Genomic DNA, 56,602 nt, shown 5'->3' with positions numbered 1-56,602 from the left:
GCGTGCCCACGTGCAGCGGCCGCAGCGGGTCGGCCTCGCTGATCAGGGCGGCGGCCTGCGCCTGTGCTCCGGCGACGTACTCTCGCCAGGTCCAGGTCGCCTCGCCGTACTTGACGGCGACGGTGTCCTGGTCGGCGCGTTCGCGAAGCAACTGCTGAAGGGTGTCCGCCATGTGGGCTCCCGGTGCGTGGGCGATCACGAGTACCGCCCGGAGTAAACAGATTCTTGAAAGTGTCTACCATGGCTGACGGGTAGCGCAACAGGGTCAGCACCCTGGCAGAATCGTCGTTCGCCCGGTTGACATGTGAGGAGACATCCCGGTGGCAAGTCCAGAATCCCCGAGAAGCGTGCGTGATCGGTTGATCGATGCCGCTGAAGAGTGCATGCGCGCCAAGGGAATTCGCGCCACGACGGTATCCGAGGTCGCCGAGGCTGCCGGCGTCTCCCGCGGCTGGCTGTACCGGCATTTCCCCGACAAGGTGACGCTGCTGGGTGCCGCGATCGTCCGGCTCAACAACGCCTACTGGACCGACGCGCACGCCATGCTGGCGTCGATCGAAGGCCTGGACAACCAGATCATCACCGGAATCCAGCACGGCCGCACCGCGTATGACGATCCCGGCGCCCTGCTCATGAAACTGCGCGTCGAGGAGCCCGACGAGTTCGCCGCCTGCGCCGGCGCGGGCGTGCAGGGCCTGGTGCCCGACCTCGCCGATTTCTGGTCCCGCTACCTCGTCGCGGCCCGCGACAACGGCGAAATCCATCCCGACACCGATATCGAGGACGCCGCCGAGTGGATCGCCCGCGTCATCCTGTCACTGGCGACGATGCCCGGACAGCGGCTGGACGCCAACAACGCCGACGAACTGCTCGCGCACGTGCGCCGCTACGTGATGCCGGGCCTCAAGGCTCAGCCGTAGCCTGACGGACAACGCAAAAGCCCCCAGAATCTGGTGATTCCGGGGGCTTTTGCGTGGGCTGAGGGCTAGTCGTTGTCCATGTTGCCCGGTGCGGTCTTCGAGACCTGGACCAGGAACTCGTAGTTGGTCTTGGTCTTGCGCAGCTGGCTCATCAGCAGGTCGATGGCCTGGTGCGGGTCCAGACCCGACAGCACCCGGCGCAGCTTGTGCACGACCGCGAACTCGTCCGGGCCGAGCAGCAGCTCGTCCTTACGGGTACCGGACGGGTTGACGTCGACGGCCGGGAACACGCGGCGCTCGGCGATCTTGCGGTCGAGCTTGAGCTCGGCGTTACCCGTGCCCTTGAACTCCTCGAAGATGACGGTGTCACCGGTGGAGCCGGTCTCGACCATCGCGGTCGCGATGATGGTCAGCGAGCCGCCGTTCTCGATGTTGCGCGCAGCACCGAGGAAGCGCTTCGGCGGGTACAGCGCGGTGGAGTCGACACCACCGGACAGGATGCGGCCCGACGCCGGCGACGCGTTGTTGTACGCGCGGCCCAGGCGGGTGATCGAGTCCAGCAGCACGACGACGTCCTTGCCCTGCTCGACCAGGCGCTTGGCCCGCTCGATGGCCAGCTCGGCGGCCTGGGTGTGGTCTGACGGCGGCCGGTCGAAGGTCGAGGCGATGACCTCACCCTTCACCGAGCGCTGCATGTCGGTGACCTCTTCCGGACGCTCGTCGACGAGCACCACCATGAGGTGGCATTCCGGGTTGTTCTTGGTGATCGCGTTGGCGATGTCCTGCATGATCGTCGTCTTACCGGCCTTCGGCGGGGACACGATCAGCGCACGCTGGCCCTTACCGATCGGCATGATCAGGTCGATCACACGCGTGGTCAGCCGCTCCGGAGTGGTCTCCAGGCGCAGTCGCTGGTTCGGGTACAGCGGGGTCAGCTTGGTGAAGTCGGGCCGGTTGCGCGCGGCCTCGACCGGACCACCGTTGACGCTGTCCAGACGCACCAGCGGGTTGAACTTCTGGCGCGGGTTGTTCCCGCCACCGGTGTTCTCGCCCTCGCGCGGGACCCGCACGGCGCCGGTCACGGCGTCGCCGCGGCGCAGGCCGTTCTTGCGGACCATGTTCATCGAGACGTACACGTCGTTCGGTCCGGCCAGGTAGCCCGAGGTGCGGACGAACGCGTAGTTGTCCAGCACGTCGAGGATGCCGGCGACCGGCTGCAGGACGTCGTCCTCGCGCAGTTCGGTCTCGGCGTTGCCGCCCTGGTTGTCGCCGCGCTCGCCACGACGACGACGGTCGCGGTCGCGGAACCGACGGCCACGACGGCCCTGGCGGCTGTCGTCGTCGTCATTGTTGTTGGAGTTGTCGCCCTGGTCGCGGTTGCCGCCCTGGTTGCGGTTGCCGCCGCCCTGGTTGTCACCACCGCGGTCGCGGTTGCCACCCTGGTCGCGGTTGCCGCCCTGGTTACCTTCGGCCTTGTTGCCGCCCTGGTTGCTGTTGTCGGCGTTCCGCTCGCGGTTGCGCTCCTCGCGAGGAGCCTCAGCGTTGTCCGCATTCTCGGCCTTGTCGGCAGGCTTGTCACCGGCATCGCCGGCTTCACCGTCGACGGGCGCACCGGCCCGGCGCGACGCGCCACGGCGCTCGCGGCGCGGGGTCTGCTCGCCGGCGGAGGCGGCAGCGTCGGTGTCGTTGTTCGCGGCCGGGGCCTGGGCTTCCTTGGCCTCGGTGGGGGCGTCGGTGCCGTTCACGGCCTCGGCGGCCTTGGTCTCGGTCTTGGCTTCAGCCTTGGCGGCCTTGGCTTCGGCCTTGGCGCCGTTGGCCTCGCCACGGTGTTCCCGGATGGCGGCGATCAGTTCGCTCTTGCGCATGCCGGAGGTGCCCTTGACGCCGGCCTCGGCGGCGAGCGCACGCAGGTCGGGGAGCAGAAGACTGGTCAGCGATCCGGAGCGTCCGGCCGCCGGCGCTTCAGTTGCCGGGGCATCAGTGTTGCCGTCGGCGGTGAAGAGGTCCGTATCAGTCACGGATTTCCTTTCTGTGCCCTCGCGCAGTTGATCAGGCGAGGGTTTGGTTCGCAGTCGGACGGCTTCCCCGAACCGCATTCGTCAAATGCCGGGTCGGCTGAGGCAGTGCAACAGCCAAGCACCAGGATTTGCCGCCGTGCGGCGAACCATCAGTCCACGAGTTGAACATCTAAGAGAAGAGTGGTCGTCCTACCGTAGGCGCAGGTACTAGAGCCTGCGATTGCTGGACGCTGCGAGAATATCTCTCATCCGACAATGAAGCAAGAATTGCCACTCGGCGTGTGCTCTCCGCTAAACGCCGGCACCGACGGTCCAGCGAACCCCTTGGCCCACCGCCATCTTCTCGACGGCGAAACCGTTGGCCGCACCGAATTCGAGGACTTCGGCCGGTAGTTCGGGTTCGGTACTGAATGCGATAACCGCAGGTCCAGCACCGGAAAGCACTGCTGCCACGCCAGAACGCCGGAGCATCGCCAGATATTCCGCCGAGGCCGGCATCGCCGCCGCGCGCTGCGGCTGGTGCATCACGTCCTCGGTGGCTGCCATGAGCAAATCCGGACGCTGCGTGAGCGCCACCACCAGGAGCGCGGCGCGGCTCACGTTGAACGTGGCGTCCTTGTGCGCGATCTGCTCGGGAAGCACCGCGCGGGTCTCCGCGGTCGACGACCGCACCTGCGGAATCGCCGGGAAGAGGTGGATGTCGGGATGCAGCGTCAGCTGCGCGGCCGCGTACACCGGGCCCGGCTCGGTGTAGGACACCACCGCACCGCCCAGCACGGCGGCCGAGGCGTTGTCCGGATGTCCCTCGAACTCCGACGACAGCTGGACCAGCTGCTCGAGCGTCAGCGGCTGCGAACCCGATTGGGCGATAAGACCATTGGCGACGGCCAGCCCGCCGACCACCGCGGCCGCCGACGAGCCGAGGCCACGCGAATGCGGAATAACATTGCGGCACTTGATGTTCAGGCCGGAAGCCGAAACGCCGCCGGCCTCGAGACCACGCCGGATGGCCCGCACCACCAGATGGGACTCATCCTCCGGAACCTGCCCGGCCCCCTCCCCCGTCACCTCGATGACGAGGCCGGAATCGGTTGTCTCAGCCTGAATTTCGTCGTACAGACTCAACGCCAGACCAAGGCTGTCGAAGCCGGGGCCGAGATTGGCGCTCGAGGCGGGGACGACGGCAGTGGCGAGCAGGCCGGCGGGCAGGTTTTCGGTCACTGCGTCAGACCAGTCCGAGCTGTTCGACCACGGCGGTCGGGTCGACCGGGATGGCCTTGACCTCGGGCATGCCCTTGAGGGCATTGTCGGGATCCTTGAGGCCGTTGCCGGTGACGGTGCAGACCACGGTCGAGCCGGGCTTGACCCAGCCGTCCTCGATGGACTTGAGCAGACCCGCGATGCTGGCCGCCGAGGCCGGCTCGACGAACACGCCCTCCGCCTTGGCGACCAGGTGGTACGCAGCCAGGATCTCTTCGTCGGTGGCGGCGAGGAAGCGGCCGTCCGACTGCTCCTTGGCCGCCACGGCGCCGTCCCACGAAGCCGGAGAACCGATTCGGATCGCGGTGGCGATGGTCTCCGGGTTCTTGACGGGCTCGCCGAGCACCAGAGGCGCCGCGCCGGCAGCCTGCGTGCCGAGCATGCGGGGCAGCCGGTCGGACACGCCGTCACGGTGGTATTCGCTGTAACCGCGCCAGTAGGCGGTGATGTTGCCGGCGTTGCCGACGGGCAGCGAGTGCACGTCAGGGGCGGTGCCGAGCGCGTCGACGATCTCGAAAGCCGCGGTCTTCTGACCCTCGATGCGGACCGGGTTGACGGAGTTGACCAGGGCGATGGTCGGGTAGTCGGCGGTCAGCTTGCGGGCCAGCTCCAGACAGTCGTCGAAGTTGCCGTCGACCTGAATGATCTTGGCGCCGTGCATGACTGCCTGCGCCAGCTTGCCCATGGCGATCTTGCCCTGCGGGATCAGCACCGCGCAGGTGATGCCGGCACGCGCGGCGTAGGCCGCCGCCGACGCCGAGGTGTTGCCGGTGGACGCGCACAGCACGGCCTTCTGGCCGCGGGCGACGGCGTCGCTCACGGCCATGGTCATGCCACGGTCCTTGAACGAACCGGTGGGGTTGAGCCCCTCGACCTTCAAATGCACTGTGCAGCCGGTCTGTTCACTGAGCCGCTTGGCGTGGATCAGCGGGGTGCCACCCTCGAGCAGGGTGACCGGCGTCCAGTTCTCGGTGCCGGGCAGACGGTCCCGGTAGGCCTCGATCAGGCCGGGCCACGGCTTGTGCACGCTCATTACTTACTGGTTCCTTCCATGCGCAGCACACTGTTGATGCTCTGCACCGCTTCGTGATCGGCAAGGGCCGCAACGGTTTCCGACAGCGCTTCGTCGGTGGCCCGGTGGGTGACGACGACGATGCGGGCGCCGCTGCGCTCGCCGGACTCGTCCTCCATGCCCTCCTGGCGGACCTCGGCGATGCTGACCTCACGCTTGCCGAATTCGGCTGCGACAGAGGACAACACACCGGGCTTGTCCGCCACGTTCATGCTCACGTAGTAGCGGGTCTCGATGGCGCCGATCGAGGCGATCGGCAGCTTGGCGTACTTGGACTCCCGCGGACCGCGGCCACCCTGCACGCGGTTGCGCGCGGCCATGACGACGTCGCCCATGACGGCCGACGCGGTCGGTGCCCCACCGGCGCCGCGGCCGTAGAACATCAGCTCGCCGGCGGCCTCGGCCTCCACGAAGACCGCGTTGAACGCGCCGTTGACCGAGGCCAGCGGGTGGTCCAGCGGCACCAGCGCCGGGTAGACGCGTGCCGAAACCCGTTGCTTGCCTTTACCGGTGGTCAGCCGCTCGCAGATGGCGAGCAACTTGATGGTGCAGCCCAGCGCCTTGGCGGACTCGAAGTCGGCGGCACTGACCTTCGTCATGCCCTCGCGGTAGACGTCGTCGGCGGTGACCCGGGTGTGGAACGCGATGGACGCCAGGATGGCGGCCTTGGCGGCCGCGTCGTAGCCCTCGACGTCGGCAGTCGGATCGGCCTCGGCGTAGCCCAGCACGCCGGCTTCGGCGAGCGCGTCGGCGTAGTCGGCGCCGGTCTCGCTCATCGCGGACAGGATGTAGTTGGTGGTGCCGTTGACGATGCCCGCCACCCGGCACACGACGTCACCCGCGAGCGACTGGGTCAGCGGGCGGATCACCGGGATCGCGCCGGCCACGGCCGCCTCGAAATACAGGTCCACGCGCGCCTTTTCGGCCGCCTGGGCGAGTTCACCGGTGGACTGCGCCATCAGCGCCTTGTTGGCGGTGACCACCGACTTGCCCTGCTCCAGCGCGGCCATGATGGCCTTGCGGGCCGGCTCGACGGGACCCATGAGCTCGATGACGATGTCGACGTCGTCGCGCGACACCAGGGCCTCGATGTCGTCGGTGAGCATGTCGACGGGCACGCCGCGGCCTTTGGCGACCTTGCGGACACCGACGCCGCGCAGCTCCAGGGGCGCACCGATGCGAGCGGCCAGGTCGTCAGCGCTGTTCTCGATGATCCGGACCACCTCGGTCCCGACGTTCCCGAGTCCGAGAACTGCTACGCCGATTGGCTTTTCACTCATTGACCACTCACTTCCAGGCTCAACAGGTCTTCGACGGTCTCCCGACGCAAGATCAGGCGTGCGTTGCCGTCCTTCACCGCGACGACGGCGGGACGGGTCAGCAGGTTGTACCGGCTGGACATCGAATAGCAGTAGGCGCCGGTGGCGGCGACCGCGATCAGGTCACCAGGACCGACATCACTGGACACCCACGTGTCGCGGACGATGATGTCGCCGGTCTCGCAATGCTTTCCGACGATCCGCGCCAGTGTCGCGGGGGCGTCGCTGGCGCGCGACACCAGCCGGGCGTCGTACTGGGCGTCGTACAGCGACGGCCGGATGTTGTCGCTCATGCCGCCGTCGACGCTGACGTAGCGCCGGTACTTGTCGGCCGAAACGGCAACGTCTTTCACGGTGCCGACCTCGTACAGCGTGATGGTGCCGGGACCCGCGATGGCGCGGCCCGGCTCGACGACCAGCTTGGGCGTCGGCAGGCCCACGGCCTCCGACTCGGCCTTCACGATGGCCTTGAGCTTGTCGGCCAGCTCCTTCATAGGCGGCGGGTCGTCGCTGGGCAGGTACGAGATACCCAGTCCCCCACCGAGATCCATGACGGACATCTGCGCCGTCTTCTCGACACCGAATTCGGCGACGACGTCGCGCAGCAGGCCGATGACGCGGTGGGCCGCGATCTCGAACCCGGCCACATCGAAAATCTGCGAGCCGACGTGGCAGTGCAGGCCGACCAGCCGCAGGTTGTCGGTGGCGAAGACCTTGCGCACCGCATCCATCGCCGCGCCGCTCGCCAGCGACAGACCGAACTTCTGGTCCTCGTGGGCAGTGGAGATGAACTCGTGGGTGTGCGCCTCGACGCCTGGGGTCACGCGGACCAGGACGTCCTGCACCACACCGGCCGCGCCGGCGATGGCCTCCAGGCGTTCGATCTCGATCTCGGAGTCCAGCACGATGTGCCCGACGCCGGCCGCGACCGCGGCCGTCAGCTCAGGGACCGATTTGTTGTTGCCGTGCACCGTGATTCGCTCGGCTGGGAACTCGGCGTGCAGGGCCACGGCCAGCTCGCCGCCGGTGGCGACGTCGAGGCACAGGCCCTCCTGTGCAACCCAACGCGCGATCTCGGCGCACAGGAACGCCTTGCCGGCGTAGTGCACGTGCTCGCCGCCACCGAACGAGTCGGCGATCTCGCGGCAGCGGGACCGGAAGTCGTCCTCGTCGATGACGAACAGCGGTGTGCCGAACTGCTCGGCCAACGCGCCGACCGTCACACCGGCGACGCTGACCTGCCCGTCGGCGCCCCGAACCAGGTTGCGCGGCCAGACGTTCGGCGCCAACAGGTTGACCTCGTCGGGCGTCCGCGGCTTCTCCGGCACCACGTTGCCGGTCGGCTGTCCGCTCACATCCGCTCCGGTGCGCTCACGCCGAGGATCTGCAGACCGTTGGCGATGACCTGGCGGGTCGCCGCGCACAGCGCCAGGCGCGCGCGGTGCAGGTCGCTGTGCTCTTCGTCGCCCATGGGGAGCACGCGGCAGGAGTCGTAGAACCGGTGGTAGTCACCGGCCAGGTCCTCCAGGTACCGGCACACGCGGTGCGGTTCCCGAAGGGCCGCAGCGGTTTTGAGCACCCGCGGGAACTCGCCGATGGTGCGCATCAGCGTGGCTTCGCGATCGTGGCTCAGCAGATCGAGGTGACCGAGGTCCGACTGCAAGCCGAGATCGGCGGCGTTGCGTGCCAGGGCCGACAGCCGCGCGTGCGCGTATTGCACGTAGTAGACCGGGTTTTCGTTGGACGCGCTGGCCCACAGCCCCAGGTCGATGTCGATCGGGCTGTTCACCGACGACCGGATCAGCACGTAGCGGGCCGCGTCCACGCCGATGGCGTCGACCAGGTCCTCCAGGGTGATCACGGTGCCGGCGCGCTTGCTCATGCGCATCGGCTGGCCGTCCTTGACCAGGTTGACCATCTGGCCGATCAGCACCTCGACGGTGTCGGGGTCCTCGCCGAGCGCGGCGGCGACGGCCTTGAGGCGGCCGATGTAGCCGTGATGGTCGGCGCCAAGCATGTAGATGCACAGGTCGAACCCGCGCTGGCGCTTGTCCAGGTAGTACGCGATGTCACCGGCGACGTACGCCGGGTTGCCGTCGCTCTTGATGACGACGCGGTCCTTGTCGTCACCGAAGTCGGTGGTGCGCAACCAGATTGCGCCGTCCTGCTCGTAGATCGAGCCGTTCTCGCGCAGCTTCTCGATGGCCTGCTCCACTCGGCCCGAGGTGTGCATCGAGTCTTCGTGGGTGTAGACGTCGAAGTCGGTGCCGAAGTCGTGCAGCGACTGCTTGATCTGGCCGAACATCAAATCCACGCCGAGCTCGCGGAAGACTTCCTGACACTCGCCGGCCGGCAGGCTCAGGGCGTCGGGCCGCTTGGCCACGACGTCGGCGGCGATGTCCTTGATGTAATCGCCGCCGTAGCCGTCCTCGGGGGCCGGCTCGCCCTTGGCGGCCGCGACCAGCGAGCGGGCGAAGCGGTCGATCTGCCCACCGTGGTCGTTGAAGTAGTACTCGCGGACGACGGTGGCGTCCTGCGTGGCCAGCAGGCGGCCCAGCGCGTCACCAACGGCGGCCCAGCGGGTGCCGCCGATGTGGATGGGGCCGGTCGGGTTCGCCGAGACGAACTCCAGGTTGATGTGGCGGCCCTTGAGCTCCTCGGATGTGCCGTAGCGGTCGCCGGCACCCAAGACGTTGAGAACGACGACGCTCTGCGCGGACGCCTCGATGCGCAGATTCACGAAGCCCGGACCGGCAACCGTGGCGTCGGCGATACCGTCGGCGTCGTTCAGCCGCTCTGCCAGCCATTCGGCCAGGTCACGCGGGTTGACGCCGACCTTCTTGCCCAGCTGCAGCGCCAGGTTGGTCGCGTAATCGCCGTGCTCGGGGTTGCGGGGACGCTCGATGGCCACTGTTTCGGGCAGCGCGGCGATGTCCAGGTCGTGTTCGACCAGGACCACGGCGGCGGTGTTCTTGAGCAGTTCAGCCAGATCGGCGGGGGTCACGGGGGTCCATCCTATGGGCTGAGCTGCTCAGGCTTGTCATCGGTCACCTGCTGGTCGGTAGGCAGTCCGCACCGATTCGGGAGGCGGGCCACCGATGCGCTAGTCTGTGATCGCCCAACGGCGCCGCTGGCTCGCCAGCATCAAGCGCCCCCGTAGCTCAGGGGATAGAGCGTCTGCCTCCGGAGCAGAAGGCCGCAGGTTCGAATCCTGCCGGGGGCACCCAATCAGGCTTTTATGTGTGGTTCCGCACGTCGTGCCAGCCCAAGAATCCCCCAGCCGCAATCAGAGCTTGCTCAGCGACGGCCACCCTCGTTGTATCCCGGCGACGCCACCTCGGCTTCGGTCAGCTCGAAGGGCGGCGGCGCGACGACTTCAGGGGCGAAGAAATTGCCGCCTGTCGGCGTCCCCTCGGCGGGCGGTGTGCTCTCGGCGGCCGGTGCGGTGATGATCTCGCTGGTCCCGACGACGTCGTCGTCGGCGTCGGCAGCAGCTACGACACTCGCGGAAGGGCGAGGCACCCACACCATCAGGTCCTGGAATCCGTCGTTGTAGACGACGCTGTTCGGCGCCTCACCGACGACGTCGAAGTAGAGCTTGCCGGTCGTCGTCCCACCAGGCGGCGCCGACGGCACGCCCCCACCGATGACCCGGTAGTTCGCGCCGCTCTCGGCGCGGGCGTTGAAGAACCCGACGATCGGGTTGGCCCAGCCGCCGACCCCTTCGACCGTGACGGTCGCCGAGTAGAGCCGGCCGTTATGCGGCACGGGGTCCGAACTCGGCTTCAAGCCCTTGACCGTATAGCCGATCTCGTTCAGCGTCTCCTGCTGACCGAAGGGCTTGATGTTGTTGGCGGCCGAGGCGGAGCCCGCCGTCATGCCGGCCATACCCAGCGCGATCGCGGCGATGCCCACGGGCGCCACAAGTTTGATCTTCACCGTTACTCCCGTCCCACACCGAGGCAGTGTCCAACGCGGAGGTTACCCGTCGAAGTGCTGGTCAAACGCGGTTTTGCCGGATCTTTCCGTCAGGCACTGTCCGGCTGCCGGGAAGCCGCGATCCGCGGCGCGCCCAACCGAGATATCAACGACCCGAATCTCGCGATCGAAAGGATGTCATGGGCAAGCAATTTGGGTGGAGACGCTTCTTGGTGATCGCGGTGCCGGTGTCGATCCTGACGTTCATCCTCGACGTCGTCTTCCACAAGACGGCGGGACCGGCGCTGTTCGGCAACAGCTACCCGGCGGCCGACTACCCGCAGCGCCCGCTGGCCGAAATCATGGACCTGTTCCCGTTTCTCGGGTTCACATACGTCCTGCAGCTGACGATGCTGTGCTTCCTGTTCCTGCGGCTGTACCCCGGCCGTGGGCTGGGAAAGGCCGCCTGGTGGGGCATCTGGGGCGGCCTGTTCGTCGTCATCCCCAACATGCAGTTCTTCGTCGCCGTCTCCCACACCACGTGGACGATGCTGATCATCCAGATGATCGAAGCGATCGCACTCTGCGTGCTGGCGGCGTGCGTCTTCGAGATCGCCTACCGCCCAAAGGACTACAACCAGGACAGCGCGGCCACCACGAGTGCCTCGGTGCCGGTGTCGAGCGTCGGCTGAATCACCGGGCCGAACGTCGGCGAGTGGTTCACCGGGATGTCCTGGCTGATCCGGCCGGCTTCGGCGGCGCGGGTGAATTCCGCGGCATCGATGCCACCGAACATCCAGTAGGTGTACGGCACACCGAGCGCCCGGGGGATGTCGCTGAAATCCTCACTCGCGGAGGCCTGCGGGATGGCCAGCACGCGGTCGCCGAACTGTTCGACGAAGGCGTCGTGCACACGGGCGGTGGCGGCTTCGTCGTTGTCGGTGACCGGAAACTGGTCGTAGAACTCGAATTCCGGCTCTTTCGGTGAATCCGACGCCTGGCACTCTGCGATGACGATGCGCTTCACGGCCGCGATGACCGCGGTGCGCACGGCGTCGTCGTAGGTGCGCAGGTTCAGTTCCAGCACGGCGTGGTCACCGATGATGTTGCTCTTGGTGCCCGAATTGATGCTGCCGACGGTGAGCACGACGGTCTCGGTCGGCGCGACTTCACGCGACACGATGGTCTGCAGCCGGATCACGATCATCGCGGCCAGCACGACGGGATCGATGGTGGCGTTGGGCATGGAGCCGTGGCCGCCGCGCCCGTACACCGTCACGCGGATGCTGTCGGCCGCGGCCATGACCGGCCCGCTGCGGGTGCCGACGAATCCGGCCGGCGCCGGCGCGACATGCTGTCCCAGCGCCACGTCGACCTTGCCGACGACGTCCGCCAGCCCGTCGGCGACCATGCCGGCGGCACCGCCACCAACCTCTTCGGCGGGCTGGAACAGCGCAATCGCGGTGCCCTGCCAGTGATCTCGTCCATCGGCCAGCAGCGCGGCCGCGCCGAGCAGACAGGTGACATGGGTGTCGTGGCCGCATGCGTGCATGACGGGCACGTCCTTGCCGGCGCCGTCGGTGCCGCGCACGGTGCTCGCGTAGGGCAGCCCGGTGGCCTCGGCAACGGGCAGCGCGTCCATGTCGGCCCGCATCAGCACCGACGCGCCGTCCCCGTTGCGCAGGATGCCCACGACGCCGGTGCCGCCGATGCCGGCGGTCACCTCATAACCGAGCTCGGTCAGCTTGTCCGACACCAGCTTTGCGGTGCGATGTTCCTGGTGTGACAGCTCCGGGTGCTCGTGCAGATCGCGGTACAGGTCCTCCTGCCACACCCGCACCTCGGGCAAGCCGGCCAGCACGTCCGTCGCACGACTCATAGCGCCGCCTCTCCGGTGAAATCCTTGACCACGTCGGCCACCCGACGCAGCTGGTCGATGTCCGAGCTGGTGGGGATGAGATGCACCTCGTCGGTGCCGATGTCGTCGAACTTCTGCAGCACGTCGAGCAATTCGTCTTCGGTGCCGGCCCAGCCCGTGGTCGGCGCCATCGCGTCGACGTACTCCTCCGGAATCCAGTTCATGTACCGGCGCAGGTGCCGGTGCACCTGGCTGCGCGCCTCGTCTTTCTCACCGAGGGCGAACCAGAACGACGTGGCCAAGTGCGGCTTGGGTTTTCCCGCCTCGGCCCAGGCCTCCCGGGCGACGTCGAACAGTTCGCTCTCGCGCTCCACGTTGAGGTCCAGCGTGGTACCCGCCATGCCGTCCGCCCAATTGGCCGCGCTGCGTACGGTTTTCGGACCGATGGTGCCGACCAGCAATCGCGGGCCGCCCGGCTGAACAGTCTCGGGCCCGACGGGCAGCACGGATTCGGTGAGCTTCTCCCCCGCCCACACGCGCTTCATCAGCGCGACACGTTCGGCCATGCCGCGCATGGTCTGGGTCTTCGGGTCGGCGCCGACGGCGTTGTAGTCTTCGTGCCGGCCCCCGACGCCGAGGCCGACCGTCAGCCGTCCACCGCTGAGCATGTCGCCGGTGGCAAGCGCTTTCGCCAGCATCACCGGATCATGCAATTGCGGGACGATCACCGTGGTGACCAGCCGTACCCGGTCGGTCCAGGCCGCCAGTGCGCCGAGCAGCGTCAGCGAATCGGGGTTGTCGAACGCGATGCGCTCGCCCCAGCACAGGGACGAGAAGGGCCCGCCGTCGATCACTCTTGCCCAGGCCGTCAGCGTTGCCGCATCGAGGTTGGGCTCCATCACTGGCATCGTCATCCCGATCTGCACACAGCCGATTCTGGCATGCGCGTCCAGCGCGAGGGTTCGGGTTGACCGGTAAGGCTCTGGTCACGGGTGGGCCGGCAAGGCCCGGTACAGGGCGAACCGGTGGGGGTTTACCCCCAGAGATGTCGTGGGAAAACGCCGTGTCCCCGGACTCCGCCGGTGCCTAAGTTGGAGGCATGGTCGCAACAGCTACAGACCCCGCGTCGGTCGAGCCGACACATCCGACAACGGCACCGGCCGTGCAGCGCGCATCCGATCTCGGTGTCGTGCCCACGTCGTCGATGATCGTCGGCGCCGTCACCGGCATGATCTGGTTCTGGATACCGCTGTCCCTGCTCATCCTCGCCGTCACCTCGATCCCCTCGGTGATCGGGACGGTGTTCGGCGGGCTGGTGTTCGTCTACGCCGTCCGCGCCACCGACCGGGTGGAACGGGTGCGCAGTGAGGCGGTGTTCGGCTTCGGCATCGCCGTCCCGTACCGAAAGCTCACGCCCTACAGCGGTTTTCAGGGCTGGGCGCATCAGCTGTGGTTGGACGTCAGCAGCGGCCGGTTCTGGAAGGTGTTGGGACACAGCTACCTGCGCATGGTCTTCGACATCTTCGCGGTCGGACTGGCGTTCACCCTCCTCGCTTTCGCGTTGCTCGGTCCTGCCGCGGCGACCGCGATCCACAACAGTGATCCCGCTGCCGGTCTGAGCTTCATCTCCCCGCCGCTGTCCTGGCTGCTGGCCGCCATCGCGCTGGCCGCGGCCGCGGGCATCCTGGTCTTCGGGCCCCGGGTGGACGCCGCCGTCGACCGGTGGCTCCTGCCGGCGTCGCCGACGGCGGCACTGCAGCATGAGGTCAGTGCCCTGCACCAGGCTCGCCGCGGCGCGGTGTCGTCGGCGTCCACCGAACGGCACCGCATCGAACGCGACCTGCACGACAGTGTGCAGCCCCGGCTCGTGTCGTTGGCCATGACGATCGGGCTGGCGCAGACCAAGCTCGACTCAGACCTGCCCGAGGCCCGCAAGCTGATCGCCGAGGCACACGACGACGCCAAGGCCGCTCTGCTCGAACTGCGAAATGTGGTGCGCGGCATCGCACCGACGATCCTGGCCGACCGTGGCCTGGACGCCGCCCTGTCGGCGGTGGTGCAGCGCACCGAAACCGCCGGCGTGCCGGTGACGCTGGAACTGCAACTGCCGAAACGCTTTTCCGATGAGGTCGAGTCGTGCGCGTACTTCGTCGTCGCCGAGTCGTTGACCAACATCGCCAAGCACGCCCAGGCCACCCACGCCGTCGTCACGGTGCGCTACCACGAACCCACCGACCAACTGCACATCTCGGTGTTCGACGACGGCATCGGCGGGGCGCAGACCACCGGCGACGACACGACGGGCCTGCGCGGCCTCGGTGAGCGGGTGCGCGCGGCGCGCGGCACCTTCGCCGTCTCGAGCCCCGAAACCGGAACGACGACCGTGACGGCGGTACTGCCATGCGCATTGTGATCGCCGAGGATTCGGCCCTGCTGCGCGCGGGTATCGAGCGCATCCTGATCGACGCCGGCCACGACGTGCTCGCCGGGGTGCCCGATGCCACCGAACTGCTGCGTGCCGTCAACCAGCACAACCCCGACCTCGTCATCGTCGATGTCCGGATGCCGCCGACCTTCACCGACGAGGGCATCCGCGCCGCCGCGCTGCTGCGCAGCCAGAACCCCGAGTCACCGGTGCTGGTGCTGTCGCACTATGTCGAAGAACGGTACGCGGCCGACCTGATCGCCTCGGATACAAGGGGTTTCGGCTACCTGCTGAAGGACCGGGTCGCCGACGTCCCGGCATTCCTGGACGCCGTCACCACGGTGGGCACCGGTGGCACCGTCCTGGACCCCGAAGTGGTGTCCCAAATCCTGGTACGCACGCACCGGCGCTCCACCCTGGCCGTACTCACCCCGCGTGAGCAGGAGGTGATGCAGCTGATGGCGGAAGGCAAGACAAACTCGGCCATCGCCGCGCTGCTGCACGTGTCGATCGGCTCCGCCGAAAAACACATCGCGTCGATCTTCACGAAGCTGGACCTGACCCCCGACGACAGCGAGAACCGGCGTGTCCTCGCCGTCTTGCGCTATCTCGAATCCTGAAGAGAGAAAAGGACTTTCCCATGACTTCGAATCTGGATACCGCACCACTGTCCGATGCCGCCACACCGCCCGCGCTGACCCCGGGTGGTCGGTCGGCAATGCGCTCGCTGCTGGTGGTGACCGCCGTCGTCGTGACGCTGTCGGCGGCCGCGGGAATCGGCGGATTGGCCTGGGGCATCAGCTCGGTGCGCGTCGCCGCCGAAACCGAGACCCTGCCGGCCGACTTCAGCTCTCTGACGATCGACACCGGCGACCTGCCGACCGCCATCAGGATCACCAGCGACCGCAACGTCAACGAGCCACGCGTCCGGATGCGGTTGCTCAACACCGCAAAAGACGACCACCAGGCCTTGAAGGTCACCCGCAACGGCGGCGCCGTCAGCCTCACGGTGACCGGTGAACCGTCCCCGCTGTTCGACTTCGGCCCGCCCGGGGAGATCATGGTGACGCTGCCGCCCGATGTGGCGCACCGGCTTTCGGTCACCACCAAACAACAGGTCGGTGTGATGCTGAGCCAGACCGACCTGGATCAGCTGACGGTGCACAACACCGACGGCGCCGTCGTGCTCGGCGGCAACGCCCGCCGGATCGAGATCCATACGCAGAGCGGCGATATCCAGACCCGCGACCCGATCGTGGTCACCGATGCGTTCGTCGCCGAGTCCACTGACGGTCACATCGGCGTGGACCTCAAAGAGGTCGCCCCGCGCACCGTCGAGGTCACCAACCGGGACTCGGACATCGACCTCACCGTGCCGACCGGTGGGCCGTACCTGGTGCGGGCACAGGCGGGCGACCACGCGCAGGTGCGGGTGCCGCAGACCGAGGACCCGGCCCGTGCCGTCTCGCAGATCACCGCACGGACCGATGACGGCAGCATCACCATCACTACGCGCCGGTGAACGGCCCCACCCGCAGCGTTGGGTAAGCCGTACTGGCACAAGCGGTATCAGCGTGGCCGATGATGATCGGCGCGGTATCCCCCGGCAGGTTGACCTGCAAGCCGCTGACCGGCACGGCATCACAGTCGGCCGGGAAGTTGCCCGCGTTGACGATGCCGAGGTTCGCCGCGGTGGACTGGCCTGGTTCGATCACCACGACACCGATGACGGTTTCCGCGTCCTGATTGGCGGCCACGCCGACCACATGATTGTCGGAGCCCGCGATGAAGGACACTGCCGGATAACCCGACATGCTGCACGGGGCGTCGCCGGAGTTCTTGAGGATCACCGGATAGAACGTCGTCCCGGCAGCACCGTCGGGCGGGCCCAGGCTCGGTGTCAATTGCACAGTGGCACACCGCGGTACCTGGACGGGGTCGGCATGAGCGACGGTGATCGGCCAGGCGCAGGCCACCGCCAATGGGATCGCGACAACGGTTCGCATGCCTGCTCCTTTCACGACGCTCACACGAGCCCGGCCATGATGTCGGCGACCGAACCTGACCGGATCTTCCGGAATCCGGTGCCCGCCCAGACGTTCGTCCCATCCGGATCCCCGGCCGCCACTGCAGCCTTGCGCAGCGGGCTGGTGAGGTAGTGGACCTCGGGATAGCCCAGCGGCGCCTGCGCGTCGTGTTCGTCGATGAACCGGTTGCGCAGCCCGCGGGCGTAGCGCCCCGAGAAAGCTTTCGTGACAACGGTTTCGGTGAACCGCGGATCGACGAGCGCGGCGCGGTGCACGGGACTGGAGCCCGACTCGTCGGCGAGCAGAAACGCCGTGCCGAGTTGTGCGGCCACCGCACCGGCGGCGATGACGGCGGCGACGTCGTCGGCGGTCATCAGGCCGCCGGCCGCGACGACGGGCAGTTCCGTCGCGGCGAGCACGTCGGCCAGCAGTTCGGTGAGTGGCTGCGTGGCGGGCGCGGCCAGCGGGTCGTAGGTGCCGCGGTGGCCGCCGGCGTCGGGGCCCTGCACGGCGAGGGCGTCGACACCCGTGGCTGCGGCCTGCGCGGCTTCGGCCACGGTGGTGACCGTTGCGACCGTGGTGGTACCGGCCTGCCGCAACCGCGCGCACTCGTCGGCGGTGGGCCCGCCGAAGGTGAAGGACACGACATCGGGCCGCAGGTCGGCGACGACGTCGAGCTTGGCCGCCCAGTCGTCATCGTTGAATGTCGGATCGCCGAGCGCGGCCCCGTAGCGGGTGGCTTCACCGGCGAGTTCAGTCGCGTACCGCTCGATCTCTCGCGCCTCGACGGTACTGGGCTGCGAGGCAAAGAGATTCACGCCCAGCGGGCCGGTGGTCAGCGCGCGTGCGGCGGTGATGCGGTCGGCAAGCGTCTGGGCCGTCAGGTAGCCGGCCGCCACGAATCCCAAGCCACCGGCCGCCGAGCCCGCCGCGGCCAGCTCGGGCGTCGACGGCCCACCGGCCATCGGCGCGACGATCACCGGAACTGCCAGCTCACGCAGGTCGAACGCCATACCTAGATCATGACAGGCAGGGGCCGCCCACACCGGCAGTGACGCGACGCACGTGAACGGGTAGAACGGAGGGATATGGCCATCACCTTCAACCACACCATCGTCCACTCGACCGACCGCTCGGCCGCGGCCACTTTTTTCACCGAGCTCTTCGGTTTGCCTCCCGCCCAAGAAGGCGGGCCATTCCTCGCCGTCGAACTGAATCACGGCGTCAGCCTCGATTTCACCCAGGTCCCGGAGGGCACCAAGGTCGTCCCCCAGCACTATGCCTTCCTGGTGTCGGAGGAGGAATTCACCGCGATCTACGACCGGATTCGTGAACGCGGACTGCAACATTGGGCCGATCCGCGCGGTCAGCATCCCGGCGAGATCAATCGCAACGACGGTGGCCGCGGCGTCTACTTCCAGGATCCCAGCGGGCATTACCTGGAGATCATCACCCGGCCGTACGGCTCAGGCGGCTGAGCACGGGCGAGCATTCAGCGGCCAGTCATGCGCCGCGAGCGCGACGAAATTGCACGCGAATCACGGTGTGTCGGAGTACAAACACGGCCGCTCGCGGGAAAGAAGTTAGTGGCCGCGGCGGGCTTCCTGGGTGCGGTAGTCCCCCGCCAGCGTGCTGACGTGGTCCGGGAGCTTGCCGGTGGCCACGTCGGCGAGGCTGGTCTGTTCGAGCACCGAGCGCATGCTGGCGCGCAGGGCGCGCCACACATCGGTGAGCGACGCCGTCGGCCCGGAGTACGGCAGGTCGCCGAGACCGATGTCGCGCACGCTCGCCAGCGGACCGTCGATGCAGCGCAGGACGTCGGCGATGCTGATGTCCGCGGCCGGCCGGGCCAGCTCGTAGCCGCCGTCGCGGCCACGGTGGCTGCGCACCAGACGGTCGGTGCGGAGGTTGGTCAGGATGTCGACGAGGAACTGCGCGGGGATGCCCTGCGCCTTGGCCAGGTCGTCGGTCTTGACCAGCACACCCGCGTCGGCGGCGGCCAGTTCGACCATGGCGCGGACGGCGTACTCCGCCTTGGCTGACATCCGCATCAGCCAATCATGCCATTCCGGGCCGGATTAGTCCGGAATAGCTGCGACGTTGGGCGCCACCACCGCGACCAGATCAGCCAGGCCGGCGAGGCTCGCCGCCTGCAGCGCCGCGGCCGGTACTGCCTGGCCGTCGGGCCCGGCCAGGGTGCGCGTCGCCGTCGCGGCGGCCACGACCGTCGGCGCGTACCCGAGGCTGAACGCGCCGCGGGCGGTGGAGTTCACGCACATGTGCGTCATGAAGCCGGCGAGCACCAGGTTCGACGCGCCCAGCGCCTTGAGCCGCTCATCGAGATCGGTCTGTACGAACGAGTTCGGGTACTGCTTGACGATCACCGGCTCGTCGCCGCGCGGCGCCACCCGGTCGACGATCGCGCCGGACTCGCCCCCGATGTCGTACAGCGAGCCCGGCCCGTCGTCGTGCTGGATGTGGATGACGGGGATGCCGGCCGTGCGGGCACGGTCGAGCAGTGCGGCGGTCTCATCGAGCGCGTCCTGCACGCCCTCGAGCTCCATCACCCCTTGCGTGTAGGTGTTCTGGCAGTCGATCAGAACCAGAGCCGAGTCCGCGAGGCGGACCGGTTCGACAGGCAGGCTGGACAGTTCACGCAGAGTGGGGCGAGTCATGTTGTGAGCCTAGTGGCGTGCGGCGGCGGTTAGGCTGAATTGGTGGGGCTACCGGACTGGTCGAGGCCGAAGATCCTGCTGGCGCTGCTGGCTGTCGCCGCGCCGATCTTGCTTCTCATCGCCATCAACAAAGCGGACAGTTCGAGTGACCCGCCGCAGCAAGAGGCCAGCGCCGACTGCCGGCAGGTCGACCAAGCAGTGCGGCATTGGGCAGAGGCGTTGCCCGCCATTCAGTTCGGACTGACCCGCTCCGCCGATGCCGCCGCCATTGTCCGTGACTCCACCACCGCGGCGGCCGCGGTGCGCAGTGACGCGGCCTCGATCACCGATATGTCATTGCGCGACAAGGTAACCGCACTGGCAGACAAACTCGACATGGTCAGCCGAGGCAAGCCGAGTGCCCCACCGGACTGGCGTCCCGATCAGACCTTCATGGATGGATACCATCCGATGATGACGCTCGTGCACCAGCTCAAAGTCGCGTGCCCGAACGTCGGCAACGATCCAGCACCGGCCGGCCCGCCCACCCCGCCGACGAATTAACCTCGGCAGGAATCGCTTTCGACAGCCCGCGCCCGACTCTAGTTGTTGCCGTTGAGGCCCGGATGCAGACCCGGTGCCACAGTCGGCGCGCCCGGCGCGGTGACGCCCGGACTGAACAGGTTGCCGCCGGTGGGGCTGATGCTCTTCTCCGTCGGCGTCGCCGATGGAGACGGCGACGAGGTCGTCGTCGTTGTGGTGGTGGTCGACGGCGACTGCCCGCCGTTGCTGCTACAACCCGCGGTGAGCACGCCCATCGCAAGGAGGGCGGCGCCGCCGGCAGCGGCCATCAAACGACGAGTGGACAGATAAGTGCGCATACGAACACAAACTAGCCCTGACCGGCTGTTATCGCCACCGATCGATCAGCGGGCAGGTTGTTGCCCCAGGATCGCCGCGCCCAGCCACCGCCGGATGAAGGACCGCAACTCGTCGGGAGTGCGCCCGTCCCCCGCCGGCGCGAGGAAGTAGGACAGCATGATGCGCAGCGTGAACTCGACCAGTTCGCGCAGCGCCGCATCGTCGTATCCGTAACTGGCCCAGTCGACATCGAACCGGGTGATCATCTGCATGCCGAAGTCCTGCGCCTCGGCAGACGCCATGTCACTGCTGTGCGCGCTGACGTACGGCGCCGACATCAGGATGCCCAGGTGCGGCGTCCGGGCCACCGCGTCGAGTGTGTAGAGGACGCCTTCGGTCATCGCGTCGGCGGGATCGTGAATCCCCCGCACGTGCTCGCTGAGCTGATCCAAAAACCCTGCGACCGAGGCGATGGCTGCGGCGCGCATGAGTTCGTCGGCCGTCGGGAAGTACCGGTACACCGTCTGCCGGATGACGCCGAGCGACTCGGCCACATCGGCGATGGTGATCGCGGTGCCCGTGGTGGACAGCAGTTCGACTGCCGCGGCAACGATGCGGCGGGTCGCCTCGTCGTCATCGGCGGGCGGCTCCCCACCCCAACCGCGACGTTTGCGTGCCATTCGCCGGACGGTACACGGCCGACATCGACCCGGGCATTGACGGATGTTGGCCAACACTGTAACCATACACAAACGACATAGTTTGTATGATTACTGATCGAGGTGCCCAGTGACCGACCTCCAGGTCCGCAAGATGCGGTTCGCTTTCGCGGACCACCCCGTGCCGTTCCTCTGGAACGAGACCAATCCCGCGTTCTCTGCCATGGCAAATGCCGTGTCCTTCTTGGCGATTGCGTTCGAGAAGATGATCGTCAGCACCATGGCCGAGGCCAAGCCACTGCTGACCGACCCGGTGATCGCCGAAGAGGCCGACGCCTTCGTCCGCCAGGAGGGGCAGCATTCGATGGCCCACAGGGCCCATGCGCGCGGCCTCATCAAGGCCCACCCGGAGCTCAAGGAGACGCTCGACGAGGTGATCGCCGCGTTCGACGACCTCGTCGCCAACAAGCCCCTCAAATATCGGCTGGCCTACACCGCCGACCTGGAGGCGACGTTCACGCCCGTCTTCAAATTGATGCTCGACCACGACGACACGTTGTTCGCGCCCGGCGACGATCGCGTCGCGTCACTGTTCTTGTGGCACTTCGTCGAAGAGGTCGAACACCGGAGCTCGGCGCTCATCATCTACAACGGCCTGGTCGACGATCCGTGGTACCGCATGCGCGTGGCGCCGTCGATCTTCAAGCACGTGATGGATTGCGTGCGGATGGCGTGCAACGGATTCAACAAGCACCTGCCGCTGGAGGTCCGCAAGGTCGACGCACTGTCGGCGTTCGCGCTCGAGCGCCGGAAGAACACGATCCTCAAGCGGTTGGGCCGCATCCCTGACTTCGGGCCGTTCACGAGCGCGTTCCACGATCTGCCGGTCCGCGAGCAATTGGTGGCCCTGTCGGGCATCGTCCGCAGCCAGATCCCGGGCCACAACCCGGAGCACGAGAAGCTGCCGGCACTCGCAACCGAATGGTTCGACCGCTACGACGCCGGCTACGACGTCACCCACTGGTACACCGCCGGAAAGCAGAGCGCCAATGTCTGACCTGTGTTCCGCGACGTTCGCCGATCTTGCCGGGCGCCTTGGCTTTTCCTGCGAGACGGCCGGCGGCCTGCTCGAGGTCCGCAATCCCCTGCAGCTGGAGAACTGGACCCTGCCGGTCCTCGAGTTGACGGTCATCACCGGCGCGGTGTTGACGCTCGTCTACGCGATCATCCGGCTTCGTCGCCACGGTGACGCGACCAACATCGCACTATGGTTCGGCGCGGTGGCCTACCTGCTGATCATCGAGCCGCCGCTGTACTTCCCGGCGGCCTTCGGCATCGCCGACCGCGTCGACACCATGTTCGCGCACAACGTGTTCACGGTGGACTTCCTGTGGGGCAGACTGCCGCTGTACATCGTCGCGATCTACCCGATGATGGCGACCGTCGCGTTCGAAATCGTCCGCAGTCTAGGGGTTTTCCGCCGCTACGGCACGCTGGTCGGCGCCGTGTGTGTCGGGTTCGTCCACCACGCGTTCTACGAGATCTTTGACCACCTCGGCCCGCAGCTGCGGTGGTGGGAATGGTCGGTGCACAACCCGATGAACCAGCCGATGTTCGACTCCGTGCCGCTGCCCAGCGTGGTGGTCTTCGCCGCGCTGTGGCCGATGTCGCTGGCGCTGTGCGTGCAGTTCTTCGTGGGCCGGCACGCGGATCGGGGCCGCCGCTTCACCGGTTTCGAAATCCTGTGGCGCACTGTGGTTGCCGGGGTGCTGGCTTCGCTGGGCACCGCGATCCTGCCGCTGCCCGCAACAGTCATCGGCGGTGTCACCGGTAGCAGCACCGCAGGCGGCATCGCCTACGCGGCCGAACTGGTGGCGGTGTGCGCCGTGGCGATCTGGGCGCTGGTCACCCAGTGGCGCCGGCTGCGCGGCACGGTGACCAGCCCGACCGAACCGCGCTACGTCAGCCCGCCGTGGTTGATCGGCTACGCCGTCGCCTACCTCGTCGTCATGGCGGGGCTCTGGATCAGCGCGCTGCCCGCGTACTTCGGCGCGGCCAACGGCGTTACCGCGCACGGGGATCCGATCGGCAGCCTGTGGTACACGGTGCTGTGCTTTGCCATCGCGATCGGGTGCCTCGTCGCGGTTCGTACCGTCGCACCGGCGAAAGTCGATGCGCCGCTGCCGGTTACCGCGTCGGCGTAGCTCGATAGGGCCCCAAGCTAAATCCGTAGCTTCAATCACGACGCATTCTCGACTGTGGTTTTTGAAGCCAGGTACCTTTTCGGGCCGTCAGAAGTCCCTGGCCTGAATAACCATCGGCAGATCGGCACTTCGACTGCACTCAGGGACTTTTGCATGGATGGCAGACGCGGTCGTCCGAGATACGCGAAATGGCTGTGGGAACATGCGTTTCCACAGCCATTTCGTCGATCTCAAGAACTACTGCGTCGCGGTGATCGCCAGTACGCGCTCGGCCAGTTCCGGCCGGCACACCACCAGGTCGGGCAGTTTCGGGTCCTCGCGGTTGTAGACCAGCGGCGAGCCGTCGATGCGCGAGGTGTGCAGCCCGGCGGCACGGGCCACCGCGACCGGCGCGGCGGAATCCCACTCGAACTGACCACCGGCGTGGACGTAGATATCGGCCCGGCCCTGGATCACAGCCGCGACTTTGGCGCCGGCCGAACCCATTTCGACCAGAACGCCGTCAAGGGCGTCACGCACCGCGAGGGCGACGGCCGGCGGCCGGGTGCGGGACACCACGATGCGCGGCGGACCGTCGACGGCGAGCGGCGCGGCCACCTCCGGGGTGTGCAGCGTGGTGTTCTGCGCGGGCAGCGCCACGGCGCCGGCCACCAGCTCACCGGATTCCCACAGCGCCACGTGCACGGCCCAGTCGTCACGGTCCAGCTCGGAGAACTCGCGGGTGCCGTCGAGCGGGTCGACGATCCACACCCGGTCCGAGGTCAGGCGGGCGCTGTTGGCCCGCTCCTCCTCCGTCGCCTCCTCGGAGAGCACCGCGTCGTTGGGACGCAAGCGCGCGAGCTCCGTCGTCAAGAACTCGTGAGCGCGCTTGTCCCCCGCGGCTTTCCGCTCGGAGGCGTCGGCCGTGGCGAACTCGGCCCGTACGTCCAGCAGCAGGTCACCCGCGCGGGTGGCCAGCCGCTCGGCGACTTCGTGATCGTTCATCGCGGCGCCACCAGCATGTCGACGACGCGCTGCGCCTGGGCATCCAGGTCGCCCGGCACGAGGGCCAGGTTCGGGTTCTTCGGCCGCTGGTACGGGCTGTCGATACCGGTGAAGTGCGTGATCTCACCGGCACGCGCCTTGGCGTACAGACCCTTGGGGTCGCGGGCCTCGCAGTCGGCCAGCGGGGTGTCCATGAACACCTCGAAGAACTCGAATCCCTGGTCGGTGTGGACCTTTCGCGCCAACTCGCGGTGCTCTTCCAGCGGGCTGATCGCCGGCACCAGCACGATCTGGCCGGAGTCGGCCAGCAGCGTGGCAATGTGGGCCAAGCGACGCAGGTTCTCCGAGCGGTCGGCCATCGAGAAGCCCAGGTCCGAGTTCAGCCCGTGGCGCAGGTTGTCGCCGTCGAGAACGTATGCGGGACGGCCCAATTCGAGCAGCTTGCGCTCGACCAGCATGGCGACCGACGACTTGCCCGAGCCCGACAGGCCGGTGAACCACACCGTGCTGCCCTTCGACAGCCGGTCCTCGGCGGTGACGAGGTTGGCGTGCCGCACCGCGTTCGGGCTGGCCGAACGGCTGGCAGCCGGGGTGGTGTCACGCACCATGCCCGCGGCGACGGTGCCGTTGGTGTCCGGGTCGATCAGGATGAACGAGCCCGTCACCGAGTTGCGCGAGTACTCGTCGAGCAGCAGCGGCTGCTGCGTGCGCAGCGTGACGCGGCCGAGTTCGTTGAGCTTCAACGCCGTTGCGCTCTTGTCGCGGTGCAGGGTGTTGACGTCCAGCCGGTAGTCGAGGTCCGTAACCCGGACCCGCGTGGTGCGGGTGGTGTGCTTGATGATGTAGTCCCGACCCGGCTCGAGGCTCGCGTCGTCGGACATCCAGCACACGGTGGCGTCGAATTCCTGCGTGGTGTGCGGCTGGTTGTGCACCCGGGCGATCATGTCGCCGCGCGAGATGTCGATGTCGTCGGCAAGGCTGACCGACACCGCCATGGGCGCGAAGGCCTCCTCGAGCGGACCGGTGGGTCCGTCGATCGCGGTGATGGTGCTGGTCTTTCCCGCTGGGAGAACGACGATTTCGTCGCCGGGACGCATGACGCCACTGGCGACGGTGCCCGCGTAGCTGCGGTGGTCGGCGTGCTCGTGGGTCTGCGGCCGGATGACGTACTGCACCGGGAAGCGGACGTCCATGAGGTTGCGGTCACCGGCGATGTACACCTCTTCGAGGTGGCTCAGCAGCGACGGACCCTCGTACCACGGCGTCTTGTCCGACTTGGTCACTACGTTGTCGCCGGCCAGCGCCGACAGCGGGATGGTGGTGACGTCCTGGATATCCAGGCGGGCCACGAACTCATGAAAATCATCCCGTATCGTCTCGAACTTCGTTCGGTCCCAATCGATCAGGTCCATCTTGTTGACCGCCAGCACGATGTGCTGGATGCCGAGCAGCGACGCCAGGAAGGCGTGCCGGCGCGACTGCTCGAGCAGTCCGTGGCGGGCGTCGACGAGCACGATGGCCAGCTGCGCCGTCGAGGTGCCGGTGACCATGTTGCGGGTGTACTGGATGTGCCCCGGGGTGTCGGCGATGATGAATTTCCGCTTGGCCGTGGCGAAGTAGCGGTACGCGACATCGATGGTGATGCCCTGTTCCCGCTCGGCGCGCAGGCCGTCGGTGACCAGTGCGAGGTCGGTGTAGCCGTGGCCACGTTCCTTGGAGGTGCGCTCGACGGCGGCCAGCTGGTCCTCCATGACGGCCTTGCTGTCATAGAGCAGCCGGCCGATCAGCGTGGACTTGCCGTCATCGACGGAGCCAGCAGTGGCGATACGAAGCAACGTTGCCATATCAGAAGTAGCCTTCCCGCTTACGGTCTTCCATGCCGGCCTCAGAAATCCGGTCGTCTGCGCGGGTCGCGCCGCGCTCGGTCAGTCGGGACACCGCGGTCTCGGCGATGACTTCTTCGACGGTCGACGCCTCCGACTCGACGCAGCCGGTGCAGGTGACGTCGCCGACGGTGCGGAATCGGACGGACTTGGTGATCACCGGTTCGTCCGCGTTCGGCTGCAGGTACTCGTGCACCGCGAGCAGCATGCCGTCGCGCTCGAAGACCTGGCGCTCGTGCGCGTAGTAGATGGCCGGCAGCGCGATCTCCTCGGCGCCGATGTAGGCCCAGATGTCGTACTCGGTCCAGTTCGACAGCGGGAAGACGCGGATGTGCTCGCCCTTGCGGTGGCGGCCGTTGTAGAGGTTCCACAGCTCGGGGCGCTGGTTCTTGGGGTCCCACTGGCCGAACTCGTCTCGGAAGCTGTAGACGCGCTCCTTGGCGCGGGCCTTCTCCTCGTCGCGCCGGGCGCCACCGAAGGCGGCGTCGAACTTGTTCTCGCGGATGCCGCGCAGCAGCGACACCGTCTGCAGCGGGTTGCGCGATGGACCGTTGTCGACGACGCGGCCCGCGTCGATGTCCTCCTGCACGCTGGCCACGACCAGGCGCAGGTTGTACTTCTCGACCAGGGCGTCGCGGGTCGCGATCACCTCTTCGAAGTTGTGGCCGGTGTCGACGTGCATGACGGGGAACGGCAGGCGGCCCGGCGCGAACGCCTTGATGGCCAGGTGCAGCATCACGATCGAGTCCTTGCCACCGGAGAACAGCAGCACCGGCCGCTCGAACTCCGCGGCGACCTCGCGGATGATGTGGATGGCCTCGGCCTCCAGCGATCGCAGATGGCTCAATTCGTATTTGGCGGCCCGCTGGTCCACCTTGGACGCCTCGGCGGCGTCGGGAGTCACGGTCATCATTTCCCCGTAAAGTTGGTAGAACTGGTCAAGTTAAGAACCATGGTCGGAATTTACGTGTCCGGTGGCGCAGTGTCAACGGTTGTAACCACCAAGATCAGCTAGCACAACGCGCTGCTGTGCCCGCCTGCTTCCCGGCGCCGCTGACGTGGGCTCCAGCCGAGCGCGGCAGCCGCCATGACTCCACGATCGTCAGCGCCATCACCGCCCCGAGCGCCACATAGGTCCACGGGTACGAGCCGATCCGACTGAGCAACAGTGCCCCGACCGCGACGCCGAGGCCGGCGGCCAACTCCTGAATGGCGGCGTTGAGGGTGTTGGCGTGGGTGAGGTCGTCGCCATCGACGTCGGAGAACGCCAGGTTGTTGTAAGCGGTGAAGCCGATGGACCGCAGCGCACCGCTCACGTACAGGATCACGGCGGTCACCGCCAGCGGCAGCGCAGGCCGCAGGGTCGCCAGCAAGCCGAAGCACGCCACCGAGGCGACGCCGTTGACCAGCAGCACGTTGCGAATCCCGAACCGACGCATCAGCGGCGTGGTCGCCGGCTTGATGGTCAGATTGCCGGCAAACAGCGCCGCCACCATGACACCCGCCGCGAGCGGGTTCCAGCCGAAATCCAACTGGAACTGCAGCGTCAGCAGGAACGGCACCGCGACGATGACCAACCGGTACAGCGAGCCGGCGCTGACGGTGATCCGCAGGGTCTGCACCCGCAGCACCGGCAGGTCGACCAGGGGCGAATCGGTCCGCAGCAGATGCCACACCGCGGCCACCAGCAGCACAGTGGCCGCCGCGCCGCAGCTGCCGACAAAGGACCAATCCGTGCCCGCCACGCGGATGTGCTCGAGTGCAATCAGCGCGGCGCCGATCCCACCGCCCAGCGCCAACACACCCCGCCAGTCCAGCGGTCGCGTCGACGGTTCCGGTCCGCCACGAACGAGCCTCAGCGCCAAGACAATTCCCAGCACGCCGAGTGGGATGTTGACCACGAAGATCCAGCGCCACGACCCCAGCATCACGATGGCCCCGCCGAGCATCGGGGCCAGCACCGGAGCGGCCATGGCAGGCCAGGTCAGCACCGCGATCGCGCGCACCAGATGCGCCTTGTCGCTGTCGCGCAACACCGCGAGCCGGCCGACCGGCACCATCATGGCGCCGCCCACGCCCTGCGCGATCCGCATCGCGACCAACATCGGCAACGAGGTGCTCAGTGCGCAGCCGATGGAGGCCAGGGTGAACACCACGATCGCCGAGATGAACACCCGCCGGATGCCGTAGCGGTCAGCCAGCCAGCCCGTGACGGGTATCAGTACCGCCACGGTGACGAGATAGGCCGATATCGCCACGTTGACGTCGATCGGCGTCACGCGCAACGACGAAGCGATCAGCGGAATGGCCGGTGTGATGATGGTCCCGTCGAGGACCTCCATGAAGTACGCACCGGCCACCAGCAGTGCCAGGCCTCTCGGGAACGGCGGACTCTGATCGGGCGCCACGGCGGCAATGTAACCCGCCTACCTGAAAGGTAATTGAATTGGCGCCGCGCCGCCCGCAGACTCCATGGACATGAGCCCGAGTACCGGCGCCGAGGTCATGGCGCAGTTCATCCCGCAGTCACCGCTCGTCGCCAAGCTGGGCATCGTCGCCGAAGCGCTCGACGCCCCGGAGGTCCGGTTGCGGATGCCGTGGGACCCGACCAACACCACGCTCGCCGACATGGTGCACGGCGGCGCCATCGCCGCACTGGCCGATGTGACCGTCATGGCGGCGGCGTGGTCGACCGAACGCGAGCCGGAATCGCTTCGCGGGGTGACGATCTCGATGTCGGTCCAGTACCTGGCTCCCGCCCGGTCGACCGACCTGATCGGTGTCGGGCGCGTGCTGCACCGCGGAAAGTCCTTGGTGCACTGCGAGGTAGAGATCGAGACCCCGGGCGGCGACCCGGTGGCCAAGGCCGTCGGCACGTACAAGATCGGCTGAGCGAGGCCAAGAAGACGCAAGTCACCTGCTGACTGCAATCCGAGGCATAGACGCATGCTCCGATCAGTGGGGCGCCTCGAGGTCGTAGACGGTCGCGCCGCCGACGTCGAGCTTGGCGAAATGCCCCGTCACCCATGCGGTGATCTCCGCGGCACTCCCGCGGTCACGCCGAGGCCCGCCGGGTCCCTTGTGGTCGCCGGCGATGAAGTAGTGGATCTGGCCGTCTTCCACGTACTGCTGGAACTGCGTCAGGGTCGGCGCGTTGTCGCCGCCGGAGAATCCGCCGATCGCCATCAACGACTTGCCGGTGCTCAACTCCAGATCGCCGGCCTGGAAGGACCCGACCGTCGCTGCGGCCCAACGGTTGTTGGTGCCACGGATCAGGTTCTCGAGTTCGGCGTTGGGGCCGTCACGGTGGGGGCCACCCGGGCCACCACCCGGCCAGGCGTCGCCGCCCGGCCGCGGCGGACCGGACATCGAGCCGGGGCCACTGCTGTGGACCGCCGCCACGTTGTAGATCGTGAACGACGCCGACCCGGCCAGTGCCGCGACGATCGCGACGCCGGCGACCACGGCCGTGAGCCGTCCGGAGCGCGCACCGACCACCACGACGGCCACCGCCGCCAGGACTGCCACCACCGCGATGGCCCACCGCAGGGCGGGCATCCAGTCCGGAGTGCGCGACAGCAGCGCGAATGCCCAGCCGGCCGAGATGACCAGGACCAGCGCGAGCAGCAGGCGTGCCGACAATGTCTCCCGGCGCTGCCACAGCTGCGCGACCACCATGCCGGTCAACGCGGCGACCGCAGGGGCGAGCGCGACGTTGTAATAGGGGTGCACGGTGCCGTCCATGAAGCTGAACACCGCGCCGGTCACCAGAAGCCAACCGCCCCAGAGCAATACACCGGCGCGTGCCAGGTCGGTCCGCGCGGCGCGGCGACTCGTCCACAGCAGCAGCACCAGGCCGATCAACGCCGCGGGCAGCAACCACGACACCTCGACGCCCATCGACGGGCCGAACAGCCGGGTGATGCCGGCGTGCCCGCCGAAGAACAGGTTGTCGCGCATGCCGCCGCCGGGTCCGGGGCCGGGACGGTCGCCGCCGGTGATCCGCTCGATACCGTTGTAGCCCAACGCCAACTGCAGCAGGCTGTTGTCGGTCGACCCGGCGATGTACGGGCGGGCGTCGGCGGGCCACAGGCTGACCAGCGCGATGTACCACCCGGCCGAGATCACCACGGCCACACCGGCCATCACCAGCGCGCCGATCCGTCGTCCCACGCTGAACGGTGCGGCGACCAGGAATGCCAGCGCCAGCCCCGGCACCGGCAGGAAGGCCTGCAGCATCTTGGTCAGGAAGGCGAAGCCGACGATGACGCCGGTCAGCGTCATCCACCGGGCGGACACGGAGAAGTCGGTGGACTGGATGGCCCGCACCGTGCAGTAAGCCGCGCTGATCAGCAGCAGCACGAGCAGCGCGTCGGGGTTGTTGAACCGGAACATCAGGGCCGCAACGGGAGTCACCGCCAGCACCAGGCCGGCCAGTAGCCCGGCGACCGCACCGCTGCTGCGACGCACCGTCGCGTACAGCATCCCGACCGACGCCACACCCATGAGGGCCTGCGGCAGCAGCATGCTGAACGCGCTGAATCCGAACAGCCGGCCGGACAGGCCCATCAACCACAGGGCGGCCGGCGGCTTGTCGACCGTGATCGCGTTGCCGGCGTCGAACGAGCCGAACAACAGCGCTTCCCAGTTCTGGGTGCCGGCCTGGGCCGCGGCGGCGTAGTACGAGTTGGCCCAGCCCGACGAGCCGAGCGCCCACAGGTACAGCACCGCCGTCCCGGCCAGCAGTGCCAGCAGTGCGGACCGTTCCCATGCGGGGCGGGCCCAGCCTGCCGGGCCGCGGCGGGCCTTCGGCAGATGAGCGACGGTGGGCGCAGTGGCGATCACGGGCAAGTCCCCTCTGAAGCGGTTGGTAGGCAGGTCAATTCGTGCACTGGGCGGGCACCCTAGTTCTGGCGCCGGGGGTGGAAGACCCAACCGCGCAGCAGCACGAACCGCACCGCGGTCGCGACCAGGTTGGCCGCCACCAGCACGCTCAACTCGAGCAGATGGTGGGCGTGCGGCGCGAACACGTGCAGCCCGGCCAGCGCGCCGCTGGTGATGGTCAGCGCGATACCGAAGACGATCAAACCCTCGAACTGGTGCCGGGTCGCGCTCGCCGCTCCCCCGCCACGGACACCGAACGTGAAGCGCCGGTTGGCGGCGGTGTTGACGATCGCGGTGAGCAGCAGGGCCACCAGGTTGGCGGTCTGCGCGCCGAGCGCGGTGTGCATCATCATGAACAGCAACAGGTAGGCCAGTGTCGAGGCGACGCCGATGGTCCCGAACCGGACGACCTGACGCAGCAGCGAGCCGGGCGCAGCCGCCTTGGTCGACGAACCCAGCTGGGCGGCAATGGTGTTCACCGGGATACTGCCGTTGGCGAAGCCGCGCAGCAGGCGCCCGACGCCCTTGAGGTCGGCGGCCGCGGTGGCGATGATGTCCACGCGGCTGTCGGGGTCGTCGACCCAGTCGACCGGGACCTCATGGATGCGCAGGCCCGTGCGCTCGGCCAGCACCAGCAGCTCGGTGTCGAAGAACCAGCCGGTGTCCTCGACGAGCGGCAGCAGCGCCTGGGCCACGTCGCCCCGGATGGCCTTGAATCCGCACTGCGCGTCGGAGAACTTGGCCGACAGCGCCCCGCGCAGGATCAGGTTGTAGCAGCGAGAGATGAACTCCCGCTTCGGTCCCCGCACGACGCGGGAGGACCGGGCGAGCCGGGTGCCGATGGCCAGGTCCGAGTGGCCCGAGATCAGCGGGGCCACCAACGGGCCGAGGGCGGCCAGGTCGGTGGAGAGGTCGACGTCCATGTAGACCAGCACCGGCGACGGCGAGTGCGACCACACCTCGTGCAGCGCCCGCCCGCGGCCCTTGAGCTCCAACCGCACGACGCGGACGTTGTCGAACTCGAGGGCCAGCTCGGCGGCGACCTGTGGGGTGGCGTCGATGCTGGCGTTGTCGGCGATGGTGATCTGCACCGGGTACGGGAAGTGCTCTTCGAGGTGGCGGTGCAGGCGGCGGATGCAGCCGGGCAGCGCGACCTGCTCGTTGTAGACGGGGACCACCACGTCCAGCACCGGCACGCCCGCCGCCTGCGCGGCAACCGCGGCATTCTGGCGGGTGGTGAAGCGTTGCTCAGAACCGAACTCCGCGGCGCTCTCGATGAGGTTCGTCATGACATCGATCTTCAGCCGGTACCTTTAGGCCGCCATGGGCTGAAGCTATGGGCCAGCTATGTGTTTGGAGCTGCTGTTGACTCCGCGGCCTGGGCGCAAGAGTACGAGGACCCCGCACCCCCATCGCAAGGTCAACGCGGCCGGGTCAGGTCGTAGACGACGGTGTTGTCCACCGTCGTGGCGGTGTAGTGCTCGCCGACCCAGGCGGCGATCTGCTGAGATTCCTGCTTGGCGTCGTCCTGACTGTGGCGTCCCCAGCCCATCTTGACGTCGCCTTCGATGAAGTAGTGGATCTGGCCGGCGGCGACGTACTGCTGGAACTGCGCGAGCGTGGGCGCGGGATCGGTGCCGTTGAAGCCGCCGATCGCCATGACCGGGACACGGGCCGCCAGCTGGTAGCCGGCGGCGTTGTTGGAGCCGATGACGGCGGCCGCCCAGCGGTACTTCGCGGCGTCGGTGCTCAACAGTATGTTCACCGCAGCGCTGGGCTCGGGAGAGTCGAAGAGGCCGCCGCCCGGCCGGAATCCTTGTGGCGGAGCGCCCATCGCACCGCCCGGCCCACCGGCGGGGCCCCGGGCCTTCATGTGCCCGGGAGGAGGCGGACCCCACCCCGAACTGTGTCCGCCGGGCCCGCTCACGGACGGCATCGCGCCGGTGTGCGAAACACCTGCGGTGGCAATCGAATACGCGGTCGGGGCCGCCAGGGACACCAGGACCGCCGCGGCCACCGCCAGGCGCGCAGGGCTGAATCGGGGCGGCACCAGTAGCAGCAGTGCGGCGACGGCGCCGACGATCAGTACCGAGGTCCGCAACCAGCTGATGTCAGCGCGGCCCAGCAGGATCGCCGCCATCGCCGCCGTGGCCACCACCGTGCCCGCCATGGTCAGCCGGGCCGGCCACGCAGCGCGGTTGCGCCACAACAGAACCGATCCGATACCCACGCACGCTCCGATGGCCGGCGCCAGCGCGACCGTGTAGTACTGATGCACGATGCCGTTCGCGAAGCTGAACACCGCGGCGGTGAGCACCAGCCACCCGCCCCACAGGATCAGGGCGGCCCGCGTCGCATCGGTCCGCGGGGCGCGCCGCGCGAGCACCAGTCCCGCGGTCAGACAGATCAGTGCCGCGGGCAGCAGCCAACCGGCGTAGCTGCCCATGCTCGTGCCGACCAGCCGGTCCCAGCCGACATCGAAGTTCGGGTTGCCCAGACCACCGGGCTCGTTCCCGCTGAGCCGGCCCACGCCGTTGTATCCCAGCGCCAGTTCGATGATCGAATCGTGTTGCGATCCGCCCACATACGGGCGCGACGCGGCCGGCCACAGTTCGACCAGCGCCAGGTACCAACCGCCGGAGACGACCATCGCCACGACGCCGCCGAGCAGCCGCCACAGCCGGGTGCGCACCGGCGACGGCCCGGCGACCAGATACGCGGCCGCGAAGGCCGGCAGCACCAGGAACGCCTGCAGCATCTTGGCCAGGAAGGCGAATCCGGCGGCCACCCCGGCGCCGACCAACCACCAACGGCCCGCGTCTTTTTCGCAGGCTCGCTGCATGCAGTAGGCACCGACCACGAGAAGCAGGACGAGCAGCGCGTCGGGGTTGTTGAACCGGAACATCAACGTGGCCACCGGTGTCAGCGCGAACACCGCCCCGGCCAGCAGAGCGGCAGCCGGCCCGGCGGCGCGGCGCACCGCGGCGTAGAGCACCGCCACCGCTGCCACACCCATCAGGGCCTGCGGCACCAGGATGCTCCAGGAGCTCAGCCCGAACAGCCGCACCGACAGATCCATCACCCACAGCGCGCCGGGAGTCTTGTCGACGGTGATCGCATTGCCGGAATCGCTGGCGCCGAACAACATTGCGGTCCAGTCACTGGCACCGGCCTGCGCGGCCGCTGAATAGAAGCTGTTGGCCCAACCACTCACCGACAGGTTCCACAGGTACAACACAGCAGTACCCGCCAGCAGGAGCCCGAGCTGGAGTTGTTCGCCGAGCGGGCGGCGGCGTAGTTCGCGAGTCACCAGTCTCATTGTGGGAGCGTTGATTAGGCGGACGTCGAGGCGATGCTGTGCGGCGGCTGTGAGGCCGGAGCCGCGGGGCCCGCGGGCAGGCGCACGGTGAACACCGTGGCTCCGGTCCGGCTGTCGACGCTGATGGTGCCGCCGTGCGCTTTCACCACCGCGGCGACGATGGCCAGCCCCAGGCCGGTGCTGCCGGCTTGCCGGGACCGCGACGAGTCGCCGCGGGCGAACCGCTCGAACACCTCGGGCTGCAACGTCTTTGGAATTCCCGGACCGTCGTCGGCGACGCTGATCACCGTGGCGTCCGCATCGGCGGACAGCGCGATCGTCACCGACGTGCCCGCCGGCGTGTGCGTGCGCGCGTTCGCCAGCAGGTTCACCAGCACCTGGTGCAGCCGCGCCGGATCGCCCTCGATGGTGACGGGTTCCTCGGGCAGGTCCAGCGACCAGTTGTGATCGGGGCCGGCGACGTGGGCATCGCTGACGGCGTCGACGACCAGTTGGGACAGGTCGACGTTCTCCATCTCCAGCGGTCGGCCGGCATCGAGCCGGGCCAGCAGCAGCATGTCCTCGACGAGCCGGGTCATCCGGACCGTCTCGGATTCGACGCGGTTCATCGCGTGCGCGACGTCGGCGGGCAGCTCGTCGCTCTTGCGTTGTGCCAGTTCGGTATAGCCGCGGATCGCGGCGAGCGGCGTGCGGAGTTCATGACTGGCGTCGGCCACGAATTGGCGCACCCGGGTCTCACTGGCATGACGGGCCGCGAGCGCGCCGGCGATCCGGTCCAGCATGCGGTTCAGCGCCGAACCCAACTGGCCGACCTCGGTGTGCGCGGCGACGGGATCGACGTGCACGATCTCCGTCGGCAGCTGCACCTCGCCGCGGTCCAGCTCCCGGTCCGCGACATCACGCGCGGCGGCGGAAACCCGTGACAGCGGGGCGAGTTGACGGCGGATGATCCACACCCCGACCACCGTCGCCCCGATCAGTGCCAGAGCACCCACCGCGCAGAACATGCCGAGTACCCACAGCAGGGTGTTGTCGACGTGCCGCGTGGGCAGGCCGGTGACGATCGTCTGTGGACCGCCGTGGCGGGGATGCAGGCCGATGACCCGGTAGGTCCCCACACCGTCGATGTCCATGGTGCGAATCTTGCGATCGGGTCGCACCTGCGCCAATTGTGCTGTGGCCGTGGTGGTTACCGAGTCACGACTGCCCTCGGAGGTGATGACACCGGCGTCGACCTGGCCACGGAACACCACCGCTCCGATGGTGCCCACGGCCTGCCCGGGCGCGTTGAGGAAGCCGGGGCCGGGGCCGGCCTCGGGGTCGAAGCGCATCCGGAAATGTGGGTCCATGGACGGCCTGGGCACCCCGCCGGTCAGAGGCGGTGCCATGGGCGGCGGTGGCAGTTCGAAAATGGCGGCAGAGCGCCGGCCCGCCTCCAGCACCTGGTCGTCCAGCTGGTGCAGCAGAAAGCGCTGCAGCGCAAACTCGGTCGCGGCGCCGACGCCGACGATGACCAGCGCCAGCAGCAGGACCTGGGTGACCAGCAGTCGCACCCGCAGCGACCACGTGCGCGGCTGCCAGATGCGCGTGCCGGCCTCAGCGAGCGGGTCGGAGGACATATCCGGCGCCGCGCAGGGTGTGGATCATGGGCTCGCGGCCACTGTCGATCTTCTTGCGCAGGTACGACACGTAGAGCTCGACGATGTTGGAGCGGCCGCCGAAGTCGTAGCTCCACACGCGGTCCAGAATCTGGGCCTTGCTCAGCACCCGCTTGGAGTTGCGCATCATGTACCGCAGCAGTTCGAACTCGGTAGCGGTCAGGGTGATCTGTTCGCCGGCGCGCGTCACCTCGTGGCTGTCCTCGTCGAGCACCAGGTCGCCGACGACGATCTGCGCGTCACCGGCTTCGTTCGCGACACCGGTGCGCCGCAGCAGCGCGCGCAGCCGCAGCACCACTTCCTCGATGCTGAACGGTTTGGTCACGTAGTCGTCGCCGCCCGCGGTGAGGCCGGCGATGCGGTCCTCGACCGAGTCCTTGGCGGTCAGCAGCAGCAGGGGCAGGCCCGGGATCTGTTCGCGCAGCTTGCGCAGCACATCGAGCCCGCTCATGTCGGGCAGCATCACGTCCAGTACCACCACGTCGGGAGGGTTGTCCTTGGCCAGCGCGATCGCCGTCGCGCCGTCGCCGGCTGTGGCGATGTCCCAGCCTTCGTAGCGCAGTGCCATGGAGACGAGCTCGGCGAGAACGGGCTCGTCGTCGACCACGAGAACGTTGATCGGCTTGCCGTCAGCTCGGTGCATGACGACACGCGGGGCTTCACTGTCACGGGCGGTACTGCTGGGACCTGTCACAGCTTCCATTATTCGCACTGGTGTGGGGCGCGACTGTGGCGATTCTATGTGCGAGCTATGAATCGGCCCGGGTATCTAGCCCTGCGGGTTGGTGTCCGGTGACTGCCCGGCCCACAGCGGAGCCTTGCCGGTGATCGACGGCGCCGCGAAGGTGACCGGCGCGGTCGTGCTCGTCGACGTGATCAACGTGCTGTTGGCCGTCGTCGTCTGGGACGGGCCTGCCAACACGCCGGCACATACCGCGGCGGCGCCCATCACCGCGCTTCCGCCGATGAGGCCGATTGCCCATTTCATGGTGATTCCGGAAGTCTCTGGTCGACTCATGGTTTGCCTCCCGTGTGCTTGGGACAACTGCGCCGCGCCGCCGGTGCAGGCGGCCGGTCATATGCCTCAAGTCAAGCGCGGCAATCTGACAGTGCGCTGAATCGCTTCTGGCAGTTCGCCCTTCATAGCGCGCAGATCGAATCTGGGCCGCAGCGAAGGCCTCTCCGCCGCGAAACTGATTAGCCCGGGTCCTGCCCCGGGTACAGCGGAGCGGGCCCGGTGATCGCCGGCGCGGCGCTGATGATCGGCCCCACCGTCGTGGCGCTGACAACGGAACTGACTGAAGTGCCGTTGGCCGATGTCGTTTTCAGGGAATGCGCCTGCGCTCCGACAAGCACCACGGCCGACGCACAGACAGCCATACTCCCGGCGATAACGCCGACTGCCCACTTCTTGTTGATTTCAGAATGCTTGGTTTGAGTCATCGCGGGTCTCCCACCTAGACGCGATCCGCCGCGATTCGCCACACCGTTGGGGCACGCAGCCGGTCAAACAGTTTCAAGTCGCCCCGACCCTCAGGTATTCCACCGAATTCAGAACTGGTGCGTCACCTGCGCAGAAACAGGACGGCCGCGGCCATCGGGCGCCAATCCCGCGCTAGTGCGCCGGGATCTCTTAACCTGTCCAGATGCGGTTTCCAGCGAGCAACCCATGACGCGGTTCCTGATCCGCCGATTGTTCAACTACGCGATCCTGTTGACGCTGGCGACGTTCCTGACGTTCGCGCTGACGTCGGTGACCTTCCATCCGCTGGACAACCTGTTACAGCGCAACCCGCGGCCGCCGCAATCCGTCATCGACGCCAAGGCCCACGACCTGGGTCTCGACAAGCCACTGCTGCCGCGTTACGCCAACTGGGTGTCCGGCGCGGTGCACGGCGACTTCGGGAAAACCGTTACCGGGCAACCGGTTTCAGCAGAACTGGGACGACGGGTGTGGATCAGCCTGCGGCTGGTGGCCATCGGGTCGATCCTGGGTTCCATCATCGGCGTGATCATCGGGGCGTGGGGGGCCATCCGGCAGTATCGATTCTCCGACCGCACCATCACCGTGCTGGCGCTGCTGATTCTCAGCGCCCCGACATTCGTCATCGCGAACCTGCTGATCCTCGGCGCGCTCGGCGTCAACGAGGTGCTGGGCTTCCAGCTGTTCCAGTACACGGGTGAGACCTCGCCCTACGCGGCGGGCGGCTGGCACGGGTTCGTCGACCGGCTGCAGCACCTGGTGTTGCCGACCGCCACGTTGGCCCTCGGCGCCATCGCCGGATACAGCCGTTACCAGCGCAACGCGATGCTCGACGTGCTCGGCCAGGACTTCATCCGGACCGCCCGCGCCAAGGGCCTGACCCGGCGCCGGGCGCTCTTCAAGCACGGGCTGCGCACCGCGCTGATCCCCATGGCGACGCTGTTCGCCTACGGCGTCGCGGGCCTGGTCACCGGTGCGGTGTTCGTCGAGAAGATCTTCGGCTGGCATGGCATGGGCGAATGGATGGTGCAGGGCATTCAAGGCCAGGACGCCAACATCGTCGCCGCGTTCACCTTGTTCTCCGGGACGACGATCCTGATCGGCGGCCTGCTGTCCGACGTCGTCTATGCCGCCCTCGACCCCCGGGTGCGGGTCTCATGAGCGTCCAGTTCGGGCTGCCGCGCGCCCGGTTCGCATCGCGGCGCACGTTGGTGGCGCGGCGCTTCGTCCGCAACCGCCCCGCCGTGGTGTCGCTCGTGCTGCTGGTGGCGCTCTTCGTCGGCTGCTACGCCCTGCCGCCGCTGCTCCCCTACGCGTACACCGACATGGATTTCGACGCCCTGCTGCAGCCTCCCGACGGCCGGCACCTGTTCGGCACCAATGCCCTCGGGCAGGACGTGCTCGCGCAGACGTTGCGCGGCATGCAGAAGTCGATGCTGATCGGCGTGTGCGTCGCCGTGATCTCGACGGTCATCGCCGCGACGGTCGGCTCGGTGGCAGGCTACTTCGGTGGCTGGCGCGACCGGGTGCTGATGTGGATCGTCGACCTGCTGCTCGTGATCCCCGGTTTCATCCTCATCGCGATCGTCACGCCCCGCATCCGGCACCAGAGCACGGTGCTGTGGCTGGTGATTCTGCTGGCGGCGTTCTCGTGGATGATCAGCTCCCGCATGGTGCGCGGCCTCACCATGAGCCTGCGCGAACGTGAGTTCGTCACGGCCGCACGGTATATGGGTGTCAGCCACGCCCGGATCATCGCCCGGCACATCGTGCCGAACGTGGCGTCGATCCTCATCATCGACACCACACTCAACGTCGGCGTCGCGATCCTGGCCGAAACCGGTTTGAGTTACCTGGGTTTCGGCGTGCAGCCGCCCGACGTGTCCCTGGGTACGTTGATCGCCGACGGCACGCCGTCGGTCACCACGTTCCCCTGGGTGTTCCTGTTCCCGGCCGGCGTTCTGGTACTGATCGTGCTGTGCGCCAACCTGATCGGCGACGGCTTGCGCGACGCGCTCGATCCCTCGGCACGGCCGCGTCGTCGGCGGTCGTCGGAGGTGAAGCGATGAGCGCGCCGCTGCTCGAGGTCCGCGACCTCACCGTCACCTTCCAGACGTCCGACGAGGACGTCTCGGCGGTGCGCGGCATGAACTTTCACATTGCCCCGGGCGAGGTACTGGCGTTGGTCGGTGAATCGGGCGCCGGTAAGTCCGCGACCGCGATGGCGGTGGTGGGTCTGCTGCCCGAGCACGCGCAGGTGACCGGTTCGGTGAAACTGCAGGGCACGCAGCTCGTGGGGCTCGATGACGACGCGATGTCCCAGGTGCGCGGCCGGGTGATCGGCACGGTGTTCCAGGACCCGATGTCGGCGCTCACCCCGGTGTACACCGTCGGCGACCAGATCGCCGAAGCCCTTCGCGTGCACGACCGTTCGATGGACCGGCGGGCCGCACGGACCCGGGCGGTCGAACTGCTCGAACTGGTCGGCATCAAGCAGCCGGCGGCCCGCGCTCGTGCGTTCCCGCATGAGTTGTCCGGCGGTGAGCGCCAGCGCGTCGTCATCGCCACCGCGATCTCCAACGACCCCGACCTCATCATCTGTGACGAACCCACCACGGCGCTCGACGTCACCGTGCAGGCGCAGATCCTCGATGTGCTGCGCACCGCACGCGACGTCACCGGCGCCGGGGTGCTGATGATCACGCACGACCTGGGTGTGGTCGCCGAATTCGCCGACCGCGCAATGGTGATGTACGCCGGCCGGGCTGTCGAGACCGCGCCGGTGGCGAACCTGTACCGCGACCGGGTGATGCCGTACACCGTCGGCCTGCTGGGGTCGGTGCCGCGGCTCGACGCGCCGCAGGGCTCGCGGTTGGTGCCGATCCCCGGCGCGCCACCGTCGATGGCGGCACTCCCGCCGGGTTGCCCCTTCGCGCCGCGCTGCCCGCTGGCCGACGACGACTGCCGGTCGGCCGAACCCGCGCTGCTGGACGTCGCGCCCGGGCACGCCGCTGCCTGCATCCACACCGACCAGGTGACTGGGCGCAGCGCAGCCGAAATCTACGGGGTGGCAACCGAACCCGAGGTCGTCGCGGATGACGGTGCCGACCGGCCGGTGGTGCTCGCGGTGAGCGACCTGGTCAAGACGTTCAAGCTCAGCGGCGGGATGCTGCGGCGCAAGGTCGGCGAGCTGCGTGCCGTCGACGGCGTCAGCCTGCAGCTGCGGCAGGGCCGCACCCTGGGCATCGTCGGTGAATCGGGCTCCGGCAAGACCACCACGCTGCACCAGATCCTGAATCTGACCGCGCCACAATCGGGTTCGATCACGGTGCTCGGCCACGACGTGGCCGGCCTGACCCGCGACACGCGCCGCGAGCTGCGCGGCGACCTGCAGGTGGTGTTCCAGGACCCGGTGGCGGCGCTGGATCCGCGACTGCCGGTGTTCGACGTGCTGTCCGAACCCTTGCGAGTCGGCGGTTTCGACAAGAACCGGATCGACGACCGCGTCACCGAACTGCTCGGCATCGTCGGGCTGCGACACGAGGACGCGGCCCGCTACCCCGCCGAGTTCTCCGGTGGTCAGAAGCAGCGCATCGGCATCGCCCGGGCCCTGGCGCGTCAGCCCAAGATTCTGGCGCTCGACGAACCGGTGTCGGCGCTGGACGTCTCGATCCAGGCCGGCATCATCAACCTGCTACTGGATCTGCAGCAGCGCTTCGACCTGTCGTATCTGTTTGTCTCGCATGACCTTTCGGTTGTCCGCCATCTCGCCCACACGGTGGCCGTGATGTACAAGGGCGCCGTCGTCGAACAGGGCGATGCCGCACAGGTTTTCAGCGCCCCGCAGGACCCGTACACCCAGCGGCTGCTCGATGCCGTGCCGCAGCCGGGAGGTGAATGATGGCGTCCCGTCGCAGTCAACTGGTGGTGGCTCTCGTGGCCTTGATCGCCCTGGTGGCCGGCTGCTCGAGCGAGTACCGCGGGTCCAGCGCCGGCGCGCCGAAACTCGGTGCGGCCAACGACCTCAACCCGCGCGACCCGGCGACCCTGAGGGACGGCGGCAATCTGCGCCTGGCGCTCACCGCGTTCCCGGACAACTTCAACACGCTGAACATCGACGGCAACACCGTCGACACCGCCGCGATCCTCCGGCCCACCCTGCCGCGGGCGTTCATCGTCGGACCCGACGGTTCGACCACCGTCAACCACGACTACTTCACGGACATCCGGCTCACCAGCACCAATCCGCAGGTGGTCACCTACACCATCAACCCCAAGGCGGTCTGGAGCGACGGCGCCCCGATCACCTGGGAGGACATCGCCGCCGAGGTCACCGCGACGACCGGCAAGGACCCCCGGTTCCAGATCGCGAGCCCCAACGGCAGCGAGCGGGTGGCCTCGGTGACCCGCGGCGTCGACGACCGGCAGGCCGTCATGACGTTCACCCGGCCCTACGCCGAGTGGCGCGGCATGTTCGCGGGCAACGGCATGTTGCTGCCCAAGGTCTCGACGACCGATCCCGAGGTGTTCAACAAGGGACAGCTGAACAAGCCCGGGCCGTCGGCCGGTCCGTTCGTCGTCTCGAACGTCGACCGCGGCGCGCAGCGAATCACGTTGACCCGCAATCCGAAATGGTGGGGCGCCCGGCCGCTGCTGGACAGCATCACGTTCCTCGTGCTCGACGACGCCGCGCGTATCCCGGCGTTGCAGAACAACGCCATCGATGCCACCGGGCTGGGGTCGATCGACGACATGGTGCGCGCCCGGCGCACAAAGGGGGTCGACATCCGCACCGCGCCGGGACCCACCTGGTCGCACCTGACCTTCAACGGCGCGCCCGGTTCGATCCTCGCCGATCCGGCAGTGCGGCATGCGGTCGCCATGGGCATCGACCGAAAAACCATCGTGACGGTCCTGCAGCACGGCCTGGTGGACAACCCGGTGCCACTCAACAACCACATCTACGTCGCGGGGCAGGCGGGCTACCAGAACAACAGCGGCGGGACACCTTTCGACCCGGAGGCGGCACGTCGCGAACTCGACGCGCTGGGCTGGAAGCTGCCCGCGGGCCGCTCGGTGCGGGAGAAGGACGGCAAGCCGTTGAAGGTGCGGATCGTCTTCTACGACGCCCCGAGCGGCCGGCAGATCGGGCAGCTGACGCAGAAAACCCTCGCCGATATCGGCGTCAAGCTGGAACTCGTGGTGTCCTCGGGCGCAGACTTCTTCAGCCAGTACATCATTCCCAGTAACTTCGACATCGCCGCCTTCGCCTGGCAGGGCGACGCCTTCCCGTTGAGTGGTCTGACCCAGATCTACGCCTCGGGCGGCGAGAGCAACTTCGGCAAGGTCGGCACGCCCGAGATCGACGCCAAGATCGAGCAGACGCTCGACGAACTCGATCCCGTCAAGGCACAGGCCCTGGCCAATCAGCTGGACCGCATGCTGTGGGCCGAAACATTCAGCCTGCCGCTCGCGCAATCACCCGGAAACGCTGCGGTCCGAAGCACTTTGGCGAACTACGGCCCAGCGGGCCTGGGCGACCTCAACTACATGACGATCGGCTTCATCAAGTCCTGAACTACCAGGTCCTGAGCTGCCTGATGGCCCGCGGCAGCCCGGCCGGCACCAGCGACTCGGCGGCCGCGGCCGTCGCGATGCCCTTGACCATCAGGCGCACCGTGAAGTCCGGCGGCGCAGTGTCCAATTCGGTTGCCCGGTCCGGCAATTCCGCGTATTCGCCGGCGCACACCGCGGTGGCGATGGCCAGTGCCGCACCTTCGCGCATGTCGAGCACACTGTGGCCCGCGCTGGGCAGTTCCAGCAGTACGGCGCCGGGAATCAGCCCGGCGACCCGCTGGGCGACGGCCGGCGGGGTGATCAAATCCCGCCCGCCGGAGATCACCACGGTCGGCCAGTCGAATCCCGGCATCGCGGCCACGAGGTCGAACGGTTCCGCGACGAAATCCGGGTCACCGGTGGCGGATTCGCGGTACGCCAGCGCCGGGTCGATCGGCAGGCCGTCGGGTTCGGGAGCGTAGTTGAGCTCCTGGTAGCCGATGTGCTCGACCAGGTCGGGTTCATGGCGGTACGGCGTCTTGCTCTCGAACAACAGCTTGGTGCTGTGCCCGATGGCGTGCCACAGCAGTCCGCGTCCGGTGAGCAGCAACTCGAGCTGCTGCTCCAGCACCTCCGGACCGACCAGGCCGTACAGTCCCGTCGCCAGCTGCACCACCCAGGGCGTCAGCTGCCCGTCCGCGGCCAGACCCCGCACCCGGCTGGCCAGCCCCTCCGTCGACGGCGCGGTGCCGTCCCACAGCACGGCCCGGGTGGCCTCGCGCACCGCGTCGATGTCGTCGGCGCACAGCAGCGGCGAGTCCAGCACCATCGCGTGCACCCGGCCGGGATGGAGCACGCCGACACCTGCCGCCAGGTAGCTGCCGTACGACGTGCCGTAGATCACCGCCGACTCGACGTCGGCGTCGTCCAGAACCGCCGCGATGTCGTCGACCGCGGCCTCGATGGTCAGCGCCTCCGTGGGCAGGTCGGCGCCGGCGTCGTCGTGCCGGGACATGCCGACGCCGCGGTGCTCGACCATGATGACGTCCAGGCCGGCGGCCGTCGCATGACGCCGCAGATTGCGGTAATGCCCGATGGACGCCGCACCCGGCCCGCCCGGAATGATGACCAGCGGATGGTCGCCCGGCGGACCGGTCCGCACATAGAACAGATCGAATTCCTCAGCGCCACTTGACCGAACCGGTCGCCGCACCGACCGCACCCCCGGCAGCGCCGCGAGCTTGTCGTGCGCCTTGCGGCGCTTGGCGTTCATGGTCATCGCCACTCATTGTGCCGCCTTAGGTTCGGCGCGAGCGTAAGCAGTGCCTGTGACTGTGCTGGTACGTAGAACTGGGTCATGACGATCCTCGACCTCCCCGACACAACCACGTGGAACGACCTGCTGGCCGATATCGCCGCAGGCGCCAAAGACCGCGATCTGGAAGACGTGAATCCGTTCGACCAGGTGGCCGCGCTCAAGCGGGCCGGATTCGGCACCCTGCGCCTACCTACCGAGCTGGGCGGCGCCGGACTCACGGTGCCGCAACTGTTTTCCGCCGTCATCGACGTCGCCCGCGCCGATCCGGTGGTGGCGCACATCTTCCGCACGCATTTCTGGTTCGTCGAAGAGCGGCTGCGCACCCTGGACCAGCCCGGATCCCGGGCCTGGCTCGAAAAGGTCGTCGACGGCAAGGTGTTCGGCAATGCGTTCAGCGAGAAGGGCTCCCACGCGGTGGGCAGCCTCGTGTTCAACACCCGCTTGACGCCGGGCCACGACGGCAGTTTCACCTTGACCGGCGAGAAGTTCTACAGCACCGGAACCCTGTTCTCGGACTACCTGACCGTGACGGCGACCACCGATCATGATTCGGTGGCGATCGTCATCATCCCCGCCGATCGCGCGGGCGTGGAGATCATCGACGACTGGGACGGTTTCGGCCAGCGCCGTACCGGCACCGGCACGACGCGCTTCCGCGACGTGACGGTGCTGCCCGACGAGGTGCTCTCGGACACGCCGTACGACGCCGAGCCCGTGCCGTCGGTGCAGTACACCCTGCTGCAGCTGTACATCCACGCCGTGGTGGCCGGCATTCTGGAGAACATCGTGGACGACGGGATTGCGCTCCTGCGGTCCCGCGAGCGCAGCTTCAGCCATGCCTCCGCGGCGTCACCGACCGATGACCCGCTGCTGCAGCGCCAACTCGGCGAATTGGCCAGCTCTGCCTACATCGCCCGGGCCGCGGTACTGGATGCGGCGGCGGCGATCGGGGCGGCCATCGATTCGACCGGTCCGGACGGTGTGCCCGACGCGGCGCTGGTCGCGGAGGCCCAGTTGCAGGCGGCCAAGGTGAAGGTGCACCTGGACGACATCGCGCCGCGCGCCGCCACCAAGCTCCTCGAGCTCGGCGGTGCCAGCGCGGCCAGCCGGCAACGCAACCTCGACCGGCACTGGCGCAATATCCGCACCATCACGCTGCACAATCCCGTCGGCTACAAGGCCCGGGTGGTCGGACAGAACCTGTTGCACGGCACGGCGATTCCCGCCAACGCGTACTTCTGACCTCAGGCGGTGATGAGGTCGGCGGCCTTCTCACCGATCAGCACGCTCGGGGCGTGAGTGTGGCCCCGGATGATGGTCGGCATCACCGAAGCGTCGGCGACCCGCAGCCCCGCGACACCACGGACGCGGAGCTGCGGGTCGACCACGCTGGCCTCATCAGTGCCCATCCGGCACGTGGTGGTCGGGTGATACAGCGTGTGCGACGTGGTGGCCAGTGCCAGCTCCAGCGTGCGGTCGTCGAGATCGTGCGCGCCCACCGGGCGAGCGATGTCGCCGAGCAGTCCCTTCAGCGCCGGGGCCTGGGTCATGTCCGCCAGCATCCGCAAGCCCGCCAGTAGTGCCTTGCGGTCGGCGCCCTCGGGGTCGGACAGATAGCGCGGGTCGATGATCGGCTTGGTCAACGGGTCGGCCGAGGCCAGCCGGATGGTGCCGGTGCTCTTGGGCTTCACCAGGATCGGCCCCATCGCCACCGCGTCGCGCGGGTAGGCCTCGCCGATGCCCTCGTCGAAGAAGGGTGCCGGCGCGAAGATCAGCTCGATGTCGGGCTGCGCGAGATCGGGATCACTGCGGACAAAGCCATATGCTTCACCGACATTCGAGGTGAGCATGCCGCGGCGGCGGGTCAGGTAGTTGATCAGCTGCACCGGCTTCTCCGCGCTGATCAGGGTCTCGCAGTTGGCGTCGAACCCGAGCAGCACCACCAGGTGATCCAGCAGATTCGAGCCGACGCCCGGCGCATCGTGGACGACGTCGATGCCGTGCTCGGCCAGATGCTCGCGCGGACCGATGCCGGACAGCATCAGCAGCTGCGGGCTGTTGATCGCGCCGCCGCACAGGATCACCTCACGGCGCGCGCGGACGACCTGACGACGACCGTCCGCTTCGTACTCGACGCCGACCGCCCGCCCGTCCTCGATCAGCACGCGGGTTGCCGTGGCGCCGGTGCGCAGATGCAGATTGGACCGCTTCAGAGCCGGACGCAGGTAGGCGTCGGCGGTGCTCCAGCGCGCGCCACGGCGCTGACACACCCGGGTCTCGACGAACCCCTCATGACCGGACTGCTCGGCGGCCTCCAGCCACGCGGCGGTGACGCCGCGCGGGCTGCGCTGCGGGCTGAGCACCAGCGGCCCGGCCTCGATCCGGTCGAAGTACTTCTTCACGGCCGCGTACGACCACTCTTCGCCGGCGAGCTCACCCCACTCGTCGTAATCCGCGGGCAGGCCGCGGACCCACATCATGGCGTTCATCGACGACGAACCGCCGAGGGTCTTGCCGCGCGGCCAGTAGATGCGGCGGTCGGCGAGCTCCGGCTGCGGTTCGGTCGAGTAATCCCAATCGAACTCGCCGCGGAACAGCTTCGCGAAAGCCGCCGGGATATGGATGAACTGGTTCTTGTCGACGGCTCCGGCTTCCAGCACCACCACCTGCGCGGTGCCGTCGGCGCTCAGTCGATCAGCCAGCACCGCACCGGCCGAGCCCGTACCCACGACGACGAAGTCAGCGATCACCGCCGCAGTCTGTCACGAAACGCGGTCTACCAGGGGCCTAAGCGGTGAGCTCGATGCGCGTCGCGTCGCCGACGCTGGCATAACGCTCGGGGCTGCAGGTCAGCACGATCACCTGGCCGTCGCCGCCGACCGCGTCGAACACCTCACCCATCCGGGTCAGGCGGCCCGCATCGGTGAACCCCAGTGCGTCGTCGATGATCACCGGGACGGTGTCCTCCTTGGCCACCAACGCCGCTCCGGCCAGTCGGGCGACGATCCCCAGCTGTTCCTTGGCCCCGCCGGACAGGCTCTCGTACGGCACGGTGGTGCCCGCGACGGTGCGACTGCAAATCCGCAGATCGCTGTCGACCTCGACGGCGAAGCTGTCGCCGAACACGATGCGTCCCAGCCGTTCCACCTCGGTGCGGAACGGCGCCACGTACCGCTGCCGGGCCTGCTCGCGGTGCCGGCCCATCACCGTGCGCAGCAGTTCGGCGGCCCGGGCCCGACGGCCCACCGCGGCATGCTCGGACTCCGCGTGCCGCAGCGCGATCTCGGCAGCATCGAGCTGGCTCTGGCGGCCCTGCGTCCCGTACACCTTCAATTGCGCTGCCACATCACGCAATTGGTCGTCGAGTTCGCGGCGCCGGGTAGCGAGCCGGACCGAATCCGCGGTGGCCGCCGCCAGTTCCGCGTCGACGGCCTCGGGCGCGGCGGCAGCCAGTGCGGCGGCGAGTTCCTGTTCGCGCGCGGTGGCTGCGGCCGCCTGCTCTCCCAGCGCCGCGACGCGCTGGCTCAACGCCGCGTCGTCCTCCAGCTCGCGCTGCCGGGCCAACCGCTCGGTGGCCTCGGTGAGCGCGGTCGTCGCCGCCGTCACCTTCTCGCGGGCGACCGTCGCCGCGGTCAGCGCGGCCGCCACCGCGGCGGCCGCGGCAGTGGCCGTGTCGCGGCATTGCTCGTAATCGGCTGCCGCCCGGCGCTGTTCGGCGTCGGCAGCTTCCAGCTCGGCCCGGGCGGCCCCGACGTCGATGGCGTCGGTGTCGCCGAGTTGCTCCCGCAGCCCCGCCAGCCGAGCTGCGAGCTCCTCGACCGTGTCGGCGCCCAGCAGGGTCTGCCGGGTGACGGTCAGCCGGTCACGCTCGGCTTCGAGTTCGCGCCGCCGGGCGTCCAGGGCCCGCGCGGCCTCGACGTCGGCGACGCCGTGCGGCTGCAGCGCCGCCGCCAGCGCATTGCGCGCCGCATCGAGAACCGCGCTGGTGTCCGCGGCCGGGGTGCCGGGCAGCACCCGCACCGTCAGCAGCCCGGGGAGCTCGACGTCGGTGCGACTGCCCGCGCTCGTGGTCCACTCCGCGCCGGCGGACAGCGTCACGTCCTGGTCGCCGACCCGCAGCTCGACGTCGCCGTGCGCCACCAATTCGATTCGTGCCGAGGCGAGTTCAGCGGCCGCGGCTGCCCGGTCCACCGCTGCGGCAGCCGTTTCGATGGCGCGCATGCCCGCCGCGGTCAGGGTGATCTTGCCCAGCTGATCCGCAACCGCAGCCAGTTCGTCGGCGGCGGCCTGCACCCGCTCCAGCAGGCCTGCCAACCGAACGGCCTCAGCGCGCTGCGAGAGTTGGTCCACCACCCGGCGCGCCGCATCCAAGCGGGCGCGGCCGGTTTCCACCACGGACCGTGCCACGGCCACGGCGGTATCGGCGGCCTGCTGCAGCTGCGCCGCGGCCACCTGCTGCTGCGCGGCGTGCTCGGAGGCCGCTGTCAGTTCACCGATGCTGCCCGTCCGCTGCTCGACGTCGGCCTGCAGCCGCTGCCGCTCGTCGAGTGCGCTGCGTGCTGCCGTCGAGGTCGCCACCGCCGCCTGCGCCTGCACGCGCGCCTGGGCAAGGTCGTCGCGGACTCGCGCCACCGCGGTGGCCGCTTCCCGAGCCGCCGCCAGCCGTACCTCCGCGGCCGCCAATTGCTCAGTGGCCGTGGCCAATTCCATCGTCAGCTCGCCGTGCCGGCGCACCGCCTCGTCGACCTCCGCCACCGCGGCGGTGCGCGCCGCGACCTCGGCCTGCGCGGCCTTCAGGCCCTTGATGGCCTCGGCCCACACACCGGTGGGGCGGCCGGTCTGCGTGAAGTACTTCAAGAACTCGGCGTCGATCCGGTCGACCAGCAGCGGCTCATTGCCCGACAGCGCGCCCTCGAGCGCACCGGCCTGGCCGGCCGCGACGTCGAGTGCCCGCGCCAGCGCATCGCATCCGGCGAGATCGACCGGCACCATGGCGGCAGACTGCAGAATGCGTTGGGCCCGCCAGAGTTCGGTGTCGACCGTCTCCTCGAGCATCGCGCGCACCCGGTCGTGCGCTTCGTCGCCGGTGAGCTGCTCGCGGCGCGGCGCGAGGATGGTCAGCCGGGTCTCGGCCTTCTTGTGGAACCGCTTGTAGTACTCGAACCGGTAAGGGCCGGTGGAGATTTCGGCCGTCACCTCAGCACCCACGTCAGCATGAGTCGGCTTGACCTGCTTGACCTCTTTCTTGGTCGAGCGGTCCTTGGACTCCAGCAGCAGATCGAGCGCCTCGATCATGGAGGACTTGCCGATCTCGTTGGCGCCGGCGACCACCACCACACCGCGCTCGGGAAATTCGATCTCGCGGTGGGCGATGCCGCGGTAATTGGTCAGGACCAGCCGGTGCAACTTCATGCCGCGCTCCCCCGATCGACCAGGCGCAGCAGCAGCGCGAGCGCCGCACGGGCGTCGTCGCCGTCGTCGCCCGAAGCGCTTGCGGTGCCGACCAATTCCTCGACCGCCGCCGCGGCGAACCCGCCGATGCCGAGGTCCGAGAACTCACCGTCGGCCGGGACCACGACTAGGTCGGTGTGGCGTTCCCAGGTCGTCAGCGCGGCGAACAGGCGCGCGTAGCGATCCAGGCAGGCGTCGAGGGTGGCCTTGTCGGAGATGGTCAGCGAGCCGGTCAGCGCCAGCCGGACGACGGTGCGTTCCTTGTCCGGCAGGCCGTCGAGGTTCAGGTCCAGGTCGGCGATATCGCGGTCCGTGTCGACGATCCGGCGCAGCGTGACGAACCGCCACTGCCCCACCCGGCGGGACTCGACCGTGACCGACTGATCCGCATCGTCGACGTCGACCACCAGGACGTGGCCCGAATCCGCCTCGATGTCATCGTAATTCGTGACTTCGGGCGCGCCGGAATACCACACCCGGCCGGTGCTGCCGACCTCGGTGCGAGAGTGCTTGTCCCCCAACGCCACATAGTGGACCGCGCCCCGCCGTACCGCGTCCTCGACAGCGGCCAGCCGGATCAGCGCCGGCTTCGTGGGATCGGGATCGAGGACGTCTACCCCACCGTGGCCCACCACAATTCGGGTGACGCCATCGGGCGGCAACTCGGCCACCGCCTCGCCCGTCAGATCCGTGGTGGGCGCCTTGGAACGCCACGGCGCTCCGACGATCTGCACCCCGGGGCGCAGTTCGTGCACGCCGTCGAGCACCGTGACGTTCGGCGGGCATTCGGCCAGGAACAGCGAGCTGGTGTAGACCGACGACGGATCCAGCGGATCGTGGTTGCCCGGCAACAGGAACACCGGGATCTTGATGGCCCGCATGGCCTCCAGCGACAGGCTGACCTCGCGCGGGTCGAGCTGGTTGTGTTCGAAGACATCCCCGGCCACGACGACGAATTCGGCACCGACCTCGGTGCACAGTGCACCGAGACGCGCCACGGCGTCACGGCGCGCGGCTGAGTAGCGCGGCTGCGCCTCACCGCCCAGGAAATGCCGGGTCATACCGAGCTGCCAGTCGGCGGTGTGGACGAAACGCATGCGGCGAGTGTAAAACCGGGCACCGACAACTCTGGGGATCTACGGTGGGCGGGTGACGGGAACCCGAACATTGATCCTGCTGCGGCACGCGAAATCCGACTACCCCGACGGGGTCGCCGACCACGACCGGCCGCTCGCCAAGCGGGGCATCCGCGAAGCGGCACTCGCCGGCGACTGGATTCGGGAACATCTCCCTCCCGTCGACGCCGTTCTGTGCTCGACCGCCACCCGCACCCGGCAGACGCTCGAACGCACCGGCATCACCGCACCCGTGACCTACGTCCAGCGCCTCTACGACGCGACGGCAGGCATCGCCATCGAGGTCATCAACGGCGCGCCGGAGGCGGCGAACACGCTGCTGGTGATCGGCCACGAACCGGTCATGTCATCGCTCGCGCTGAGTTTGGCGTCGCTCGACACGAGCGACCCTGACGCCGCCGGCGAGATCGCGATGAAATACCCGACGTCGGCGATCGCGGTTCTGCACACCAAGCGGCACTGGTCGCAGCTGGAGCTGCGCAGCGCCACGTTGGATCAGTTCCACATCCCTCGTTAGGAGTTGGTGGCGAGCGTCAGCTCCATCAGCTTGGTGGCCATGCCGCAGGTGTCCGCGCCCGGGCCCTGCGGGTTGACCCACCAGCCCACGACACCGGCGGCGTCACTGGCCACACCGCACGAACCGTTGGGGTCGTTCGGGTGCATGATGATCGACTTCACGCCGGCGATCGCCTTGGTCTCGTACTTGTAGTTCAGGTGCTGGGCGACCTTGGTCTCCTCATCGAGGCTGCCCTGCTCATACCAAAACCGCGTGATGTCGATGAGGCCCGCCGACTGGTTCAGCGCCTGCCACCGGCACACGGCACCCACGAAGGTGCTCTGGATGTCCAGCGGGTCCGCGCCGACCGTCTTGGCCAGCACGTCGTTGGTCAGCACGTCGCACTCTTTGAGCAGGTTCGGGTAGGAATCCGCCGAGTGCTCGCTGCCGCCGCCGGCGCCTTCCTTCAGTGCGGTGCCCTCGACGGAGCGCGCGCAACCCACCAGCGCCAACGCCGACATCACGGCGACCGCTCCGGCCAGTTTCCGTCGTGTCATTTCGCGTTCGCAATCGATTGCCGGGACAGTTCCTTGGCGATGTCGCACGGATCGGGGAACGGCTTCTGCGAGAAGCTGATGGACCATTCGATGAAGTCGTCATCGAACTGGATGCCGACCTCACACAGGCTCTTGCCGATCATCGGGTCCTCGCCGAGTGCGACGAACCCGGAGTGGCCGTTGATGTTGATGTCGTTGACGTCGGCTCGCGTCCGTTCCTCGGTCTTGCGTTCGCGACCGATCGGGCTGCCCCGGTACCAGGTGAACGAGAAGTGCGGACCGAGGATGCCACCGTTGACCAGCCACTGGCAGCCGACGGAGTTCTTCGCGGTGTTGACGAGGCCGGGGACCTGGGTCAGCTGGCTGACGGTCTGATCGCTGACGCCGCCGCACACCGGGAACATCGGGCCGTGCTTGGCCGGGCCGGACGCCGCCGGGCCCGAGGGGCCGCCCGCCGGAGCGCTGCCACCGTTGCCGCCGTCCGAGCAGGCGGACATCGCCGGAATCATCGCCGCGGCAAGCACGGTCGCGGCGGCAGTCTTCACCTGTCTGCGGGTCACGCCATGCACTGTAGCGGCAGGTTCGGAGGTCAACCACCGACATGCCGACTGACCTGGTCTTTCTACAAGCATTCCCGGGTGTGCCACAGTAACCGCATGCTCTGGGCACTGCTGCGGCAGTACACGAGGCCGTATCGGCGGCAGCTGACGGTGGTGGCGACGCTGCAACTGATCAGCACGCTGGCCTCGCTGTATCTGCCGACGCTCAACGCCCGCATCATCGACCACGGCGTTGCTCGCGGCGACACCGCCGTGATCGGGCGGCTCGGCGCCGCCATGCTCGCCGTCAGCGCGCTGCAGGTGCTGTGCGCCGTCGGCGCGGTCTACTTCGGTTCCCGCGCCGGCATGGGGTTCGGCCGCGACCTGCGTTGGGCAGTGTTCCGCCAGGTGCTCGGCTGGTCCAACGCCGAAGCCGTCCGGTTCGGCGCGCCCACGCTGATGACCCGCACCACCAACGACGTCCAGCAGATCCAGGTGCTGGTGCAGATGACCTGCACCATGCTGATCACCGCACCGATCATGTGCATCGGCGGCATCGCGATGGCCGTGCACCAGAACGCCGGCCTGTCGTGGCTGCTGCTGGTCAGCGTGCCGGTGATGGCGGTGTGCAACTACCTCATCATCTCCCGGTTGCTGCCGCTGTTCCGCCGCATGCAGCGGTTGATCGACAACATCAATCGGGTGCTGCGCGAGCAGCTCACCGGCATTCGCGTGATTCGGGCCTTCTCGCGGGAGGACGCCGAACGTGCGCGGTTCGCCGATGCGAATCACGCCCTGACCGACACCACCCTCACTGTCGGCCGGTGGCAGGCCCTGATGCTGCCCGCGACCACGCTCGTGGTGAATCTGTCCAGCGTGGCGGTGATCTGGTTCGGCGGAATCCGGATCGATCACGGCCAGATGCAGGTCGGCTCGCTGATCGCGTTCCTGTCCTACTTCATGCAGATCCTGATGGCCGTGCTGATGGTGACCATCGTGCTCGTCATCCTGCCGCGGGCGTCGGTGTGCGCCGATCGGATCACCGACGTGCTCGCGACCGAGCCGTCGATCGTGGCGCCCGATTCGCCCGTGGTGCCGGAGGTGCGGCGCGGGGAGATACAGGTGGCGGCCGCCACCTTCGGGTACCCCGGGGCCGACGACCCTGTGCTGCACGGGGTTTCACTGACCGCCTCGCCCGGGACGGTGACGGCCATCGTGGGATCGACCGGCTCCGGCAAGTCGACGCTGATGGCACTGCTGTGCCGGATGTACGACGTCACCTCGGGCTCCGTGATGGTCGACGGCGTCGACGTGCGGGACTACGACCCTGAACAGCTGTGGTCGATGATCGGGGTGGTGCCGCAGCGCGGGCATGTGTTTTCCGGCACGGTTGCCGACAACCTGCGATTCGGCAAGGCTGACGCGACCGAAGACGAGATGTGGGCCGCGCTCGGTGTCGCGTCGGCCGATTTCGTGGCGGACCACCCCGAGGGGCTCGGCATGCCCGTCGCACAGGGCGGCACGAACTTCTCCGGTGGACAGCGCCAGCGCCTCGCCATCGCCCGCGCGGTGGTCCGACGGCCGGCGGTGTACCTGTTCGACGACGCCTTCTCGGCGCTGGACGTCCACACCGACGCCCGGGTGCGGGACGCGTTGTCCGCGGCGGCCGCCGATGCCACGGTGATCATTGTCGCCCAACGCCTTTCGACGGTCGCCGCCGCCGATCAGATCGTCGTGCTCGACAACGGCCGCGTGGTGGGCGTCGGCACGCATTCCGAGCTGATCGAGTCGTGCCCGGTGTACCGCGAATTCGCCGACTCGCAAGCGGTCGTGGCCGGAGGCCTGGCGTGACCCGGCCGCCGTCGGCCGCCATGCTGGCGTCGGGTCAGCGGTCCGAGAACTTCCGGGACACGGCGCTGCGGCTGGTGAAACAGCTGGCGCCGCAACGGCGCCGGGTGATCGTGGTGATGCTGTTGGGCATCGCCGGGATCGCCGTCGGCGTGATAGGGCCGCGCATCCTGGGCCATGCCACCGACCTGTTGTTCAACGGGGTTCTGGGCCGCGGGCTGCCGGCGGGCATCAGCCGTGAACAGGCGGTGGCAGCGGCGCGGGCGCGGGGCGACAACACCTTTGCCGACCTGCTCGCCGGGTCTGATGTCGTTCCGGGCCAGGGCGTCGACTTCACAGCGATCGGCCACGTGCTGACGCTCGCGCTGCTGCTGTATCTGGTTTCAGCCGTGATGGTGTGGGCCGAGGCCCGACTGCTCAACACCATCGTGCAGCGCACCATGTTCGCGCTGCGCTCCCACGTCGAAGACAAGATTCACCGGCTGCCGTTGTCCTACTTCGATTCCCGTCGCCGCGGGGAGATTCTCAGCCGCGTCACCAACGACATCGACAACGTCCAGACGTCGTTGACGATCACCGTCAGTCAACTGCTGACCTCGGCGCTGACAGTAGTGACGGTGCTGGCGGCAATGATCTGGATTTCGCCGCTGCTGGCGTTGATCACCGTGCTGACGGTGCCGCTCACCTTGCTGGCGACGCGCATCATCACCAAGCGGTCGCGGCAACAGTTCATGGCGCAGTGGCGCAATACCGGCCGGCTCAACGCCCACATCGAAGAGACCTACAGCGGCTTCACCGTCGTCAAGACCTTCGGGCACCGGGCACTGGCGGAGGAGAAGTTCCGCGAACTGAACGACGATGTGTACCAAGCAAGTTTCGGGGCGCAGTCGCTGTCTGGGCTGGTCTCCCCGATCACGACGTTCATCGGCAATATCAGCTACGTCGGCGTCGCGGTGGTCGGCGGTATCCAGGTGGCGACCGGGCAGATCAGCCTCGGCAGCATCCAGGCGTTCATCCAGTACGTGCGACAGTTCAACCAGCCACTGACCCAGATCGCGTCGATGTACAACACCATGCAGTCCGGGATGGCCAGCGCCGAGCGGGTTTTCGAGTTCCTGGACGCCGACGAAGAGTCCGGAGTCGTGGCTGGGCCGGTGCTTGGCCGTGGGGCAGCGGCACCCGATAGTGGCTTGGGCGTGCTGGACCGCGGCTCGGCTGCGGCCGGCAGTTTCTCGCCGGCGGCCGGCAGTTTCTCGGCTTCGCCGGACCTCGTGGAGTTCGAGCGGGTCAACTTCTCCTACGTACCCGGGACTCCTGTCATCGAAGACCTGTCGTTCGTCGCCGAACCGGGCACCACCGTGGCCATCGTCGGGCCGACCGGGGCCGGCAAGACCACACTGGTGAACCTGCTGATGCGGTTCTACGAGCCGGATTTCGGTCGAATCCTGCTGGGCGGCCACGACATCGCGACGATGAGCCGCGCCGAGCTGCGGTCGCGCATCGGCATGGTGCTGCAGGACACCTGGCTGATCGGCGGCACGATCTACGACAACATCGCCTACGGACGTCCCGACGCCACCGAGGCCGAGGTGATCGAGGCGGCCCGCACCGCGCGCGTCGACCATTTCGTGCACACGCTGCCGAACGGGTACCAGACGCGACTCAACGAGAACGGCGTCAACATCAGCGCCGGCGAAAAGCAGCTGATCACCATTGCGCGAGCGCTGGTCCGGCAACCCCAGCTGTTGATCCTCGACGAGGCCACCAGTTCGGTCGACAGCCGCACCGAGCTGCTGATCGCCCAGGCCACCGCGGAGCTGCGGCGCAATCGGACGAGTTTCATTATCGCGCACCGACTTTCCACTATCCGCGACGCCGATCTGATCCTCGTGGTCCAGGCCGGGCGCATCGTCGAGCGTGGGTCCCACGACGAGCTGCTGGAGCGGCGCGGGGCCTATTGGAAGATGACGCAGGCCTGAGGCTGGCGCCACGTACGTCCGCAACCGAGCTGGGCGTGCTGTCGGTGGCAGCTCGTCGGGCGCCGTCCGGGTGCGGGCCTGCTGCTTCGGCTCCGCTGCGGTTGAAGCAGCAGGCCCGCGTTGCATTGTCACTGTCGAGTTGTCAAGGTGCGCATTGCTTTAGGTGTTAGGCGGCGTTGTCGAGTCGCATGGTGCGGCGGTTGTGGGCGGGGATGGGTTTTCGGTGGGGGTCGACGGTGGCGGGTGGGATGAGCCAGGGGTGTTTGTCCAGTCCCATGACGACGTCCCACCCGTCGTGGTGGACGTTGGCGTGACA

51 protein-coding genes, 1 tRNA gene and 1 pseudogene (1 of these 53 cut by a window edge) are annotated in these 56,602 nt (G+C 68.2%); 19 read left to right on the top strand and 34 right to left on the bottom strand.

Annotation, left to right across the window (positions count from 1 at the left end; genetic code table 11):
- Positions 1–172: the beginning of a fatty-acid--CoA ligase FadD1 gene (gene fadD1, locus H289_RS0127705; RefSeq protein ID WP_020104119.1), read on the bottom strand. It extends 1,391 nt beyond the left edge of the window; the window shows 172 of its 1,563 coding nt (coding positions 1–172); the start codon lies at positions 170–172; the stop codon falls past the left edge of the window.
- Positions 173–347: 175 nt separating this feature from the next.
- Between fadD1 and H289_RS0127700 the strand changes: the two genes are divergently transcribed.
- Positions 348–920, top strand: coding sequence for a TetR/AcrR family transcriptional regulator (locus tag H289_RS0127700; protein WP_502685714.1), 573 nt, complete (start codon positions 348–350; stop codon positions 918–920).
- 65 nt (positions 921–985) lie between these two features.
- Here H289_RS0127700 and rho read toward each other — a convergent pair whose 3' ends face one another.
- The 6 genes from rho to argS form a co-directional block, all read right to left on the bottom strand.
- Positions 986–2,854 (bottom strand): transcription termination factor Rho, encoded by a 1,869-nt coding sequence (gene rho, locus H289_RS0127695; RefSeq protein WP_502685715.1) that lies wholly within the window; start codon positions 2,852–2,854, stop codon positions 986–988.
- Positions 2,855–3,229: 375 nt separating this feature from the next.
- Positions 3,230–4,159, bottom strand: a complete 930-nt coding sequence (gene thrB, locus H289_RS0127690) for a homoserine kinase (protein ID WP_020104116.1) — start codon at positions 4,157–4,159, stop codon at positions 3,230–3,232.
- Positions 4,160–4,163: 4 nt separating this feature from the next.
- Entirely contained in the window at positions 4,164–5,231 is a 1,068-nt protein-coding gene (gene thrC / locus H289_RS0127685; RefSeq protein ID WP_020104115.1) for a threonine synthase, read from the bottom strand.
- Positions 5,231–6,550 carry a homoserine dehydrogenase gene (locus H289_RS0127680; protein ID WP_020104114.1) on the bottom strand — a complete coding sequence of 440 codons (1,320 nt, stop codon included), beginning with the start codon at positions 6,548–6,550 and terminating at the stop codon, positions 5,231–5,233. Before H289_RS0127680 ends, thrC begins: the two co-directional genes overlap by 1 nt.
- The gene (gene lysA, locus H289_RS0127675; protein ID WP_177127432.1) at positions 6,547–7,917 is read right to left on the bottom strand and encodes a diaminopimelate decarboxylase; all 1,371 of its coding nucleotides are present in this window, start codon (positions 7,915–7,917) and stop codon (positions 6,547–6,549) included. Before lysA ends, H289_RS0127680 begins: the two co-directional genes overlap by 4 nt.
- A gap of 23 nt (positions 7,918–7,940) precedes the next feature.
- Positions 7,941–9,593 carry an arginine--tRNA ligase gene (argS, locus tag H289_RS0127670; protein ID WP_020104112.1) on the bottom strand — a complete coding sequence of 551 codons (1,653 nt, stop codon included), beginning with the start codon at positions 9,591–9,593 and terminating at the stop codon, positions 7,941–7,943.
- A 146-nt stretch (positions 9,594–9,739) separates the two neighbouring features.
- On the opposite strand from argS, the gene H289_RS0127665 reads away from it, so the two are divergent.
- A tRNA-Arg gene (locus tag H289_RS0127665) sits at positions 9,740–9,812 on the top strand.
- A gap of 74 nt (positions 9,813–9,886) precedes the next feature.
- On the opposite strand, the gene H289_RS31520 is transcribed toward H289_RS0127665, so the two are convergent.
- Complete coding sequence (locus tag H289_RS31520; RefSeq protein WP_020104111.1) at positions 9,887–10,528, bottom strand: DUF1942 domain-containing protein; 642 nt, start codon at positions 10,526–10,528, stop codon at positions 9,887–9,889.
- Positions 10,529–10,707: 179 nt separating this feature from the next.
- Here H289_RS31520 and H289_RS0127655 point away from each other — a divergent pair, with 179 nt between their 5' ends.
- Positions 10,708–11,199 carry a hypothetical protein gene (locus H289_RS0127655; protein ID WP_020104110.1) on the top strand — a complete coding sequence of 164 codons (492 nt, stop codon included), beginning with the start codon at positions 10,708–10,710 and terminating at the stop codon, positions 11,197–11,199.
- Here H289_RS0127655 and H289_RS0127650 read toward each other — a convergent pair.
- Complete coding sequence (locus H289_RS0127650; RefSeq protein WP_020104109.1) at positions 11,139–12,386, bottom strand: amidohydrolase; 1,248 nt, start codon at positions 12,384–12,386, stop codon at positions 11,139–11,141. The two genes, H289_RS0127655 and H289_RS0127650, sit on opposite strands and share 61 nt — an antisense overlap.
- Positions 12,383–13,279: an LLM class flavin-dependent oxidoreductase gene (locus H289_RS0127645; RefSeq protein WP_029105835.1), complete on the bottom strand. Its 897-nt coding sequence runs from the start codon at positions 13,277–13,279 to the stop codon at positions 12,383–12,385. Before H289_RS0127645 ends, H289_RS0127650 begins: the two co-directional genes overlap by 4 nt.
- A 185-nt stretch (positions 13,280–13,464) precedes the next feature.
- Between H289_RS0127645 and H289_RS0127640 the strand changes: the two genes are divergently transcribed.
- From H289_RS0127640 to H289_RS0127630, 3 genes are read left to right on the top strand one after another with little or no spacing between them, the layout of a single operon-like run.
- Entirely contained in the window at positions 13,465–14,778 is a 1,314-nt protein-coding gene (locus tag H289_RS0127640) for a sensor histidine kinase (protein ID WP_029105834.1), read from the top strand.
- A complete protein-coding gene (locus H289_RS0127635) occupies positions 14,766–15,410 on the top strand; it encodes a response regulator transcription factor (RefSeq protein ID WP_029105833.1) in 645 nt (214 codons plus the stop codon). Before H289_RS0127640 ends, H289_RS0127635 begins: the two co-directional genes overlap by 13 nt.
- A 20-nt stretch (positions 15,411–15,430) precedes the next feature.
- The gene (locus tag H289_RS0127630) at positions 15,431–16,312 is read left to right on the top strand and encodes a DUF4097 family beta strand repeat-containing protein (RefSeq protein ID WP_020104105.1); all 882 of its coding nucleotides are present in this window, start codon (positions 15,431–15,433) and stop codon (positions 16,310–16,312) included.
- Here H289_RS0127630 and H289_RS32110 read toward each other — a convergent pair.
- Positions 16,299–16,796: a DUF4232 domain-containing protein gene (locus H289_RS32110; RefSeq protein ID WP_155944283.1), complete on the bottom strand. Its 498-nt coding sequence runs from the start codon at positions 16,794–16,796 to the stop codon at positions 16,299–16,301. The two genes, H289_RS0127630 and H289_RS32110, sit on opposite strands and share 14 nt — an antisense overlap.
- Positions 16,797–16,816: 20 nt before the next feature.
- Positions 16,817–17,830 (bottom strand): nitronate monooxygenase, encoded by a 1,014-nt coding sequence (locus H289_RS0127620; protein ID WP_020104103.1) that lies wholly within the window; start codon positions 17,828–17,830, stop codon positions 16,817–16,819.
- A 75-nt stretch (positions 17,831–17,905) separates the two neighbouring features.
- Here H289_RS0127620 and H289_RS0127615 point away from each other — a divergent pair, with 75 nt between their 5' ends.
- The gene (locus H289_RS0127615) at positions 17,906–18,295 is read left to right on the top strand and encodes a VOC family protein (protein WP_020104102.1); all 390 of its coding nucleotides are present in this window, start codon (positions 17,906–17,908) and stop codon (positions 18,293–18,295) included.
- A gap of 105 nt (positions 18,296–18,400) precedes the next feature.
- Here the strand turns inward: H289_RS0127615 and H289_RS0127610 are convergent, their stop codons facing one another.
- Complete coding sequence (locus H289_RS0127610; RefSeq protein WP_020104101.1) at positions 18,401–18,868, bottom strand: Rrf2 family transcriptional regulator; 468 nt, start codon at positions 18,866–18,868, stop codon at positions 18,401–18,403.
- 27 nt (positions 18,869–18,895) lie between these two features.
- Positions 18,896–19,492 carry a cysteine hydrolase family protein gene (locus H289_RS0127605; RefSeq protein ID WP_020104100.1) on the bottom strand — a complete coding sequence of 199 codons (597 nt, stop codon included), beginning with the start codon at positions 19,490–19,492 and terminating at the stop codon, positions 18,896–18,898.
- Positions 19,493–19,534: 42 nt separating this feature from the next.
- Here H289_RS0127605 and H289_RS0127600 point away from each other — a divergent pair, with 42 nt between their 5' ends.
- Positions 19,535–20,035 carry a hypothetical protein gene (locus tag H289_RS0127600; RefSeq protein ID WP_020104099.1) on the top strand — a complete coding sequence of 167 codons (501 nt, stop codon included), beginning with the start codon at positions 19,535–19,537 and terminating at the stop codon, positions 20,033–20,035.
- 38 nt (positions 20,036–20,073) lie between these two features.
- On the opposite strand, the gene H289_RS0127595 is transcribed toward H289_RS0127600, so the two are convergent.
- Together H289_RS0127595 and H289_RS0127590 are read right to left on the bottom strand one after the other, a co-directional pair.
- Positions 20,074–20,352, bottom strand: a complete 279-nt coding sequence (locus H289_RS0127595; RefSeq protein WP_029105832.1) for a hypothetical protein — start codon at positions 20,350–20,352, stop codon at positions 20,074–20,076.
- A gap of 45 nt (positions 20,353–20,397) precedes the next feature.
- Entirely contained in the window at positions 20,398–21,012 is a 615-nt protein-coding gene (locus H289_RS0127590; protein ID WP_020104097.1) for a TetR/AcrR family transcriptional regulator, read from the bottom strand.
- A 109-nt stretch (positions 21,013–21,121) separates the two neighbouring features.
- Here H289_RS0127590 and H289_RS0127585 point away from each other — a divergent pair, with 109 nt between their 5' ends.
- Positions 21,122–22,048: a metal-dependent hydrolase gene (locus H289_RS0127585; RefSeq protein WP_020104096.1), complete on the top strand. Its 927-nt coding sequence runs from the start codon at positions 21,122–21,124 to the stop codon at positions 22,046–22,048.
- Positions 22,041–23,195, top strand: a complete 1,155-nt coding sequence (locus H289_RS0127580; protein ID WP_020104095.1) for a DUF7802 domain-containing protein — start codon at positions 22,041–22,043, stop codon at positions 23,193–23,195. The genes H289_RS0127585 and H289_RS0127580 overlap by 8 nt, the downstream gene beginning before the upstream one ends.
- 237 nt (positions 23,196–23,432) lie before the next feature.
- Here the strand turns inward: H289_RS0127580 and H289_RS0127575 are convergent, their stop codons facing one another.
- The 4 genes from H289_RS0127575 to H289_RS31510 form a co-directional block, all read right to left on the bottom strand.
- Positions 23,433–24,179: a 3'(2'),5'-bisphosphate nucleotidase CysQ gene (locus tag H289_RS0127575; RefSeq protein WP_020104094.1), complete on the bottom strand. Its 747-nt coding sequence runs from the start codon at positions 24,177–24,179 to the stop codon at positions 23,433–23,435.
- Positions 24,176–26,023, bottom strand: a complete 1,848-nt coding sequence (gene cysN / locus H289_RS0127570) for a sulfate adenylyltransferase subunit CysN (RefSeq protein WP_020104093.1) — start codon at positions 26,021–26,023, stop codon at positions 24,176–24,178. Before cysN ends, H289_RS0127575 begins: the two co-directional genes overlap by 4 nt.
- A gap of 1 nt (position 26,024) precedes the next feature.
- Positions 26,025–26,975, bottom strand: a complete 951-nt coding sequence (gene cysD, locus H289_RS0127565) for a sulfate adenylyltransferase subunit CysD (protein WP_020104092.1) — start codon at positions 26,973–26,975, stop codon at positions 26,025–26,027.
- Positions 26,976–27,069: 94 nt separating this feature from the next.
- Entirely contained in the window at positions 27,070–28,434 is a 1,365-nt protein-coding gene (locus tag H289_RS31510) for an MFS transporter (RefSeq protein WP_051128620.1), read from the bottom strand.
- 100 nt (positions 28,435–28,534) lie between these two features.
- On the opposite strand from H289_RS31510, the gene H289_RS0127555 reads away from it, so the two are divergent.
- The gene (locus H289_RS0127555; RefSeq protein ID WP_020104090.1) at positions 28,535–28,954 is read left to right on the top strand and encodes a PaaI family thioesterase; all 420 of its coding nucleotides are present in this window, start codon (positions 28,535–28,537) and stop codon (positions 28,952–28,954) included.
- A gap of 63 nt (positions 28,955–29,017) precedes the next feature.
- Here H289_RS0127555 and H289_RS0127550 read toward each other — a convergent pair whose 3' ends face one another.
- The 7 genes from H289_RS0127550 to H289_RS0127520 form a co-directional block, all read right to left on the bottom strand.
- On the bottom strand, positions 29,018–30,907 hold the full coding sequence (locus H289_RS0127550) for a glycosyltransferase family 39 protein (RefSeq protein ID WP_020104089.1): 1,890 nt from the start codon (positions 30,905–30,907) through the stop codon (positions 29,018–29,020).
- Between the two features lie 59 nt (positions 30,908–30,966).
- A complete protein-coding gene (locus H289_RS0127545) occupies positions 30,967–32,235 on the bottom strand; it encodes a bifunctional glycosyltransferase family 2/GtrA family protein (RefSeq protein WP_020104088.1) in 1,269 nt (422 codons plus the stop codon).
- A gap of 131 nt (positions 32,236–32,366) precedes the next feature.
- Positions 32,367–34,265: a glycosyltransferase family 39 protein gene (locus H289_RS0127540; RefSeq protein ID WP_020104087.1), complete on the bottom strand. Its 1,899-nt coding sequence runs from the start codon at positions 34,263–34,265 to the stop codon at positions 32,367–32,369.
- Between the two features lie 14 nt (positions 34,266–34,279).
- Positions 34,280–35,884, bottom strand: a complete 1,605-nt coding sequence (locus H289_RS0127535; RefSeq protein WP_020104086.1) for a sensor histidine kinase — start codon at positions 35,882–35,884, stop codon at positions 34,280–34,282.
- Positions 35,862–36,566 carry a response regulator transcription factor gene (locus tag H289_RS0127530; RefSeq protein WP_020104085.1) on the bottom strand — a complete coding sequence of 235 codons (705 nt, stop codon included), beginning with the start codon at positions 36,564–36,566 and terminating at the stop codon, positions 35,862–35,864. Before H289_RS0127530 ends, H289_RS0127535 begins: the two co-directional genes overlap by 23 nt.
- A gap of 126 nt (positions 36,567–36,692) precedes the next feature.
- Complete coding sequence (locus tag H289_RS0127525) at positions 36,693–36,941, bottom strand: hypothetical protein (RefSeq protein ID WP_155944282.1); 249 nt, start codon at positions 36,939–36,941, stop codon at positions 36,693–36,695.
- A gap of 179 nt (positions 36,942–37,120) precedes the next feature.
- Positions 37,121–37,366, bottom strand: a complete 246-nt coding sequence (locus tag H289_RS0127520) for a hypothetical protein (RefSeq protein WP_131810109.1) — start codon at positions 37,364–37,366, stop codon at positions 37,121–37,123.
- Between the two features lie 226 nt (positions 37,367–37,592).
- Between H289_RS0127520 and H289_RS0127515 the strand changes: the two genes are divergently transcribed.
- From H289_RS0127515 to H289_RS0127500, 4 genes are read left to right on the top strand one after another with little or no spacing between them, the layout of a single operon-like run.
- Positions 37,593–38,567: an ABC transporter permease gene (locus H289_RS0127515; RefSeq protein ID WP_020104082.1), complete on the top strand. Its 975-nt coding sequence runs from the start codon at positions 37,593–37,595 to the stop codon at positions 38,565–38,567.
- Positions 38,564–39,475, top strand: a complete 912-nt coding sequence (locus H289_RS0127510) for an ABC transporter permease (protein ID WP_020104081.1) — start codon at positions 38,564–38,566, stop codon at positions 39,473–39,475. The genes H289_RS0127515 and H289_RS0127510 overlap by 4 nt, the downstream gene beginning before the upstream one ends.
- Entirely contained in the window at positions 39,472–41,307 is a 1,836-nt protein-coding gene (locus H289_RS0127505) for a dipeptide ABC transporter ATP-binding protein (protein WP_020104080.1), read from the top strand. The genes H289_RS0127510 and H289_RS0127505 overlap by 4 nt, the downstream gene beginning before the upstream one ends.
- On the top strand, positions 41,307–42,983 hold the full coding sequence (locus tag H289_RS0127500) for an ABC transporter family substrate-binding protein (RefSeq protein WP_029105830.1): 1,677 nt from the start codon (positions 41,307–41,309) through the stop codon (positions 42,981–42,983). Before H289_RS0127505 ends, H289_RS0127500 begins: the two co-directional genes overlap by 1 nt.
- Before the next feature lies 1 nt (position 42,984).
- Here H289_RS0127500 and H289_RS0127495 read toward each other — a convergent pair whose 3' ends face one another.
- A complete protein-coding gene (locus H289_RS0127495; protein WP_020104078.1) occupies positions 42,985–44,241 on the bottom strand; it encodes an alpha/beta hydrolase in 1,257 nt (418 codons plus the stop codon).
- Between the two features lie 78 nt (positions 44,242–44,319).
- Between H289_RS0127495 and H289_RS0127490 the strand changes: the two genes are divergently transcribed.
- On the top strand, positions 44,320–45,522 hold the full coding sequence (locus H289_RS0127490) for an acyl-CoA dehydrogenase family protein (RefSeq protein WP_020104077.1): 1,203 nt from the start codon (positions 44,320–44,322) through the stop codon (positions 45,520–45,522).
- 2 nt (positions 45,523–45,524) lie between these two features.
- On the opposite strand, the gene H289_RS0127485 is transcribed toward H289_RS0127490, so the two are convergent.
- Genes H289_RS0127485 through H289_RS0127475 form a run of 3 tightly spaced genes read right to left on the bottom strand, consistent with a single transcriptional unit; the run spans position 45,525 to position 50,828 of the window.
- On the bottom strand, positions 45,525–47,030 hold the full coding sequence (locus H289_RS0127485; RefSeq protein ID WP_020104076.1) for a GMC family oxidoreductase: 1,506 nt from the start codon (positions 47,028–47,030) through the stop codon (positions 45,525–45,527).
- A gap of 37 nt (positions 47,031–47,067) precedes the next feature.
- Complete coding sequence (locus H289_RS0127480; protein WP_020104075.1) at positions 47,068–49,692, bottom strand: AAA family ATPase; 2,625 nt, start codon at positions 49,690–49,692, stop codon at positions 47,068–47,070.
- Complete coding sequence (locus tag H289_RS0127475) at positions 49,689–50,828, bottom strand: metallophosphoesterase family protein (RefSeq protein WP_020104074.1); 1,140 nt, start codon at positions 50,826–50,828, stop codon at positions 49,689–49,691. The genes H289_RS0127480 and H289_RS0127475 overlap by 4 nt, the downstream gene beginning before the upstream one ends.
- A gap of 52 nt (positions 50,829–50,880) precedes the next feature.
- Between H289_RS0127475 and H289_RS0127470 the strand changes: the two genes are divergently transcribed.
- The gene (locus tag H289_RS0127470) at positions 50,881–51,384 is read left to right on the top strand and encodes a SixA phosphatase family protein (RefSeq protein WP_020104073.1); all 504 of its coding nucleotides are present in this window, start codon (positions 50,881–50,883) and stop codon (positions 51,382–51,384) included.
- Here the strand turns inward: H289_RS0127470 and H289_RS0127465 are convergent.
- Both H289_RS0127465 and H289_RS0127460 read right to left on the bottom strand, forming a co-directional pair.
- Positions 51,381–51,920 carry a DUF3558 domain-containing protein gene (locus tag H289_RS0127465; RefSeq protein WP_020104072.1) on the bottom strand — a complete coding sequence of 180 codons (540 nt, stop codon included), beginning with the start codon at positions 51,918–51,920 and terminating at the stop codon, positions 51,381–51,383. The genes H289_RS0127470 and H289_RS0127465 overlap by 4 nt on opposite strands.
- Positions 51,917–52,429: a DUF3558 domain-containing protein gene (locus H289_RS0127460; RefSeq protein WP_036421708.1), complete on the bottom strand. Its 513-nt coding sequence runs from the start codon at positions 52,427–52,429 to the stop codon at positions 51,917–51,919. Before H289_RS0127460 ends, H289_RS0127465 begins: the two co-directional genes overlap by 4 nt.
- 147 nt (positions 52,430–52,576) lie before the next feature.
- Between H289_RS0127460 and H289_RS0127455 the strand changes: the two genes are divergently transcribed.
- Together H289_RS0127455 and H289_RS0127450 are read left to right on the top strand one after the other, a co-directional pair.
- Positions 52,577–54,310: an ABC transporter ATP-binding protein gene (locus tag H289_RS0127455; RefSeq protein ID WP_036421705.1), complete on the top strand. Its 1,734-nt coding sequence runs from the start codon at positions 52,577–52,579 to the stop codon at positions 54,308–54,310.
- Between the two features lie 20 nt (positions 54,311–54,330).
- A complete protein-coding gene (locus H289_RS0127450) occupies positions 54,331–56,286 on the top strand; it encodes an ABC transporter ATP-binding protein (protein WP_029105828.1) in 1,956 nt (651 codons plus the stop codon).
- A 166-nt stretch (positions 56,287–56,452) separates the two neighbouring features.
- On the opposite strand, the pseudogene H289_RS33220 reads toward H289_RS0127450, so the two are convergent.
- Positions 56,453–56,602: pseudogene (locus H289_RS33220) on the bottom strand (HNH endonuclease); the annotation flags it as partial.

Source organism: Mycobacterium sp. 360MFTsu5.1, assembly GCF_000383495.1.
Classification (GTDB): domain Bacteria; phylum Actinomycetota; class Actinomycetes; order Mycobacteriales; family Mycobacteriaceae; genus Mycobacterium; species Mycobacterium mucogenicum_B.
This window is presented reverse-complemented; position numbering and strand designations above follow the sequence as displayed.

Excerpts from the sequence above, each read along its gene's own strand:
- thrC (WP_020104115.1), bottom strand. The coding sequence starts at position 5,231 with ATGAGCGTGCACAAGCCGTGGCCCGGCCTGATCGAGGCCTACCGGGAC.
- H289_RS0127680 (WP_020104114.1), bottom strand. The coding sequence starts at position 6,550 with ATGAGTGAAAAGCCAATCGGCGTAGCAGTTCTCGGACTCGGGAACGTC.
- H289_RS0127655 (WP_020104110.1), top strand. The coding sequence starts at position 10,708 with ATGGGCAAGCAATTTGGGTGGAGACGCTTCTTGGTGATCGCGGTGCCG.
- H289_RS0127650 (WP_020104109.1), bottom strand. The coding sequence starts at position 12,386 with ATGAGTCGTGCGACGGACGTGCTGGCCGGCTTGCCCGAGGTGCGGGTG.
- H289_RS0127645 (WP_029105835.1), bottom strand. The coding sequence starts at position 13,279 with ATGACGATGCCAGTGATGGAGCCCAACCTCGATGCGGCAACGCTGACG.
- H289_RS0127640 (WP_029105834.1), top strand. The coding sequence starts at position 13,465 with ATGGTCGCAACAGCTACAGACCCCGCGTCGGTCGAGCCGACACATCCG.
- H289_RS0127635 (WP_029105833.1), top strand. The coding sequence starts at position 14,766 with ATGCGCATTGTGATCGCCGAGGATTCGGCCCTGCTGCGCGCGGGTATC.
- H289_RS0127630 (WP_020104105.1), top strand. The coding sequence starts at position 15,431 with ATGACTTCGAATCTGGATACCGCACCACTGTCCGATGCCGCCACACCG.
- H289_RS32110 (WP_155944283.1), bottom strand. The coding sequence starts at position 16,796 with ATGCGAACCGTTGTCGCGATCCCATTGGCGGTGGCCTGCGCCTGGCCG.
- H289_RS0127620 (WP_020104103.1), bottom strand. The coding sequence starts at position 17,830 with ATGGCGTTCGACCTGCGTGAGCTGGCAGTTCCGGTGATCGTCGCGCCG.
- H289_RS0127615 (WP_020104102.1), top strand. The coding sequence starts at position 17,906 with ATGGCCATCACCTTCAACCACACCATCGTCCACTCGACCGACCGCTCG.
- H289_RS0127610 (WP_020104101.1), bottom strand. The coding sequence starts at position 18,868 with ATGCGGATGTCAGCCAAGGCGGAGTACGCCGTCCGCGCCATGGTCGAA.
- H289_RS0127605 (WP_020104100.1), bottom strand. The coding sequence starts at position 19,492 with ATGACTCGCCCCACTCTGCGTGAACTGTCCAGCCTGCCTGTCGAACCG.
- H289_RS0127595 (WP_029105832.1), bottom strand. The coding sequence starts at position 20,352 with ATGCGCACTTATCTGTCCACTCGTCGTTTGATGGCCGCTGCCGGCGGC.
- H289_RS0127590 (WP_020104097.1), bottom strand. The coding sequence starts at position 21,012 with ATGGCACGCAAACGTCGCGGTTGGGGTGGGGAGCCGCCCGCCGATGAC.
- H289_RS0127580 (WP_020104095.1), top strand. The coding sequence starts at position 22,041 with ATGTCTGACCTGTGTTCCGCGACGTTCGCCGATCTTGCCGGGCGCCTT.
- H289_RS0127575 (WP_020104094.1), bottom strand. The coding sequence starts at position 24,179 with ATGAACGATCACGAAGTCGCCGAGCGGCTGGCCACCCGCGCGGGTGAC.
- cysN (WP_020104093.1), bottom strand. The coding sequence starts at position 26,023 with ATGGCAACGTTGCTTCGTATCGCCACTGCTGGCTCCGTCGATGACGGC.
- cysD (WP_020104092.1), bottom strand. The coding sequence starts at position 26,975 with ATGATGACCGTGACTCCCGACGCCGCCGAGGCGTCCAAGGTGGACCAG.
- H289_RS0127555 (WP_020104090.1), top strand. The coding sequence starts at position 28,535 with ATGGACATGAGCCCGAGTACCGGCGCCGAGGTCATGGCGCAGTTCATC.
- H289_RS0127545 (WP_020104088.1), bottom strand. The coding sequence starts at position 32,235 with ATGACGAACCTCATCGAGAGCGCCGCGGAGTTCGGTTCTGAGCAACGC.
- H289_RS0127540 (WP_020104087.1), bottom strand. The coding sequence starts at position 34,265 with ATGAGACTGGTGACTCGCGAACTACGCCGCCGCCCGCTCGGCGAACAA.
- H289_RS0127535 (WP_020104086.1), bottom strand. The coding sequence starts at position 35,884 with ATGTCCTCCGACCCGCTCGCTGAGGCCGGCACGCGCATCTGGCAGCCG.
- H289_RS0127530 (WP_020104085.1), bottom strand. The coding sequence starts at position 36,566 with ATGCACCGAGCTGACGGCAAGCCGATCAACGTTCTCGTGGTCGACGAC.
- H289_RS0127525 (WP_155944282.1), bottom strand. The coding sequence starts at position 36,941 with ATGAGTCGACCAGAGACTTCCGGAATCACCATGAAATGGGCAATCGGC.
- H289_RS0127520 (WP_131810109.1), bottom strand. The coding sequence starts at position 37,366 with ATGACTCAAACCAAGCATTCTGAAATCAACAAGAAGTGGGCAGTCGGC.
- H289_RS0127515 (WP_020104082.1), top strand. The coding sequence starts at position 37,593 with ATGACGCGGTTCCTGATCCGCCGATTGTTCAACTACGCGATCCTGTTG.
- H289_RS0127510 (WP_020104081.1), top strand. The coding sequence starts at position 38,564 with ATGAGCGTCCAGTTCGGGCTGCCGCGCGCCCGGTTCGCATCGCGGCGC.
- H289_RS0127505 (WP_020104080.1), top strand. The coding sequence starts at position 39,472 with ATGAGCGCGCCGCTGCTCGAGGTCCGCGACCTCACCGTCACCTTCCAG.
- H289_RS0127500 (WP_029105830.1), top strand. The coding sequence starts at position 41,307 with ATGGCGTCCCGTCGCAGTCAACTGGTGGTGGCTCTCGTGGCCTTGATC.
- H289_RS0127495 (WP_020104078.1), bottom strand. The coding sequence starts at position 44,241 with ATGACCATGAACGCCAAGCGCCGCAAGGCGCACGACAAGCTCGCGGCG.
- H289_RS0127490 (WP_020104077.1), top strand. The coding sequence starts at position 44,320 with ATGACGATCCTCGACCTCCCCGACACAACCACGTGGAACGACCTGCTG.
- H289_RS0127480 (WP_020104075.1), bottom strand. The coding sequence starts at position 49,692 with ATGAAGTTGCACCGGCTGGTCCTGACCAATTACCGCGGCATCGCCCAC.
- H289_RS0127475 (WP_020104074.1), bottom strand. The coding sequence starts at position 50,828 with ATGCGTTTCGTCCACACCGCCGACTGGCAGCTCGGTATGACCCGGCAT.
- H289_RS0127465 (WP_020104072.1), bottom strand. The coding sequence starts at position 51,920 with ATGACACGACGGAAACTGGCCGGAGCGGTCGCCGTGATGTCGGCGTTG.
- H289_RS0127460 (WP_036421708.1), bottom strand. The coding sequence starts at position 52,429 with ATGATTCCGGCGATGTCCGCCTGCTCGGACGGCGGCAACGGTGGCAGC.
- H289_RS0127455 (WP_036421705.1), top strand. The coding sequence starts at position 52,577 with ATGCTCTGGGCACTGCTGCGGCAGTACACGAGGCCGTATCGGCGGCAG.
- H289_RS0127450 (WP_029105828.1), top strand. The coding sequence starts at position 54,331 with ATGCTGGCGTCGGGTCAGCGGTCCGAGAACTTCCGGGACACGGCGCTG.